Source organism: Nocardia aurea (assembly GCF_003123685.1).
Lineage (GTDB): Bacteria > Actinomycetota > Actinomycetes > Mycobacteriales > Mycobacteriaceae > Nocardia > Nocardia aurea.
Window position 1 is genome coordinate 55,992 of sequence record NZ_QCYJ01000154.1, and the last position, 56,294, is coordinate 112,285.

Consider the following 56,294-nt stretch of genomic DNA (forward strand, 5'->3'; position numbering starts at 1 on the left):
GGCGGAATTGTTGTGTGCGTCCCACTCAACGGATGTGCTGTGCCGCCAGGAACGACGCGAGCGGGGCCGAACGGACCGCCGGTCGCATCACCAGTCCCGGACCCCGCTCGGCCTCGCGATGCGTCGGTTCGTGCGGCGCCAGGGCCAGCAACAGCGGGACGAGGGTTTCGGCGATCCGGTCGCCGACCTCGCAGAACGCGGCTTCTGACAGGCCGACCGGATCGGCGATGTTCTCCCGTCCGACCAGCGACAGATTGTCACGCGACCGGTGCAGTTCGGCGATCGTGCGCGCACCGGTGACCTTGGCGATACGGTGCGCTTCGAGCAGGGTGAAGGTGCGCGGAGCGGCCCCGAAGGCCAGCGCCGCCGCCTGGTCGCGCAGCTGTTCGGTCATGGCCAGAACCAGATCAGCCCTGTCGATCATCTCCGGTTTCAGTTTCCGCGCCCGGAACCCCGCCGGATCGGCGCCGAGGCCGGTGATGGTCTGCGCGGCGAGCGGTTCCACGGGGAAGCCGACCAGCGCGCGGGTTCCCGCGCTCTCCGCGGTCAGCCCGGGTAGCCGGTGTTCGGCCGCGACGGCGCGGGCGACCCGCTCGGCGATCACCGAGCGACAGACATTGCCGTTGCAGACGAACAGGACGTGCATAGGTTCACCGTAATCTGCCCGTTATCGGTCCAACGGGCCGAAAAGGGTGAATCACAGGCGCGCGCCGATATATTCACCTGCGGGTCGGATGCCGTACACGGAACGCACCCGGATATTCGCACTGTCGCTCGCTATTCGTCACGATCCGCAGCCGCAGGGGCGTTACCCCCACTACTTACCCAACCGTTTCCCATCCCAATCCCGTGACGTCCGAAGCGGTCGGTAATGTGGTGTCGCTCACTCGGATTCGGTTCGGTAATAAGTCGATTCCGGAACCACCGGCGCGACGCCCGCGGGTTTGTCGTACACCCGCCCCCGGGTGGAGAACATCCGCCCGCGTGACGATACGACGGGCGCGAATCGCGCGAGCCCGGTTCCCGGATCCATATCGTCGTACATCGCGTCGATTCCGCCGCGCGCGAAATAGGCCTCGTGCCAGAATCCGGTGCCACCGGAATCGGCGAGGAATTTCTGCCACCAATCGCGGTGCGGCGCCGAACGCGTCCACCGTTCCAGGCTGTCCAGATCGCGCCAATACTGCCGCGCTCCCCAGTGCGGCGGAAAGAGCCCCCACACCACGTCCTCGTGCAGCAGCAGCCCGTCGGGCCGGTCCCGATGCGAGCGGTACAGTTTCGGCCCCAATCCCAGCAGGCGCGCGATCCCGCGCGGTTTACGCACCCGCATCCCCAGATAGATGACGACGAGATCCGGATATCCGGACAGATCGACCGTCGTCCTGTTCACACGCATCCGACCCCACCTCTCCGCCGCCCGAGGGCGACAGCTGTTACCGGACTCGGCCACCGGCCACCACACAGGGACTACGAACGAGACCTCGCCACGGTTCAACCGACCGGGAAGTCGACCGCGCGGTACGGATGAAAGTCACCTCGGCGCGCACAGGTGATTCCGAAGCCCTGACCGGGGGTATCGGTGCCGGGCGCGTAGCGGGCCGATTGCGGAATCGGAGCGGAGAACAGGAAGGGCGGTTGCTTTCGCAACCGCCCTTCACCCTGGTGCCGAGTGTGGGACTCGAACCCACACGTCCTTTCGGACAACGGTTTTTGAGACCGTCGCGTCTGCCAGTTCCGCCAACCCGGCGCACCGGAGGAGAACTATAGCGGGTCGGAGGCGCCTATCGCGAACGGGTTGCGACTTGCACCACGCCGTCCGCTCTTTGCGCAGGGTATCTACGTTCTCCGAGAAACTGAAAGGTACTCTCTACATCACTCGAATGCGTACCGGGTGGGGCGATGGCGAGGCCTGGTGTTCGACAGGATCCGGGTCTGCCGCTGTGGCTCCTTCCGGCGTGTCGGGACAGGCATCGGAACCAGAGGGGTCTACCTATGAGCACTGCAGCAGGGGGCGCCGGCACGAAGCGCGACGCCGGGGCGAAGCGGGTCGTCGTCGCCGAGGACGAGGCGCTCATCCGCATGGACCTGGTCGAGATGCTGACCGAGGAGGGTTATCAGGTCGTCGGTGAGGCGGGCGATGGCCAGCAGGCGGTCGATCTCGCGATCGAGCATCGACCGGATCTGGTCATCATGGATGTGAAGATGCCGCGGCGCGACGGAATCGACGCCGCGGCCGAGATCGCGTCCAAACGTGTTGCGCCGGTGGTGATTCTCACCGCGTTCAGTCAGCGCGACCTGGTCGAACGGGCGCGTGACGCCGGTGCGATGGCATATCTGGTGAAGCCGTTCACCAAATCGGATCTGGTGCCCGCCATCGAGTTGGCGGCCAGCCGCTTCCACGAGATCGCCGCGCTCGAGAGCGAGGTCGCCAACCTCACCGATCGTCTGGAGACCCGCAAGCTGGTCGAACGTGCCAAGGGTGTGCTGATGCAGACGCAGGGTCTGTCGGAGCCGCAGGCCTTCAAATGGATTCAGCGGACGGCCATGGACCGGCGCACCACCATGAAGGCGGTAGCCGAGGTGGTGCTGGAGAATCTGACTCCGAAGTGACCGGAAATTCGCCCCGCATCGGGGCGCGGCCGGAAAACTTTACTCATTCGAAACGTAAACGTAAAAAAGAATTCGACACGATGTCGCAGGCATGATGCGAATGTGATGCGGATCTAACGTACCAACGCTATGTTCTGTCCGGGCCGACGTGGTCGGCCTCCTCCGAGAGCCGGGGGGAACACAGGACGTAGAGGTGAGACGTGCTTAGTTCGACATGGCGCAGTCGTACGACGCGTGGCGTGGTGGTGATCGGCGCGGCCGCCGCGCTGGTGCTGTCGGGGTGCAGTGATAAGTCGACCGACAACGGCGGCGGCGGTGGCAGCGCCGACCTGTCCATCCAGCCGGTCGTGCAACTCGACACCGAAGGCAACGAAGTTCCCGCGAGCGACGGTGGCACCGCGGCGGATCCGGCCGGCGACGGCAAGGCCAAATGCGCTCCGCTGACGATCGGCATGGCGGGCCCGCTCACCGGCGGCAACGCGGCTCTCGGTATCAACGTCGTGATGGGCGTGAAACTCGCGCTCGACAAGCACAACAAGGCCAACCCGGACTGCCAGATCAAGGTCAAGGAATTCGACACCGAGGGTAAGGCGCAGATCGCCACCCAGGTCATTCCGACGATCGTCAGCGATCCCAATATCGTCGCGCTGATCGGCCCCACGTTCTCCGGTGAGACCAAGGCGACCGGCGGCATCCTCAGCGAGGCGGGTATGCCGACGCTGACGGCGTCCGCCACCAACCCGACGCTGACCCAGAACGGCTGGAAGACCTTCTTCCGTGGTCTGGGCAACGACAACTCGCAGGGCCCCGCGGTCGCGAAGTACCTGACCGGCAAACTCGGCTACAAGAAGATCTGCGTCGTCGTCGACAACACCGACTACGGCAAGGGCCTGGCCGACGCGTTCACCGCGTCGGCGGGTTCGGCGGTCGACCCGAGCTGCACCGTCGGTGTGAAGGAAGGCGACAAGGACTTCTCCGCCGCGGTGTCCCAGCTGGCCGCCGCCAAGCCGGACGCCATCTTCTACTCGGGCTACTACGCCGAGTCGGCGCCGTTCGTGCAGCAGCTGCGCACCGGTGGCGTGACGGCGACCTTCGCGTCCGCCGACGGCAGCAACGATCCCGAATTCGTCCGCCAGGCAGGCGGTTCGGCCAAGGACGCGTACCTGTCGTGCCCGTGCAGCCCGGCCCCGGAGAAGTTCACCGCGGAATACAAGGCGCTCAACGGTCAGGCGCCCGGCGTCTACTCGGTCGAGGGCTACGACCTCACCACCATCGTGCTGAAGGGTATCGCCGCGGGTAAGGTGACCCGCGCGGATCTCGTCGACTATGTGCGCAACTACGACGGCACCGGTGTGGCCCGTCAGTACAAGTGGAACGAGACCGGGGAACTGTCGAACATCCAGATCTGGATGTACCAGGTCAAGTAGTTCGACTACGAGTATGAGCGGCGTGTGCGGGTCCCGCGAGGACCCGCACACGCCGTTTCCCGACGCGAGAGATACGAATGCCTTCAACCGCTTCGGTCGGCGTGGCCCTGCTTGCCAACGGGTCGATCGACTTCAATGTCTCCGGGGTGGTGGACCAGTTCTGGCGCCTCACCGTGGACGGACTGACGTACGGGTCGATCTACGCCCTCGTCGCCGTGGGCTACACATTGGTCTACGGCGTGCTGCGGCTGATCAATTTCGCCCATTCGGAAATATTCATGTTGGGTATGTTCGGCTCCTACGTGGGGTTGGAATTACTCGGCTTCGCACCGAGTGGTGACGTGTATTCCCAAGGCGTGGTGATGACCATCGTCTTCCTCGGGCTCGCCATGCTGTTCGGAATGGCGGTCTCCGGCGCGGCCGCGGTGGGTTTGGAGCGTGTCGCCTACCGGCCCCTGCGTAAACGCGGCGCGAAACCCCTCGCCTTCCTGATCACCGCGATCGGTATGTCGTTCGTGATCCAGGAATTCGTGCACTACATCCTGCCCAAGATCAAACCGGGTCTCGGCGGCACCAACGCCCAGACCGGCATCCGGCTCGTCGATCCCAAGGTGCAGTTCAGCTTTCTCGGCGCCGACGTCACCAATGTCGCCATCGTGATCGTGGTCTCCGCGGTCTTCCTCGCGATCGTGACCGAAGTGCTGATCAACCAGACCAAATTCGGCCGCGGCATTCGCGCCGTCGCCCAGGATCCCGATACCGCGACGCTGATGGGTGTTTCGCGGGAACGGGTCATCATGCTGACCTTCCTCATCGGCGGTGTGCTCGCCGGCGCGGCCGCGCTGCTCTACACCCTGCGGGTGCCGACCGGCATCATCTACTCCGGCGGATTCATCCTCGGTATCAAGGCATTCAGCGCCGCGGTGCTCGGCGGCATCGGCAATCTGCGCGGTGCGCTGCTCGGCGGGCTGATCCTCGGTATCGCCGAGCAGTACGGTCAGATCCTGTTCGGCACCGAATGGCGCGACGTGGTCGCGTTCGTCCTGCTGGTGACCGTGCTGATGTTCCGGCCGACCGGCATTCTGGGTGAAAGCCTCGGAAGGGCACGCGCATGACCGACGTGATCAAAGAACCCACCGGAGACCCCTCCGCAGAACCCACCGCGCCGTCGAAAGCCGGTCTCGGCGATACGATTCGCGACTGGTGGGGCGGATTGTCCAGGCCCGCGCAATGGGCCGTCGGCATCCCCGCGATCATCGCGCTGGCGCTGCTCCCGCTGTTTCCGCCACCGCTGCTCGACACCCCGGCCGTGAGTTTCGGCGGTGTGATGGCGCAGTTCGCCATGTACGCGCTCATCGCCGTCGGACTGAATGTGGTTGTCGGCCAAGCCGGTCTGCTCGACCTCGGTTACGTCGGCTTCTACGCGGTCGGCGCCTATACCGTCGGCCTGCTCACCAGCCCGAACAGTCCGTGGAATCAGACCGACGGCGGCTGGCTGAATCCGAGCTGGGCGTGGCTGGCCTGCGTGCCGCTCGCGATCGCGGTGACCGCGCTGTCGGGCCTGGTGCTCGGCACCCCGACGCTGCGGCTGCGCGGCGACTACCTCGCCATCGTCACCCTCGGATTCGGTGAGATCGTCCGGTTGCTCGCCGACAATCTCGGCGAGGTCACCAACGGCAGTCTCGGACTCTCGCAGATCGCCTACCCGCAGCTCGGCGAATCCGAGACCCGGCCGGGCGGGGTCTTCTCGCCGGGCAATCTCGGTGATACCAGCAGCTGGAATCCGTTCGTGCGGGCCAACAACGGCACCTGGTGGTTCTGGCTCGGCCTGGTGCTGGTGATCATCGTCCTGTTGATCGTCGGCAATCTCGAGCGCAGCCGCGTCGGACGCGCATGGGTCGCCATCCGCGAGGACGAGGACGCCGCCGAGATCATGGGCGTGCCCACCTTCAAATTCAAGCTGTGGGCCTTCACCATCGGCGCGGCCGTCGGCGGTCTGTCCGGTGCGATGTACGCCGGGCAGGTGACCTACGTCAATCCGCGCCAATTCGACATCATCACCTCGATGCTGTTCCTGTGCGCGGTCGTACTCGGCGGCAAGGGCAACAAACTCGGCGTGATCGTCGGCGCGTTCCTGATCGCCTACCTGCCGCTGCGGTTGCAGTCGGTGCAGCTGGTCTCCGAGGAATCGACGGGGTACGTGCTCCTCGCCCTGGACGTGGCCGTGTTCGTCGGTCTGCTGGTCGCGTGGCGTTACCGGGTGCAGCACATGGGTCCGTGGATCCAGCGCGGCGTCATCACCGCGACGGTGTTCACCGGCGTGATGGGGCTGCTGCTGCTCGGTAGTGTGCTGTTGTTCCGCAAGGGCGGCGCGCAGTCGCTCGGCGACCTCAAATATCTGTATTTCGGAATAGCGCTGGTGGTGATGATGATTCTGCGTCCGCAGGGTCTGTTCCCGGCTCGGCAGAAACTGCTGGCCTACGGTCGGCAGGTGTATCGGGCGGTGCGCCGTCCGGCGCCGGAGCCGGTGACTGTCGGAGCGGGCCGATGACCGGGCCGGGCCCGGGCGGCGCGCTCTTCGACAACGAGGACATGGCGGCGGGATACGCCGAACAGGAACAGGTCGGCAGCGCGGGCATGGTCGACGTCACCGCGGTGATCCCGGCGCTAGGCGATGCCGAGACCGTCGCCGAGGTCGTCGCGACGAATCGGGCCATCGACACCGAGATCGGCGCGCCGCTGCTGCGGACCGACGAGTTGACGGTGCAGTTCGGCGGCCTGACGGCCTTGAACAAGGTCAGTTTCGAGATCCGCCGCGGCGAGATCCTCGGCCTGATCGGACCCAACGGCGCCGGAAAGACCACCTGTTTCAACGCGATCACCGGCGTCTACCAACCCTCGGCGGGCACGGTGTTCTTCGACGGCAAACCGCTGACGAAGACCTCGCGCAACGAGATCACCCGTCTCGGCATCGCGCGAACATTCCAGAACATCCGGCTCTTCGGTGAGATGACGGCGCTGGAGAACGTGGTCGTTGGCACCGACGCCAGGCACAAGACCTCGGTGCCGGGCGCGGTGTTCCGCACCCGGCGGCACCGCCGCGAGGAACACGACGCCATCGAGCGCGGTATGGCACTGCTCGAATTCGTCGGTATCGCACCGCATGCCGTGGAGAAGGCGCGCAACCTGTCCTACGGCGATCAGCGCAGACTCGAGATCGCCCGCGCGCTGGCCACCGAGCCGAAGTTGCTGTGCCTGGACGAACCCGCCGCGGGATTCAATCCCAGCGAGAAGGCGGCGCTGATGGATCTGATCCGCAAGATCCGCGACGACGGATTCACGGTGCTGCTCATCGAGCACGACATGCGTCTGGTCATGGGCGTGACCGACCGCATCGTCGTCCTGGAATTCGGCCGCAAGATCGCCGACGGACTGCCCGCCGATATCCGCGAGGATCCCTCGGTGATCGCGGCCTACCTCGGTGTGCCCGACGACGAGGTCGAGCAGGCGGCGGCCGACGCCGGGATCGAGATCACCACGCCGAGCGGCGAACCCGAGGACACCGCGCCCGAACCGCAGGCCGGAGGGTTCTTCACCGTCGATCAGCCGACGCAGAAACTGCCGATCGTGCAGCCGGGCCAGGGTCCGCCGCCGGTTTCGACGAGCGAGCGACCGGTCACCGCCGCCGGGCGTGACTTCAGCGCGGCGCCCCCGCTGCTCGAAGTCGAGGACATGGTCGTCAACTACGGCAGAATCCAGGCACTGCACGGGATTTCGCTGAAGGTGGCCGAGGGCGAACTGGTCACCCTGCTCGGTGCGAACGGCGCGGGCAAGACCACGACCATGCGCGCGCTGTCGGGTCTGCTGCCCTTGACCAAGGGCCGGATCCTGTTCGAGGGCCGCGACATCACCAAGCTGAAGGCCCACGAACGGGTGATCGGCGGATTGATCCAGGCGCCGGAAGGCCGGGGTGTGTTCCCCGGTATGACGGTGCAGGAGAACCTCGACATGGGCTGCTACGGCCGGGGATTCACAAAGAAAGCCGAGTACTCCAGCACCTTGGACTGGGTTTTCGAACTGTTCCCGCGGCTCTCGGAGCGGCGCAAACAGGTCGGCGGTACGCTGTCCGGCGGTGAGCAGCAGATGCTGGCCATCGGCCGCTCGCTGATGGCGCGTCCGCGCCTGCTGCTCCTCGACGAACCGTCGATGGGGTTGGCGCCCATGGTGATTCAGCAGATCTTCCGGATCATCAGCGAGATCAACCAGCAGGGCACCACGGTGCTGCTGGTCGAGCAGAACGCGCAGCAGGCGCTCGCCCGCAGCGATCGCGCCTACATCCTGGAGACCGGTGAGGTGACCAAAACCGGTACCGGCGGTGAACTTCTCACCGATTCGGCGGTGAAATCGGCCTATCTCGGCGTCGGCTGAGTGGCGGGTCCGGCACGGGAAACCGTGCCGGACCCCGCACGACATGATGGAACACGATGCGTCGACGAAGCTGGGTCAGGGAATAGTCATGAACACGCCGCTGACGACTCGATTGCTGCGGATGCGGCGTCGTCGACGATTCCCGATCCTGGTGGCATTCGGAGTGGTCGGAATTCTGGTCGCGGCGGCGCTGGTCGCCGCGGGAAGAACGCTCGATCCCAAGGATCCGCGTACTACGCACCATGCCGCCGCGGTCGAGGGGGTGCCCGGATTCCAGGGCACGGTGACCGAGGATCCGAATCCGGCGCGTGACGGCGCCCCGCCGATCGCGTCCGGTCCGCTGGCCGGTGTGTCGCGGGTGGGCGTCCCGCCGCTCGCGTCGAGCCGTCCCGTCTCGGCGCTGGTCGATCATCCGCTTTTCGCGCAGCACATCGGGCTGGAGCGCGTGGACTGCGCGCTGCCGCGCTGGCGTGACGACGCGCTGGCCGCACAGGATTTCTACAAGGCGGCGATCGGCTGCCTCGATGCCGCCTGGGAGCCGACGCTGCGCGGGGCGGGGCTGCCGTTCCGCACCCCGAGGCTGCTCGCGCCGCAACAGGCCGGATCGGTCAGCAGTCCGTGCGCACCGAATGCCTCCGAGACCCGCGAGGGCTCCTATTGCGCGGCCGACGAAACCATCCTGCTGCCGTTCGACACGGTGCGCCCGCTGGCCGTCGGCTCACGCCGTGGCGCGCAACTGGCGGTCGTCGCGCGCGAATACGGCCACCACATCCAGACCATCATCGGGCTCACCCACGCCTACACCGACAAACGTGCCGCGCTCGGCTGGAATTCGTCGGCGGGCCAGGAACAGGGCAGGCGCTGGGAGTTGCAGGCGGGATGTTTCTCCGGAATGTTCCTCGGCACCAGTGTCGATCGGGGCGATATCGACGAGCAGACCTGGGAGGAGGCCGCCCGCGTCAACCGCTCCGCCGGTGACCGGCCGGGCGAACCGCGTGGGTACGGCACCGACGCCAATGCCTGGGGGTGGTGGAAGTGGGGGTCGGACAAGGGTGACACCTGGGAGTGCAACACCTGGTACGCCGCCCAGGTCAACGTCGACTGAGCGGTGCGGGGCCCGCCCGGGTGTCGGCGTAGTGCCTTGTCGGTGCCGGTCCCTAGACTCGGGGGCGTGAGTTCACCCACGACTGCGCAGCGTCCAGCCACCGGCTCCGGTTCCAGCGACTCCGCCGGTGGGGACCGGCCGACTCTGCTCCTGCTGGACGGGCATTCGATCGCCTACCGTGCGTTCTTCGCGCTACCGGCGGAGAACTTCAAAACGGTGACCGGGCAGACCACCAACGCCGTCTACGGATTCACCGCGATGCTGATCAACCTGCTGCGCGACGAGAAACCGACGCACGTCGCCGCCGCGTTCGACGTCTCGCGCAAGACGTTCCGCACCGAGGCGTATCCGGAATACAAGGCCAATCGCAGCCAGACGCCCGACGAATTCCGCGGCCAGGTCGAACTCACCAAGGATGTCCTCGGCGCGATGGGGATTCCGGTGATGGCGATCGACGGCTACGAGGCCGACGACGTGATCGCCACACTCACCACCCAGGCGCTGTCGGAGGGTTTCCGCATCCTCATCGTAACCGGCGATCGCGACGCCATCCAGCTGGTCAACGACGATGTCACGGTGCTCTACCCGCGCAAGGGCGTCTCGGATCTGACCAGGTTCACCCCGGACGAGGTGATGACCAAATACGGTCTCACCCCGGCCCAGTACCCCGATTACGCGGCGCTGCGCGGCGACCCGAGCGACAACCTGCCCGGTATTCCCGGGGTGGGGGAGAAGACCGCGGCGAAGTGGGTGCGCGAATTCGGCGATCTGGCGACGCTGGTCGACAAGGTCGACGAGGTCAAGGGCAAGGTCGGCGACTCGTTGCGCGCCAATCTCAGCAGCGTGGTGCTGAATCGTCAGCTCACCGAGATGGTGAAGGATGTGCCGCTGCCCTACACCCCCGAGCAGCTGGCCCAGCAGCCGTGGGATCGCAACAAGATCCACCAACTGTTCGACGATCTGGAATTCCGGGTGCTGCGCGATCGTCTCTTCGAGACCCTGGCGCCACCGGAACCCGAGGCCGAGTCCGGATTCGACATCAGCGGTGGCGCACTCGAAGTGGGCGCCGTCGCGGACTGGTTGGCCGAGCACGCCGTCGCGGGGACCCGGCACGGCGTGTCGGTCGTCGGCACGGGCACGCCGGTCGACGGCGATGTGAAGGCGCTCGCGATCGCGGCGGGTGACGGCGAGAGCGGCTATATCGACGTCACGGTGCTGACGCCCGAGGACGAGGCCGCGCTCGGCGCGTGGCTGGCCGACGCCGCGGTGCCCAAGGCATTGCACGAGGCCAAATCCGCCGTGCACGCGCTGCGCGGTCGCGGCTGGTCGCTGCACGGCCTGACCAGTGACACCGCGCTGGCCGCCTACCTGGTGCGGCCGGGACAGCGCACCTTCAATCTCGACGATCTCTCGCTGCGCTACCTGCACCGGGAACTGCGCGCGGAAACCGACGAGACGCAGCAGTTGTCGCTGCTCGACGACGAGGACAGCGTCGACGCGCAACTCGCGCAGACCGAGATGTTGCGTGCCAGGGCCGTTCTCGATCTGGCCGAGGCGCTCGACACCGAACTCGGCACGATCGAATCCACCCCCCTGCTCGCGGAGATGGAACTGCCGCTGCTCGGCGTGCTCGCCGAACTGGAGAACGCGGGTATCGCGGTCGATGTCGCCCAGCTGGAATCCTTGCAGCGCCGGTTCGCCGACAAGGTGGCCGACGCCGCCAACGCCGCCTACGGGGTGATCGGCAAGCAGATCAATCTCGGCTCGCCGAAGCAGTTGCAGGTGGTGCTGTTCGACGAACTCGACATGCCCAAGACCAAGCGCACCAAGACCGGTTACACCACCGACGCCGACGCGCTGGAATCGCTGTTCGAGAAGACCGAGCACCCGTTCCTGGCGCACCTGCTCGAACACCGCGACGCCACCCGTCTCAAGGTCACCGTGGACGGGCTGCTGAAATCGGTCGCCGACGACGGTCGCGTCCACACCACGTTCAACCAGACCATCGCCGCCACCGGCAGGCTCTCCTCCACCGAGCCGAATCTGCAGAACATCCCCATCCGCACCGACACCGGGCGCGAGATCCGCGACACCTTCGTCGTCGGCCCCGGCTACTCGGAACTGATGACCGCCGACTACAGTCAGATCGAAATGCGGATCATGGCGCACCTTTCCGGCGACGAGGGTTTGATCGAAGCGTTCAATTCGGGGGAGGACCTGCACACGTTCGTCGCGTCCAAGGCCTTCGACATCCCGATCTCCGAGGTCACCCCCGAAGTGCGCCGCCGGATCAAGGCGATGTCCTACGGTCTGGCCTACGGCCTGAGTTCCTACGGTCTCGCGGCGCAGCTGAAGATCAGCACCGGTGAGGCGAAGGAGCAGATGGAGGTCTACTTCGATCGTTTCGGCCGGATCCGCGACTACCTCTACGAAGTCGTCGAACAGGCACGCAAGGTCGGCTACACCGAAACCCTCTTCGGTCGCCGCCGCTACCTGCCCGATCTGGACTCGAGTAACAGGCAGCGTCGCGAGGCGGCCGAGCGCATGGCGTTGAACGCGCCCATCCAGGGCACCGCCGCCGACATCATCAAGGTGGCGATGATCGAGGTGCACCGCGCCGTGCGCGAGGCCGGTCTGCGTTCGCGCATGCTGCTCCAGATCCACGACGAACTCGTCTTCGAGGTCGCCGACGGGGAACGGGAGGCGCTGGAATCCCTCGCCAGGGAACGCATGTCCTCGGCCATCGCCCTCTCGGTGCCGCTCGACGTCTCCGTCGGGACGGGCCGCAGCTGGGATTCCGCCGCCCACTGAGGGGGCGGCGCGTGAAAGTAGCTGTATGCGACGAATTCACCGCGGCGAGGGTCGCCGTCGGTGGATTCGGCCGGAATCTATTGGAGCGATGCTGGGGAAAATCGGTGGATCGGACTGTCCACCAAAGAAATTACCGTGAGTCGAATCCTATAGCTCGCGCATTGCTGCACTAGCGTTCGGATCACCGAATTCGCATGCACGCATACCGATCGCCGAGGGATGAAACGACATGACCGTCACCGATCAGTACCTGGAGAACAACGCGGAATACGCGAGCACCTTCGCCGGACCGCTGCCGTTGCCGCCGTCGAAGGGGGTAGCCGTCGTCGCCTGCATGGATGCCAGAATCAACGTCTACGGGGTGCTCGGACTCGCCGAGGGCGAGGCCCACGTGATCCGCAACGCAGGCGGAGTGATCACTGCCGACGAGATCCGCTCACTCGCCATCAGTCAGCGCCTGCTCGGCACCAGGGAGATCATCCTGATCCACCACACCGACTGCGGCATGCTCACCTTCACCGACGATGACTTCAAGGCCGCCATCCAGGCCGAGACCGGTATCAAACCCGAATGGGCCGCCGAGGCCTTCTCCGATCTGGAAACCGATGTGCGCCAGTCGATCGCACGGATCATCGACAGCGCGTTCATCCCGCACAAGGATTCCATCCGCGGGTTCGTCTTCGACGTCGCCACCGGCAAGCTGAACGAGGTGACCGTCTAGCGGTCGCTACGGCCGTGGGCGCAGGCCGAGCATGACATGGGTGACCGTGTCGTCGAGCCAGGCGTCCGCGGCGTCCGGGAACACCAGTCCGGAACCGAGGAAGGTGGCCAGACCCTGGAGGGCCGCGACGGCGGTGAGCGCGATGCGCCGGGGGTCGCCGGGGATGATCTCGCCGCGGGTCTGGGCGTTCGCGATCAGGGAGACCGGCCGCGCGAAGGCGTGGTCGACGGCCCGTGCCATCTCGTCACCGGCGACCGGGCTGTGCCTGCGGGCGAACATGAGCGCGAGCAGCGCGGAGTTCTCGGTGGCGAACCGGAGGTAGGTCAGCGCCATCGCGCGCATCGGCTCGGCGAACGATTCGGCGGGGGTGAGCGCGTCGAAGGACTCGCCGAGCCGCTCGAATCCGGCGACGGCGAGCGCGTCGAGCAATGCCTGCTTGTCCCGGAAGTGCCGGGTCGGGGCGGCGTGGCTGACGCCGACGTCGCGGGCGAGTTGTCGCAGCGACAGCCCGTCGACACCGGATTCGCGCAACGTCGTCTCCGCGCGTTGCAGCAACTCGGCGCGCAGGTCGCCGTGGTGGTAGGAGCGGGCGCGGGTCAGTGACATCGTGAGTGCAGGATAACAAGATGTAGGCGTTGACTACTTTGTAGGCACTGCCTACATTCAGGTCCATGACGGTCCGGATCTTCACCGCCCCGATCGCGCTGCTCGCGGTCTTCGCGGCGCTGCTCGCCACCATGTACCTCGGCTACGCCAGCAATACGGAGAAGAATCTGCACGACTTCCCGGTCGCGCTGGTGAATCAGGACGTCGGCGAGACCGTCGACGGCGCGCGCGAGAACTTCGGCGACCAGATCGCCGCGGCGCTCGTCGAACGCGTCCCCGCCGACAAGGTCGATCTGCGCGTCCTCGGAATCTCCGAAGCCCGAGCGCAATTGAAATCGGGCCGGGTGTACGGGGCCATCGTGATCCCGTCGGATTTCACCAAACGCCTGGTCATCCTCGGTGCGGGCGCGGTCGTACCGGGTGAGATCGAACGTCCGGTCATCACGGTGCACACCAATCCCCGCGTCGGTCCCTACACCACGGGGATCATGCAGCGCATCGCCGACACCGCCCTCGGTCAGGTCGACGACACCGTGGGCAGGAGTCTCACCGAGCGGGTCGAGGCCACGCTCGCGGCCGGTCCCGCCGCCCCCGCGGGCGACCCGATCAGCGGTGCGGCGCGGTTGATGATCGCCGATCCGATCGACGTGATCGAAGCGCCCTACCGTCCGCTCGACGACGGCGCGGGACAGGGACTGGTCGCGTTCTTCTACACGCTGATCCTGCTCCTGGCCGGATTCACCGGCGCGATGATCATCCACACCCTGGTCGATTCGCTCCTCGGATTCATCCCGACCGAATACGGTCCGTGGTTCGTGCACCAACCCGCCACCGGTATCAGCCGGTTCCGGACGCTGCTGCTCAAATGGGCCGTCGTCGGGCTCGCCGCCCCGCTGCTGTCGGGGATATTCCTCGGTGTCGCCCGACTGCTGGACGTGCCGGTGCCCGGCCCGCTGCTGCTGTGGATCTACGGCACGCTGGCCATCCTCGCGGTCGGGGTCACGGCGCTGGCGGTACTCGCCACCTTCGGCACCGCGGGACTGCTGGTCAACCTGGTGCTGTTCGTGGTGCTCGGGTTGCCGTCGTCGGCGGCGACCGTGCCGTTGGAGGCGGTACCCGGCTACATCGCCGCCCTCGCGCGCTTCGAACCTATGCATCAGATCTACCTGGCCGTGCGCGCCATCATGTTCTTCGACGGCGACGCCGAAGCCGGTCTGTCCCACGGGGTCTGGATGACCGCCGTCGGTCTCGCGGTCGGGCTGGTTCTCGGGGTGGCGGCGACGCTGACCTACGACCGTCGCGGCCTGCACCGCACCGCCGACGGCGAGGTGAAGCCACCGAAAGTGTTGGCGACGTCGGTCGCGGGCTGAGCCCCGTGTGAGGGCGGCCCCGGCGGTGGCCTGTCCGGTGCGACGATATCTCGGCTCGACCGCGGGAACTCGCTGACCGTCGTCGGTGGTGCGAGGCGCTCGAAGCGCGACTCGCCCGGCGCGGCAGCGCTATTCGGTGCGGCGCAGCAATCGCGCCGCTCCGACGCCCAGGTCGATCTCGTCACGCGGCGGCGCGCCGTCGGAGAGATCCTCCCGGTGCATCAACGCCGTCTGTCGCTGTTCGAACTCGTGGTGCTTGGACCCCTGGAACAGCGCGGTGACCTCCTCGAAGCCCGCCGCGGCCACCGGGCGGCCCGCACGCCGGGACCAGGGCAGTACGCGGCTGCCGGTGAGGCGATTCCAGAGCACCTCGGCGAACGCCAGCGCGATGAGCAGGCAGGCGAGGCCGGGAATGGTCATGGCCACGAGGAGACCCATGTGATCCACGGTACTCGAGTGGGCTGTAGCGGCGGCGATCGGACGGCGTACAGCGTGAGCTGCGGCGATGGTACGCGCGAGTAGCGGAAAACGGGTATCGAATAAGGTTGCCATCGCGCTGCGATATGCCTATTCTCGGACGCGTGCCGAATCCCGCCCAGAGCCGCAGCACCGCGCTGACTGTCGCAGACCGCGACCGCGTGGTGCCTTCGCTAACCGCGAAGGTGGCGCAGGCGCGACTTCTCGTAGTAGCCCGCCGCAGCGGGGTCTGATTCGGACCGGCCCCCTCGCTGCGGGCCGTTGATTGTTGATGCTGGTCCCCTTACACCGACATTCTTCGGGAAGACCTCTACTGCAATGACGATCCTGACTCTCGATACGACCACGTTCATCGCCGCCGCCCCCAAGGGCCTGCGCGCGGAAACCACAGAGCTGACCTCGGCGGAATTCTTCGACCGGTACTGCGTGCAGTCCGGGCCGGTCCGGCTCTCCGACTGGGCGGGCGCGGGCCACGGCTCGGAATGTACCGCGACCCTGGAATTCGACGATCACCTCCGATCGGTCGCGACGACGGGCAGCCCGGTCGCCGCACTGACCTCGGCGCTCTACGACGAGGGCTACCCGGTCGAGATCCTGCAATTCCATCAGCGCCGTACCGCCGACGGCACCGCGACGTTCGTGCGGTGCGAGTTCGACGGCAAGCGCGGCTGGGGCGCCGCCCTCGCCGACGACAGCGGGGAATCCACTGTGCGGGCGATGATTTCGAGTATCAACCGCCTCGACACCCGCTCCTGAGCACTGCCCGGCCGCCACTGTTCTCCTCGGCGGTCGGACTCGGAGCCGGCCACGTACGACGGGCCCGCGAAGCATCTGCTTCGCGGGCCCGTCGGGGTGTTCGGTCGGACGCCGACTACTCGGCGGTCGCCTGCTGCTCGGCGAGTTGCTTGCGCACCTCGTCCATATCGAGCGCCTTGACCTGGGTGACCAGATCTTCCAGCGCCGCCGGTGGAAGCGCGCCCGGCTGGGCGAAGACCAGCACGCCCTCGCGGAAGGCCATGATGGTCGGGATGGAGCGGATATTCGCGGCGGCGGCCAGACTCTGTTCCGCCTCGGTGTCCACCTTGCCGTGCACGACATCGGGGTGCTGGTCGGAGGAAGCCTCGAAGGTGGGTGCGAAGCTCTTACACGGACCGCACCACGATGCCCAGAAATCGACGAGTACCACGTCGTTTCCGGTGACTACCTCATCGAAGTTCTTTTGGGTCAGCGTCTGGGTGGCCATGACGTCCTCTCGTTTCGTGTGTCGCCAGATTCCAACGCCCGGCTCACTGTTTATCTTCCACGTCCTCGACCGTGCTCGGTCCGGTACGGCCCGTCGCGTCGGCGACGAGCCATGCCCGCCGTTGCTCACCGTCCCAACGCCGAATACCCACCACGGTCGCCGGGAAATCACGATCGTGGGCGACGGCGTCGATCGCTTCGCCCAGTCCCGTGATCGGAACCCGGCGCGCGAGGGTGACGTGCGGGGTCCATTCGTCGGGCCGCACGTTCGCGGGCACGCCCGGACACGGCGCGACCGTCCGGTGGATCAGGCGGTGCAGCGCGAGCAACGATTCGGTCGGCACGACGTGGCGCACCAGGATCGGGCGTCGCTTCCCGAAGATCAGCAATCCGCCGAGGCGCACCGGGATCGGCGCGAAGGCGCAGCGCTCGAGCGCGCGGTCGATACGCGGCCAGATCTCGTGCGCCACCGCCACGGTGATATGCGGTCGGTCGGTCGCGCGGCGATGCGCGGACGGTCCGGTGACGCTCGCCTGTGCCAGTGATTCCCACTGCCGCCGGATCTCGGCGTCGGCCGCGTCGTCCAGTAGCAGTTCGACCGATTGCACCATCGTCTTCCGAAACTAGCGCTCCCGGCGTGTCAGCGGGGCGGTTCGAATCGCATCGCCGCCCCGGCGGCAGGATGACCGGGTGAACCATGTGAGTGAACCGCTACGACTCGGCCTGATCGAAGGCGACGGTATCGGCCCGGAGGTGGTGCGCGCCGCCCGGTCGGCGGTGGACGAGGCGCTGGTCGCGGTCGGCGCGCCCGCGATCGAATGGGTGCCGCTGCTGGTCGGCCACGAGGCGATCGCCGAATACGGCGATCCGGTCCCCGAGCAGACGCTGCGGGCACTGGAGGATCTCGACGCCTGGATTCTCGGACCGCACGACAATGTCTCGTACCCGGACGAACACCGGCGCGGTGTCGCACCGGGCGGGGCCATTCGCAAACACTTCGGCCTCTACGCGAATATCCGCCCGGCCAGGGCGTTCACCGGCGTGCGAGCGTTCGCGCCCGATATCGATCTGGTCATCGTGCGGGAGAACAGCGAAGGTTTCTACGCCGATCGCAATATGTACGCCGGATCGGGGGAGTTCCGGCCGACCCCGGATGTCGCGATGGCCGTCGGCGTGGTGACCCGCCGTGCCTGCGAGTTGATCGCGCACGAGGCGTACCGGCTCGCGGCCACCCGGCGCAAACGGGTCACCATCGTGCACAAGGCCAATGTGCTGCCGATGACCATGGGACTGTTCCGCGACGTGTGTTTCGACGTCGGGCACGCCTACCCGGGTGTGGAGGTGCTCGAGGAACATGTCGACGCCACCGCCGCGCATCTGGTGCGCGCACCCGGCGATTTCGACGTGCTCGTCACCGAGAATCTCTTCGGCGACATCCTGTCCGATCTGGCGGGAGAACTGAGCGGATCGCTCGGCATGGCGGCCTCGCTCAACTGCTCGGCGACCAGGGCGATGGCGCAGGCCGTGCACGGGGCCGCCCCCGGGCTCGCCGGGCACAATCGCGCGAACCCGGTCGCGCTGCAATTGTCCGCGGCGATGCTGCTGCATTGGCTCGGCGCCCGTGACGGCAACGCGCTCTACGGCTACGCGGGTGACCGCATCCGACATGCCGTCGCTTCGGCGTTCGAGGCGGGGATCGCCACCGCCGACCTCGGCGGGTCGGCGTCGACGAGCGAATTCACCGAACAGGTCTGCGCCAGGGTGCACCGCCGTTAGCCGTGGTCACCCGATGGCTGTGTTCCCTGCCGCACCGTGGTCCGAAGGTGGCCGCCCTCACTGTGGGCTCGGTGTCGGTGCAGGTAGGGGCCGCTTTCAGCGATGCGGTACCGCGACGGCCCATGTTTGAACCCCGCCCACCGGGTATGCGACCGGAGTAAGCATTCCGAGACCCGGAGGTAGATGTGTCCGAACATGCGAGTGGGCCCCGAGAGGCCGTTGAAGGCGTCATCGAGGACATCAAGGGTCGGGCCAAGGAGGCGGCGGGCGCCGTCACCGGCGACCGCGATCTGAAGGACGAGGGTGCGGCCCAGCAGGACAAGGCTGCGTCGCAGCGCGAGGCGGCCCGCAAGGAAGCCGAAGCGGAGTCCGCGCGTGCCGCCGCCGACCTGAACGAGGCGCGGCAGGCCGCCAAGCAGAAGGACCGCTGACCGCGATACTCGCGAAAAGGGGTGCGAACCGATCCGGTTCGCACCCCTTTCGTCCGTGCCGCCGACCGCTACCCCTTCTTGCGCGCCAGCGCCGCCGCCAGCTGCGCTTTGTTCATCGTCGAGCGGCCCTCGATCCCGCGCTGCCTGGCCTCGTTGTACAGCTGATCCCTGGTCGGCCCCTTCGGACCCTTGCGGCCGGAACGCTGCCCGCCGCGTTCCTGCGGTGACTTGTCCCGCAGGGATGTCCGGCTCGCCGTTCTGGTCTGGCCGGCGCGAGCGCGATTCTTGTTCACCGTCCGCGCGGCGATCTCCTTCGCGCGGCGGGGGTCCGCGCCCTGTTCCTTCTCGGCATCCCTGATGTGCTCGTATTGCCGTTCGTTCTTGTCGGTCCATTCCTTCGGCATCCCGCACCTCCTCTATCGGCGGGTACCCGGCACGGTGGCCCGAAACCAGCGCGTGCACGACCGTGTACGCATGTCCGGGTTGTACCCCGAGCGAAACGAAAGACGCGCGGGTACAGGTCGGATGACCTGTACCCGCGCGCCCGAGATGTCTTCGGTGGATCAGTGGCGGAACGCGTCCTTGACCTTCTCGCCCGCGTCCTTCAGATTCGACTTGGCCTGGTCGGCCTTGCCTTCGTTGCGCTTCTCGTCGTCGCCGGTGACCTGGCCGAACTTCTCCTTGGCCTGACCGGCGATGTCTTCGGCTTTGTTCTTCGCCTTGTCGGTGGTGCTCACGAAGATCCCCTTTCCTGAGGCGAACCGGTCTCGGTATCGACCGGTCTCCTACCGCATAGCCCGGTTCGGGGCGGGCAAACATCCGAGTATCCGACCATCGCTTGCCCGCGACCCGGATCAGGCTTCGTGACCGGGCTCAAGCGCGGCCACCCGGTCGTAACGCAGTGCGGTGATATCCGGTGCCGGAGCGGAACCGGCTTCCGGCGCCAGGACGAAGCCGACGTGGTCGCCGAGATCGTGTGTGTCGAGGATCCGCCCGCAGAACCAGCCCGCAGCGGCGTCGAGTATCGGCAGGGTGGCGGGGCCGGGGTGCCAGTCGCAGTGCGCGAATTTGTCGATGTCGTCACCCGTTTCCGCGCCGAACAGGGTCGCCAGCGAGGTCTGTCCGCTGTCGAGCAGGTGAACCGCGAGGTGATGGGCCTCGCGGGCGAGGGCGTAGGTGTGATTCTTCTTGGAAAGGGCGACGAGGAAACGGGGCGGGTCGATGCTGACCTGGGTGGCGAACCCCACCAGGCAACCCGCCCGCAGTGGCCCCTTGCGGGTCGTCACCACGAGGACCGGGTAGTCGGCACCCGCGACGAAAGCGCCGAGAACCGACCCGGCATGTGCGCTGCCCTCGGGCATGTCTACTCCTTCGCGTTCGAACAACCGATGTGGGGCGGATACCCGGTACAGGGCCGACGCACCACGAGGATGGCCGGGCACCACACGGTGACGACACCGGCGGGGGTGCTTGCGCGGGCGATCCGCAGCGGCGACCATGTGGCAACCTGCTCGCGGATCTGTGGCGAACATCCCGCTGACGTGCCGGTCGCACGGGAGACCGGTCGAATCGCAAAGGAATGCGGATGGATTCAGGACCGAGCGTGCGGAATGCGCCGACCGAACCGGAGTCCGAGGTCGCCCGGCCACCACGCGATCCGCACGGCCTGTCGTTCACCGGAATGGTGCTGGCCCTGCTGGTGGCGTGGATTTCGCTGACCCCGTCACTGCTGCCACGCGGACCGCTGTTCCAGGGCATCGTGTCGGGTGCGGCGGCATTCGTCGGCTACGGCCTCGGGACACTGCTCGCGGCCGTGGCGTTCTGGATGGTGCGACGCCGACCCCCGCGCCCGGGCGGGGCGGTGTGGATGGGGCTGGCCGTGCTCGCGGTGGCGGGTTCGGTGGGGGTTTTCCTCTGGTTCGCCCACTGGCAGCGGGATCTGCGCACCCTCATGGAGGTCGACGGCCTGTCCTGGCGTGCCTATCCGACCATCGTGATCGTCGCGGTGATCATCTTCGCGGCGTTGCTGCTGACCGCGAGGGCGGTGGTGTGGGTGGCGCGCGCGATCGCGGGTGTGCTCGGCCGGGTGCTGCCGGATCGGGTCGCGGTGGTGGCCGCCTGTCTGGTCGTGGTCGTCGGGGCGGTCGGCATTCTGAACGGTGTCGTCGCCGATGCGGGGATGACGCTGCTCAACGACGTGTTCAAGAATGTGAACAACGAGATCGGCGCCGAGATCGACGCACCGCAGGGGCCGGAGCGTTCCGGTGGACCCGGGTCGCTGGTGAGCTGGGAATCGCTCGGTCGCCAGGGCCGCATCTTCGTCGCGGGCGGGCCGACCGCGGCGCAATTGGCCACCTTCAGCGGCCGACCCGCGAGCACGCCGGTGCGCGTCTACACCGGGTTGGCATCGGCGCCGACACCGGAGGAGGAGGCGGCTCTCGCGGTCGCCGAGTTGGAGCGCGCGGGCGGATTCCAGCGGGCTGTGCTCGGCGTCGCGACGACGACGGGCACCGGCTGGATCAACGAAAGAACCGCCGCCGCAGTGGAATACCTCTACAACGGCGATACCGCGCTGGTGAGTATGCAGTACTCGTATCTACCGAGCTGGATCTCCTTCGTCGTGGACAAGGAACGCGCGCGCCGCGCCGGTCGCGCGTTGTTCGACGCGGTCTACGCGCGATGGTCGACGCTCGCGATGGACGCCAGGCCGAAACTGGTCGTCTTCGGTGAGAGTCTCGGCTCGTTCGGCGGCGAGGCTGCCTTCTCCGGCGTGCAGGACATGGCCGCGCGCACCGACGGCGTGTTGTTCGTCGGTCCCACCGCGAGCAACGAGGTGTGGCGGGACGTCACCGCCCGCCGGGACTCGGGTTCACCCGAATGGCTCCCGATCTATCGGGACGGGCGCATCGTGCGCTTCGTCGCTCGCGCACCCGATCTGGGGCGGCCGGCGTCGGAGTGGCCGTCACCGCGCGTGGTCTATCTCCAGCACGCCTCCGATCCGATCACCTGGTGGACACCGGAATTGCTGTTCCGCGAACCGGATTGGCTGCGCGAACCACGCGGCGACGACGTCCTGCCCGCGACGCGCTGGTACCCCGTGGTGACCTTTCTCCAGGTATCGGCCGATATGGCGGTATCGGTCGACGTCCCCGACGGCCACGGCCACACCTTCCACGCGGCCATCGCCGATTCCTGGGCCGCCATCCTCGCGCCTGCGGGCTGGAGCGAAGCCGACACGACGCGGCTACGAGCGGTTCTGACCGGATCGGCGTGATGTGGGCGCGGGGTGTGAATTCGGCCGACCGAATTCGCCGAGAGTAATGCAGTTACTGTGACCTGCCGTTTAGGGTGAATGCGTGAGTCGGCAACGAGACGAGGCGACATGCGAGCAGATCATCACCGTGGTGATCGAACTGCTCGAGTCGGACGGTTACGACGCCGTCCAGCTGAGAGAGGTGGCCAAGCGGGCCCACATGTCGTTGGCGACGGTCTACAAGCATTTCGCCACCAGGGACGCGTTGCTCGTGGCCGCCGTCGGGCGCTGGATGGCCGTCAACGCGTATTCGGCGGTGAAGCCGCCCGGTGAGAACGAGTCGCTCTACGACGGCATGATGCGCCTGCTGACCTACATCTTCTCCCCGTGGGAGGACAATCCCAAGATGCTGGAGGCGTACTACCGGGCGCGTCACGGTGCGGGTGGAGACGGCCTGGACAACCAGGGGGTGAGCGCGGTCATGCCTATCGCGATCCCGCTATTCGAGGCCGCCGATCCGCGCTACGCGGAGGATGTCGGTCTCGTGCTGGCAAATATGTCGTTCGCGCTGATCGGCCGATTCGTGGACAAGCAGATCGAGATCACCGAGATCCTGCCGACGCTGGAACGGGCGGTGTTTCGCCTGACCAACGACAATACCGTCGACGCGAACGCGGCGCGTTCGGGAAGTCGAGTCAACGAGATCGACCCCAACTACTCGTCGCCGTACAATCACTGACTCGTTCCTGCTACCTTTCTGCTATGTGTGACATGTATCACACATGTGATGTGCGCAACGACTGGATTGCAAGAGATAACCCGGTTACTGTTGGCTTCGACAGGCGTCCGAGGAAGCCGATGCACCCCCAGTCCTCAGCATCGCGCGTATGTCCCTCGGCCTGACATCCGAAACCTCGCCGCGACCGCGGCACGACTTCGTGCTGCCTCGATGCCGTACGACGGTCGCCGCGCGTGGAGCGCTTCGGTGGCAGGTCTGTCGTGATCGCACGAGAACGGAATGAGAATTATGGCTCGACACATCGCAGAATCCGTCGATCGCCGCATCGGCTTCCGATCCGTTGCCGACTGGCGGGCCGACATCGACCGCCGTCCGCTGCGCCGCAGACTCGTCGTCATCGCCCCCGCGGCGGCCGACGCCGTGCGCGATCTGGGCGGGTGGATGTTCGATATGACCACCGCGGGATGGGAAGTGACCGTCGCCGTCGCCGACCACCGCGATCTCCGCTCGCTGGAGATCCTCGGCCTGCTCGTGGTCGATCTCGACCAGGTGCTCGACGCCCCGCTGCACGAACTGCACGCGGACACCATCGCCGTCGCGACCAGCAGTTACAGCTTCGACGACCGGGTGCGTGACGGCGTGCTCGACTGTATGCAACGCGGTGCGACCAGGACCATGTTCTGGGGTGACGAACTGCCGGTGGAATTCGACAACGCCACCGAGACCACGCGGCATCGGGTGAGCGTGGCGGCCCGCGCGTTCACCTCGTGCGCCATGCGGGCGGCAGGCCTGGCCGTCGAGGCCACCGCCCACACCGCGATCATCTGGACCGCGCGCGCCACCGCGCGCGATATCCGCAGGCTCGCGGCGCTCCTGCCCGCGAGCTAGATCCGACCCGGATCCCGACCGGCCGGGCTCAACCCTCCAGAAGGTGGGGAAGCCCGGCCCGGAACCGATCGGCGTCGATCCGTTTGGCCGGTTCGAATATCGGCAACGCCACGAGCGGGAAGATGGCCGCGCGCTCGGCCGGATCGTCGGCGGCGTCGAGTATCGCGTTGGCCGCCGCCCGTCCCGATTCGTTGGCGCTCTCCATCGTCGCCAGGTCGATATGACTGCGGACGTGGTCGCCGCCGAAGAACAGATTCGGGATCGCGCAGTGGGCGTCGGGTCGGTGATCGTAGGACCCGACCGTATTCACCAGCAGCGGCGTCGCATTGCGCGTCGTCCCGCCGGACCAGGTGATACCGGGATCGATATGCCAGGAATGAATGTCCTCGCGCCGCAGCCAATCGGTTCCGGTGTTGAGCCATTCGCACAGCTGCGCCCAGACCTCGGCGGCGACCTCGGTCGCGGTGCACTGTTTCGCGGGCCGGTTGTACAGGATGCCCGGTGAATCCCAGTCGGAGATGTCGACGGACAGGCATTCGCGAACCGAGCCGTCGCCGTAGCGCGCCGCGAAATCGCCGACCCACATGGGAGCCTGCCGCAACGCGGTGAGAGCCCACGGTGTGCCGAGCGCGGCGATGTGACCTTCGGGGATCTCGGTCGGCGAGGTCAGGTAGTACTGGATCCCGACCATCCAATCGGTCTGGAGTTCGCGCATACCCGCCAGTCGCGGGTCGGCGTCGATGATCTCGTCGCCGAGCAGGTCAACGGCCCGCTCCACCGGAATCGCGCAGACGAACCAGTCCGCGGTGACCGTGGAGGCGACACCGCGCGAATCCACGACCGTGGCCGAACCGATCACGCCGTCGCGCAACCGCAACGCCGTCGCCCGCTGTCCGAGGACGAAACGGACCCCGCGCCCGCCCAGGTAATTCACCCACGGATCGATCCAGGCCTCGTTGGTGGGGCGATTGAGGATGCGGTCGACGCCGCCGGAGAACTGGGGGATGAGTCCGGTCGCCGCGAGCACGAGCGCCTCGCCGATCGTGCCGATGGTGCGTGCGGAGCTGAGATGCGGTTTCGCGGCGACGGTGATGCGGGTCAGCGCGTTGACGAGGTAGTCCTGATAGGCGCGCGACTTGCCGTTCGCGTGCATGATCTGCTCCCAGGTCACGTACTCCCACTGTCCGAAACGGCGTTCGGGACTCGAGGTGAACCACACCATCATCTGCTTGGCGAAGAACGCGAGTTCGGCGGGCGGTAACTCCGGGATGAAGCTGAACGCGCCGATAATGCTGTTCTGCAACAGTTCCAGCGTCAGCTGGTCCAGTGATCCCGCCTCCACCGGCGCGAAGATCGGCGGCCTGCCACGGAATCCGGCGACCGCCCCCTCGACGCGTACGAGATTGTCGGCGACGCCGTTGGGATTGCCGGGGAACGGGATTCGCGCCATCGTGTCCGGAACATGTTGGTAGCAACCGGGAAAGAACCGGAAGCCGTGTTCGCCCGGCAGGTCGAGCCTGCCGCCCGCCGCCGTGTTCGGAACGCCCATGCTGCGCGCTTTGCCGCCGAGGTAGTCCGGTTCGTAGACGGTCACCTCGTATCCGCGTTCGACGAGTTCGTGCGCGGCGCTGAGCCCGGCCATGCCGCCGCCCAGAATCGCGACGGTCCGCCCGCCGGTATGCAGTGCCGGGGCACGTCGTGGTTCACCCGCGCTCGCGGGTGCGCCGAACAGCGGTGTCGCGGTCAGCGCCGCGCCGGTCAGCGCCGCACCCGCCAACGCGCCGCGCAGCAGATCTCGTCGTCCGAACGCTGTCGGATTCGGTTGGGGTTCAAACATGGTGATCTCCTGGGCAACTGGTGACCGGTCGGGCGCTGGAGGTAGGGGACGTCCGCGTGTCGGGCCGCGGCCGTGGTGGGTGCTCGGCGCGCAGAGTGCGCCACGACTCCAGCCGGTCGGCGGCGATATCGCGGACCTCGCGCGCGGCGTCGCGAACCACCGCGACCGGATGTGCCCGCGAGTGCCACAGGGCGCGTGTCGAGAGCGACAGGGCCTGGTAGGGCGTGAACAGGTCGGCGGGTTCGGCGATGCGGGAGAACAGGTCGGTCACCGCCGAGGCGAACCTCGGATCCCCGGCGGCCGTGCGGTACAGCTCGATCTCCCATGGCCGCATGGCTTCTCCGCGTGCCAGTCGATTCGTCCACTGGTAGAGGCCCTCGCATTCGCGCACGCGCAGTCGCTCCCAGTCGCGCAGCGCGCGGTCGAGTGCGACGGGATCTCCGAGCACCGGCGCGGTCCGTTCGCCCAGAATCCGCCCGTAGCGCAGCGCGTCGCGGATGCCCTGCGCGGTGATCGGATCCTTGAAATGTCCGGCGTCGCCCGCCAGCGCCCATCCGGGACCGGCGGAACGACGGAAGTACGAGGACAGATTCGTCGCTGACCGCACACGGCCGACGCGGGTCGCGCCGCGCAGACGTTCGGCCAGGCCGGGGAGTCGTCCGATGGCCTGTTCGTAGCGCCGCTCGGCGTCGCCCGGACGTAGCGGACCCGGCTCGGCGGGCGGCTGGACCAGGCTCAGGACCAGGCCGTCGTCGCAGGGGAACGCGGTGCCGAGATCGGTGCCCGCGCGCCACTGCGCCGCGATGTGGCGTTGCGCGTCCTCGCTGTCGCGCCAGTAGGCGAAATAGCAGTCGCGCCCACTGGGCCTGTCCGCGAAAGGTTCTCGCGTGCCGACCAGTTGCGCCACGGTGCTGCGCCGTCCGTCGGCGCCGACGACGAGAACGGCGCGCACGTCGCGGATCTCGCCTTCGGGGTCGCGGTAGCGGACACCGCGGCAGCGTCCGCGCTCCCAGATGAGTTCCAGGACACGGCATTTCTCGCGGATGTCGACACCCGCCGCGCGGGCCGTCGCGACCAGGGCGGCATCGAGGCGAACGCGACGGACGCACATCGCGTAGCCGATTCCGTCTACGGGGGTGAACGGTGTCGACACCACGTGTCCCGCTCCGTCCGCGTGTGCCCGTGTGAGATGCGGCGCGCCCGTGTCCTCGACTCGCCCGAGCGCGCCGAGTCGCTGGAGTTCGGCGACCCCGGCGGGCCACAGCAGATGCGTCGACAGCGTGTCGGACGGGAAAACGGCGCTGTCCAGGGCGATGACGCGACGGCCGGCACGGGCGAGCGCGATCGCGGTGGCCGATCCCGCGCAGCGCGCGCCGACCACGACGACATCGGTGTCCTCTGCGCGGATAACGGGGGAGTCGTTCATCGTCATCGCCTCGTAAAACTTGTATCGGACACTATGTCCGATACATGGTGTTTCGAAGGCTGTCGAATGTCAACGACGAAACGGTCACGGCAGAATGGGCCGCATGGACCCTTCGATCGGACGATCGCCGCGCGCAGCGGCCGGGCGGTGGCCAGTGGACTGCGAATGTCGTCGCTGACCCGGGTGCCACGGGCGTCGCGCAAGCAGTCCGACGATCGCCGAGCCGATTTCGAACAGCGCGTGCTGCGCGCCGTCGAGGAATTGCTCGCGGACGGCACGCCCTACACCGAGATCGCGGTGCAGAAGATCGCGGTCGCGTCGCAGGCCGCCAGATCGACCTTCTACCGGTACTTTCCCGACAAGAGTCAACTGTTGATCCGCATGGCGGACCTTGCCACCGCGGATCTGTTCGCCGCCGCGGAGCAGTGGTGGGAGACCGAACACGCCGACCACGAATCCGGTGTCGTCGCGGCGATCGGCGCGATGATCGCGGGCTTTCGGCAGCATCGGTATCTGCTGCTCGCGCTGAGCGAGGTGGCCGCCTACGACCGTGATGTCGGCGCGTACTGGCGCGAGCGGGTCGCCACCTTCGTCGACATGGTTCGCGCGCGCCTGGAATCGGATCGCGAACGCGGCCTGATCCATGCCTCGGTCGATCCGGCGGCGACGGCGATCGTGCTGACGTCGATGGTGGAGCGGTCGATCACCGTCGCGTTCGCGCCGTCCTCGGGTATCGCCGACGACGCGCTGGCCGCCGCGTTGGGCCGGGCGATCTGGTTGGTGGTCTACGGCGACGCGCCCCGGAAGTGACCGTCACGCGGGGTAGTAGACAATTTTCCGAATCTGTATACGGATTCCTGGAACCCGTTCTAGATTGTGCCCATGGCTGCAACGGTCACCGAACTTCTGCTCGCGCGAGCCGACGACGATTGCCTCGCGATCACCTATTCCGGACGGACCTGGACCTGGCGTGAGCACATCGCCGAGGCGCGCGGGCGGGCCGCGGCGATCCTGTCGGTCGCCGATCCCGCGCGCCCGATGCATGTGGGCGCGCTGCTCGGCAATACCCCGGACATGCTGACCAGCCTCGCGGCCGGGGCACTCGGTGGGTATGTCACGGTCGGGGTCAACAACACCCGCCGCGGTGCGGCCCTCGCCGACGACATCCGGCGTGCCGATGTGCAGATCCTGTTGACCGACGCCGAGCATCGTGGACTGCTCGAGGGGCTCGACCTCGAGGGTGTCACCGTGTTCGACCTGTCCGCGCCGGACTGGTCCGAATTGCTGGCCGGTGCGGGGGAATTGACCCCGCACAGTGTGCCGGGCGCGATGGACCCGTTCATGCTGATCTTCACCTCCGGCACCAGCGGGAACCCGAAACCGGTGCGGTTGGCGCACATGATGGTGCCCTTCGCGGGCCCGCCGCTGGTCGAGCGATTCGGTATCGGCGCCGACGACATCTGTTACCTGTCGATGCCGCTGTTCCATTCCGCGGCGATCCTCGGCGGCTACTGCGTCGCGCTGGTCAGCGGAGCGGCGATGGCGCCGGCCAAATTCTCGGCCTCGACCTTCCTCGACGATATCCGCCGCTACGGCGCGACCTACATGAACTACGTCGGCAAACCCTTGGCCTACATCCTCGCCACCGCACAGCGACCCGACGACGCCGACAACCCGCTGCGGGTGGCCTTCGGCAACGAGGCCACCGACCGCGACATCGACGAATTCGCCCGCCGCTTCGGGTGCACGGTATGGGACGGATTCGGCTCGACCGAACTGGCGATCATCATCACCAGGGAGCCCGGCACCCCGCCCGGGTCGATCGGGAAGGGCTATCCCGGTGTGGCCGTGTACAACTCGGAGACCGTCACCGAATGCCCACCCGCGGTCTTCGACACGCACGGCGCCCTGGTCAATCCCGACGAGGCCATCGGCGAACTCGTCAACGCCGACGGCACCGGCCTGTTCATGGGCTACTACGGTGACGAGGCCGCCACCGCCGAACGCACCCGCGGCGGCCTGTACTGGTCCGGTGATCTGGCCTACAAGGACACCGAGGGATACATCTACCTCGCCGGACGCACCGCGGACTGGATGCGCGTGGACGGTGAGAACCTCGCCGCGGGACCGATCGAACGGATCCTGCAACGCCTCGACGCCGTCAGCCGAGTCGCGGTCTACGCCGTCCCGGACGAACACGTCGGCGACGCGGTCATGGCCGCGATCGTCCTGCGCGACAACACTTCCCTGACCCCTGGCGAGTTGACCGCCTTCCTCGGCGAACAAGCGGACCTCTCGCCCAAAGCCTGGCCGCGATTCGTCCGCCTGGCCGCCGACCTGCCGACGACGGCCACCAACAAGATCCTCAAACGCGCACTCGTCCGCCAAGGGGCGACCGCGGGCGAGGGAGGAACCCTGTGGCGACGCGAATCCCGGTCGACCACCTACGAGATCGGCGAACCCGTACCGCGCTGACCCGCCGCTTCAGGAGGGACTGAGCAGCCAGTTCAGTTCCGTGCGCAACAGCGAAGGATCCATATCGGGCGCGGGCCGCGTGTGGTAGACCTCCCACCGCGCAGGCCCGGCGTTGGCGCCCTGCTCCTCGATCCACGATCCCAGCCGATCCCACGCGTCGCCGAGCCCGTCGAAGCCGCCGACGTGCACCACCCGCGCGACCCGCCCCGCGGGCAGTCGATCCGCGACGACCTCGCCCTGCGGCCGCAACTCCCGATCCACCGCGAAGCCCACGTCGAGATCCCACGATTCCTCGGAGATGGACCGGAACAGCGCGTACGCGGGTCCGACGATCGTCGCCCCCTGTTCACCGATGACCTGCGGCAGCACCTGGAACGACGAGTCGAAGAAGTCACGCAGCCCGCTCACCGCCACTTCACCGCGAACGATCGCCGTCACCACCTCGGCCACCTCGACCACCACCGGACCGGCCGTCGGATCGACACTGCCGTCGTCGGACATGACTCTCCTCGATGTCGTGGGATATTCCACGAACACAGTAGTCACCGCCCCCGGAACCGCGGGTCAGCCCGCCGGGTAGAAGAGGAACAGGGTGCAACCGGTGGCGCTGGCCGGAATATGCCACGTGCCCGCCGGAGCGTGGAGAAATGTGCCCGCCGGATAGTCGCGCGCACCGTCGGCGAAGGTGCCCGCGAGGACGTAGACTTCTTCGGGTCCCGGGCCGTGCACATCGCGGTGTGGCCACGAGGTTCCCGGGTCCATCTCGAGTACGGCGGCGTGTGCGCCGGATGAGCCTTTCCACAGCGGACGGAGTCGGATCCCGGGGAAGAGTTCGCGGACAGGCGCTTCGGCGACCGAGACGGAGGTGTAGCCCTCCTGGGCCAGGATTTCGGAGTGCATGAATTCCACCCTTGCGCGCGTTCACGGCACGCGACAGTGTCGAGGCGGACGCCAGTGGGTATCTTTCTGCCGTGCATCGCGTGGTGGCCCTGGTCCGTCCGGTGCAGTCGACGTTCGAACTCGGCTGTGCCGTCGAAGTGTTCGGCACGAGGCGGGCCGGGGTGCCGCAGCACTACGAGTTCGAGGTGTGCACGCAGATCCCGGGCCCCGTGCCGACGACCGCGGGGTATGCGATCTCGGTCGCCAACGACCTGTCGGCGCTCGCCGCCGCGGACACCGTGCTCATACCGGGCTGGGCGCCGCTGGAGGCGCCGCTGTCGCCCGGCGTACGTCGCGCGTTGTTGCAGGCCCATGCCCGTGGAGCGCGGTTGGTCACGATCTGTTCGGGAGTATTCGCACTCGCACGAACCGGCCTGCTCGACGGCCGCACAGCCACCACGCATTGGGCGCGCGCGGCACAGCTCGCGCGGGAGTTCCCGATGGTGCGGGTGGAGCCGAACCGGCTGTACGTGGATCACGGCGACGTGGCCACCAGTGCCGGCGCGGGCGCCGGGATGGACCTGTGCCTGCACCTGGTTCGCCGGGACCACGGTGCCGCGCACGCGGAGTTACTGGCGCGACACATGGTGATGCCACCGCACCGGGACGGGGATCAGCCGCCGCGTCCGCGGCCCGCCGATCCCCTGGACGGTCTCCTCGAATGGGCGGGAACCCGCCTGGGAACCACGCTTTCGGTGAACGACATGGCCGACCACCTCGGTGTCTCCACCCGTACGCTGGCCCGGCGCTTCGCCGACCGACTGGACACGAGTCCGGGCCTCTGGTTGACGTCGCGGCGAGTGGCCGAGGCCCGCACGCTGCTGGAACGCACGGACCTCCCGGTCGAAGCGATCGCCGCCCGGGTCGGCTTCACCTCGGTCGTCAACTTGCGTCGCCGCTTCCGCGCTCGGGTCGGGACGACGCCGGGCGCCTACCGGCGGGCCTTGACGGATAGTGACGTCGACGGGTGAGCGACTGCGCCGCAACGGTTATGGCGCGGCCTGGTCCATCATCGCCTTCACCCGGCCGACGACGTCGGGGTATCTGCGCAGGTGCGCGCCGCCGTTGAGATCGATGGTCGACCCGGTCATCCATCCCGCCCGGCTCGACGCGAGGAAGGCCACGGCGTCGGCGATTTCCTCGGGTTGTCCGCTGCGGCCGAGGGGGGTGTTCTCCAGGTATTCCTCGATCAGACCGGGCACCAACGCGGCCCCCGCGACCAGTGGGGTGTCGACCAGGCCGGGGGAGATCGCGTTGACCCGGATGCCGCGTTCGGCGAGTTCGAGCGCGGCGACCTGCACCAGCATCAGCACGCCCGCCTTGGCGGCGCAGTAGGCGGCCAGGCCGGTGCCGGCCTGGCGTGCGTTGAGCGAGGCGATGCAGATGATGCTGCCGCCGTCGGCCATCTGCCTGCCCGCGTGTTTGAGGACGAGGAAGGTGCCGGTCAGGCAGACGTCTATGGTGGTGCGCCAGTGCGCGAGCTCGAGTTCGGTCAGCGCGCCGGGCATCGAGAGTCCGGCGCAGTCGACCACGGCGTGCACGCCCCGTTCGGCCTCGAATCCTCGCTGCACCGACGCCTCGTCGGTGACGTCCATGGCGATCGCGGTCACCTCGCCGCCGAGTCGGGCGGCCGCCTCCCGAGCGCCCTCCTCGTTCACATCGGCGATCACCACGCGGTAGCCCTCCGCCGCCAGGGTGCGCGCGGTAGCGAAACCGATGCCCGACGCGCCGCCGATCACCAGCGCCGAGCGCTTGTCCGGCGTTCCGACAATGGCGTTCATACCGACTCCTCGATCGCGGGAACGGCTGTGTCCAGCCGCAGATGACGGCGCAGGAAGCGCACCTGATGGTCGACCGCGGCGTCGAAATACGGATTGCCGGAGAAGAGGTCGAAATGGTCGCACGGGTAGTGCCTGACTTCGGCCCGCGCCTTGAAGGCCGCCTTCGCCGCGGAATGCGGCGGTGCGGCGCGGTCGAAATCGGCGATCTGCACGAGAACCGGGGCGGTGATGCGATCGGCCTTTCGGTCGGCCCGGTATCCGCCCAGTTCGAGTCCGACGGCGGCGTCGACCTCGTTGCGCCAGGTCGGACCCGCCAGCGCCAGGTAGCTCTCGTAGTATCCGTCGGCGGTCAGCGCGGCGTGTTCGCCCGGCCTGCCGACCAGCGGCATCATGGTCGCGGTGCGGCCGAGCCGTCCCGCCAGCGCGCTGCGCACCCCGGTCACCGCGGATCGGGCCATCGCGGTGGCGCCGATCCGGGTCAGCGCGGTGCGGCCCGCGGCCAGTCCGTCGACCAGCGGCACCACCGCGATGACGCCCTGGATATCGGAACGGTCGGCCGCCACCGTCAGCGCGTGGCCGCCGGACTGCGAGATGCCCCACAGCACAACGCGCTTCGGGTCGACGCCCGGTTGCCGCGCGGCCGCGACGATCGCGGCGTGGTAGTCCTGCACCTGTGCCGTCATCGAGACCCGTTGTCGCGGTTCGCCGTCCGATGCGCCGAAGCCACGGTAGTCGAAGGCGAATACCGCGACACCCGCCGCCGCGAGCCGTCGGGCGAACGGCGCGAGACCGGAATCCTTGGTGCCGCCGAAACCGTGCGCCATGACGACCACGGGGCGGCGGTCGGCACCGTCCGCACCGAAAAGCCACGCATCGCATCTGGTTCCGTGTGAGTCGAACGAGATTTCCCGATAGTCCGTCGTCACTGTCGCACTCCCGCGTTCGGCACCGTGTCACTGACGGCGGCCCACTTCGGTGGCCCGAGGGCGCGGGATCTCCGCGCGCCCTCGGGCAGTTCGCGTGTCCGCATATCGTGTTCGTAGAGGAAATAGTCGACCTGCTGGGTGTGGCGGGGGCGGTCGAGCATATGCCCGGTGTAGTGCTGCTGATCGGAGACGATCACCTCGCGCATCCGCTCCGGTTCGGGCAGCCGGTACCGGCCGACCGCGTAGGCGCCGATCAGTCGCGCCTGGCATTCCACGAACGGGAACAGCGTGGGCGTCGACTGGGCGAACCCGGCGAAGACCAGGTCCTCGATACCCGGCACGAACATCCGCTTGTACAGGTCGATCCGATTGTCGGGCGCGCTGAGGAATTCGGGGTCGAAGAACGGGAAGGTGATGTTGTAGCCGGTGGCGTAGATGATGACGTCGAAATCGTCGGCGGTGCCGTCGGTGAAATGCACGGTCTGCCCGTCGAAACGCGCGATATCGGGTTTCGGGAGCACGTCACCAGACCCGAGGCGCAGCGGCAGTTCCACCGACTGGGTCGGATGTGCTTCGAAGAGTTTGTGATTGGGGGTCGGCAGCCCGTAGTTCTCCGGCTTGCCCGAGGTCAGCGGACTGGCCAGCTGGATGAACTTGCGCTGCCACGAATACGGGATGTACGGGCTGGTACGGAAGTACTTGTCCGCAGGCTTGCCCGCGATATATTTGGGCACGATCCACGCGCCGGAGCGGGTGGACAGGCTCAGGGTGTTCTGTAGCGCCTTCGAGGACAGTTCGACGGCGATATCGGCCGCGCTGTTGCCGAGGCCGACCACCAGGATCCGCGCTCCGGTGAAGTCCATCGGCGTGCGGGGATCGATGTAGTGGTGCGCGTGCATGGTGGTCCCGGTGAATTCGCCGGGGAAGCTGGGGTAGCGCGGATCCCAGTGGTGGCCGTTCGCGACGACGAGCAGATCGAAGTACTGGGTTCCGGTGCGCTGGGTGCGCAGTTCCCAGCCGCCGTCGGGCAGGCGGCGCGCGTGTTCGACACCGTTCTCGAACTGGATGTGCTCGCCGAGGCCGAACGCGGTGGCGTAGTCATCGAGGTACTGCTTGATCTGGCTGTGGTGCGGGAAGTCGGGGAAGTCCTCGGGCATGGGGAAATCCCGGAACGACAATTGATGTTTGGACGTGTCGATATGCAGCGATCGATAGGCGCTGCTGTGCCCGTTCGGATTGCCGAAGGCCCAGTTGCCGCCCACCCGGTCCGACGACTCGAAACACACGTACGGCACGCCGTAGTCGTTGAGCATCTTTCCCGCGGTGAGTCCGCTGATACCGGCGCCGATGACCGCGGTCCGCGGTTGATACATATCCCGATCCTTCCGAGCCGAGTAGTAGACAGAATTTTCAGAGTGTCTACTAGTAGTCACATTCTCAGATCTGTCCACACCTTGCTAGGGTTTTCGGGAAACTCGATGTCGTTCCTTCGGGGACGCCGAACCGGAGAGCGAGGCGCGTGACCGAAGCACCGACGGCGACGGTGGTGGATCGGCTGCTCGACGCCGCGCAGAAGTTGTTGGCGACCAAGGGGATCCGAGCGACGACGGTCAGCGAGGTCGCCGAGGCCGCCGGGGTCTCGCGCGCCTGGCTCTACCGGCATTTTCCCGACAAGACGGCCCTGATCGGCGCGGCGATCGTCCGGCTGACCGATGCCTTCTGGACCGACGCCCGCGCCGAACTGGATACGTTCGACACCTTCGGTGAGCAGGTCACCGCCGGTGTGCGCATCGGCCGCGGCGCCTACGACGACCCCGGCGCCCTGCTCATGCGATTGCGCCTGGACGAGCCGGGGGAATTCGCGGTCTGCGCCGGTGCGGGTGTCTCCGGGTTCGTCCCCGATCTGGCCTCGTTCTGGCGTCCCTACGTCGAGGCCGCGGCGGCGCGCGGCGAGATCCATGCCGGACACGACCTCGCGGAGGTGTCGGAATGGGTCGCGCGGCTGCTGATCAGTCTCGGCACGACCCCGAGCACCGCCATCGATCCCGACGACGCCGGGTCGGTGCGGCGGCATGTGCGACGCTACATACTTCCGGCGCTGGCCGCCGACCCCGCCGCGACCTGAAAGGGTTCGATCGCGTCGGAGGAATGTCGCGAGGAATCCGCGGGATTCATTTCAGCAGGAGCAACGCGGACCGCTCCAGGCGGTCCGCGATATCCGAATACGATTCGTAACCCATGCCTGCCCTGACCAGCGCGCCCGCATACAGTAATTCCAGCGATTCGACGACTTCCGGATCAGGATCCTCGCCGAGTGCGCGGGAAATGCGCTTGCGAATTTCCGCCCCTATGCGCACGCGCAGATGTTCGACATCGGGATCGCGACCGAGCAGCGCGCTGTTCACCGCGCCGGACAATTCCTGTTCGTCGGCGACGAGCAGGGCGATGCTGCGCAGTTCCGCCACCACCCGCACCGTCGGGTCGGCATCGTCGGAAGCGGGCGAATCCGTGGTGCGCAGACGGCGCCAGAATATCTCCGCGACGAGATGTTCCTTCGACGAGAAGTAGGTGTACGCGGTGGCCGTGCCCACCCCGGCGGCGGTGGCGACCATGCGAATGGTCATACCGGCGAAACCCTCGCGTGACAGGACCTCCACCGCGGCTCTTGTGAGTTTTTCGACGGTGTCGGCCTGCTTTCCCGTCAAGCGCCTACGGGTGGCTTCGACAGTCTTGGAATCGCCTCTGGACATGTGTCTGGATGATACTGTTATGCCTGGTCGGGAGCAATACGCTCCGCTCGTATTTTCCCTGATGACGCGGTTCGACATTTCGCGAATGCCGTGCTCAGGGACCTAGGGATAGGTCGATGACATGGTGTCGAGTTCTGTTCGATCGTCGGATATTTCACAGTGGGCCGATCTGGCGGCGGATGTTCCCGGTTTCATGCCTTTCGAGGAGGGCAAAGCGCTCTACGAGGCGGCGCTGCGATATTCGGCCGACGGGACGATCGTGGAAATCGGCACATATTGCGGTAAATCCGCCATATGGCTCGGCGCCGCCGCGCGCGCACGAAATGCGCAGGTGTTCACGATCGACCACCATCGCGGTTCCGAGGAACACCAGCCGGGCTGGGAATACCACGACACTTCGCTGGTCGACGAGGTGACCGGACGCTTCGACACCGTCACCGAATTCCGCAGGACCATGGTCCGCGCCGGACTCGACGACACCGTGATCGCGATCGTCGGCGAATCCGTGCGCGTCGCCCCGATCTGGCGGGCGCCGATCTCGCTGCTGTTCATCGACGGCGGACACACCGAGATCGCCGCGCAACGCGACTACGAGGGCTGGGCGAAATGGGTCGCCCTCGGCAGCGCCCTGGCCATCCACGATGTCTTTCCCGACCCGAACGACGGTGGCCAGGCCCCGTACGGCATCTACCGGCGCGCGCTGGACGGCGGCGAATTCCGCGAAACGTCCTGCACGGGTTCGCTGCGCGTCCTCGAACGGATCGCGGCGCCCGCGCCGGCCTGAAGCAGCGGGGCGCCGGATTCAGGCGATGACGTATCCGGCGCCCGTCGACGCGACCCCGGCGACCGCGTCCCGGAAGACGGCGTCGCGGAATATCCCGCTCCCCGGCGTAGCGCGCGACAGCGCGTCGGCGGCGAGTACGACCGCGGCGCCGGTCCAGGTCGTGCGCTCCTCGGGCCAGCGTTTACCATCGGCGAAGACGAGGCCGGTCCAGTAGGAACCGTCGGCCTCGCGCAGATGCTGCATGGCGGCGAACAGATCCAGCGCGCGTGCGCGCTCGTCGAGACAGTCCAGCGCCATGACCAGTTCGCAGGTTTCCGCCCCGGTCACCCACGGCCGATCCGAGACGCAACGGATGCCGATATTGCCGACAACGAAATCCCGCCACCGCGCCGCGATCCTGGCCCGACCGGCGTCACCGGTGATCGCGCCGCCGAGGATCGGGTAGTACCAGTCCATCGAGTAGCGATCCTTGACCGCGAAGACCTCCGGGCGCTGCCGGATCGCCGAACCCAGTCGCGCGCGGGCCGATTCCCAGTCGGGGCGTTCGATCCCGAGCGCCCCGGCCAGCGCCGACGCGCAGCCGATGCTGTGGTGCATGCTCGAACATCCGGTCAGCAGCGCCTCGTCGAAGATCCCGTTGTCGTCACGCGCCCAATAGATCTGGCCGTGTTCACCCTGGAGTTCCAGGACGAAATCGATGGCGGCGCGCACCGTCGGCCACATCTCGCGCGCGAAGTCGGTATCGCCCGTGCACAGCAGGTGATGCCAGACACCGGTCGCGATATAGGCGCAGAAATTGCTTTCGGTACCGGCGTCCTCGACGACGCCGAGCCGGAACTGCCTCGGCCAGGAACCATCGGGCCGTTGGGTCGCGGCCGACCACCGGTAGGCGGCTTTCGCCTCGTCGAGCAGTCCGGTCGCGGTGAGCGCCATCGCCGATTCGATGTGATCCCACGGATCGGTATGCCCGCCGCCGAACCACGGGATGGCGCCGGAGGGTTCCTGTTCGGCGGCGATGGATTCACCGGTCCGCAGACTCTGCCGCCTGCTCAGTACCCCGGGGACGAACGGCGGTTCACGCCGCGACACGGTCGACCACCGGTTTGCTGAAATACAGCGCGACACTCTTGCCGACCAGCGGGTCGAGCAATTTCTCCGCCAGCCGCGTGGTGCGCGGCCCGCTCATCATGTCCCAGACCAGCAGCCGGTGATAGGCGCGGACCAGGACGTGGTCGTCCTTGCGAACTCCCACAGCGCATTTGAGCCACCAGTACGGCGCGTGCAGCGCGTGCGCGTGATGGCGATGGGCGAAACGCACACCGCGCCCGCCGATCTTGGCGCGCAGCTCGTCGGCGCGGTAGATGCGGACGTGGCCGCCCTCGTTGCTGTGGTATTCGGTCGACAGCGCCCAGCACACCCGTTCGGGCAGCCAGCGCGGCACCGTCACCACCAGCGTGCCGCCGGGGCGAAGCACGCGGATGAGTTCGGCGATGGCCGTGTCGTCCTCGGGAATGTGTTCGAGGATCTCCGAGGCGATGACGCAGTCGAATTCCCCGTCGGCGAACGGCAGGGCCAGCGCGTCGCCGCACACCGTCCGCGCCGCAGCTCCCGCCGGGACCTGCTCGGCCTCCGCCATGGCCCGCAGCATCAGATCCACCCCGGACAGTTCCTCGGCGTCCTGGTCGAAGGCGACGATATCCGCTCCGCGGCGGTAGGCTTCGAAGGAGTGACGGCCCGCGCCGCAGCCGACGTCGATGACACGGGTTCCGGGGCCGATGCCCAGACGATCGAAATCGACGGTCAGCACGACTGTCCTCCTGCGGTGTCGTCGTCGGAGCGGGCCGAACGACGGTCGACGGCTCGCTGGTACACCTGCGCGGTCTGGGCGGCCACCGATTCCCAGCTGAAGACCGACACCGCGCGCTCGCGGCAGGCGATCCCCATGCGGGCCCGCTGCTGCGGGGTGTCCAGCAGCGTGCCGAGCGCGCGGGCCAGTTCGAGATGGTCGCCCGGCTCGATGAGTTCGGCGCACACCCCCGGTTCGCCGACGACCTCGGGCAGCGCGCCGGTCCGGCTGACGACCAGCGGTGTCCCGCTTGCCATCGCCTCGACCGCGGGCAGTGAGAACCCCTCGTACAGCGAAGGGATACAGGCGATTTCGGCGGACCGGAGCAGTTCGGCCAGTTCGAGATCGGTAAGCCCGCTGCGGACGGTGACGATATCGGACAGACCGAGTTCGGCGATCGCCTTCTCGGTGGCCCCGTTCGGTTCCAGTTTGGCGACCAGTTGCAGTTCCACCGTGTGGGTCACCCGCAGCCGTACCAGCGCCTGGAGGAGATGGTTGATCCCCTTGAGCGGTTTGTCGGCGCTGGCCACCGCGACGATCCGGCCGGGATGGCGCGGCCCGGCGCCCGGGGTGAACAGTTCGGTGTCGACACCGAGCGGCACCACCTGCAACTGCTCGGGCGCGATATCGAAATCGGCGACGATATCGGCCGCCGACGACGACGAGACGGTCAGCAGATCCGGAATCCGGGCCGCCACCCGCCGCTGCATCCCCAGGAAGCCGTACCAGCGGCGCACGAGTGGTTTCTTGCGCCAGATCGCGGCGGCCAGATCGACCTCGCGATCCTTGGTGATCGGGTGATGGATCGTCGCGACCAGGGGCAGCAACTGTTGGATGTCGAGCAGTCCCGAGCCGAGGCACTGGTTGTCGTGGACGACGTCGAACTCCCCGGCGCGGGCGCGCAGCAGTCTGGCGGCCCGCAGGCTGAACGTGCGCGGTTCGGGGAAGCCCGCCGTCCACATGGTCGCCAGTTCCAGCAGATCGATCCGATCGTGGATCTCGCTCGGGCGCGGTGTGCGGAACGGGTCGGGATCGCGATACAGATCCAGGCTCGGTACCCGGGTCAGCCGCACCCGGTCGTCGAGATCCTCGGGATAGGGCGGACCCGAGAAGACCTCGACCTCGTGACCGAGTTCGACCAGCCCGGTGCTCAGCCTGCGGATGTAGACACCCTGGCCGCCGCAGTGGGCTTTGCTGCGGTAGGACAACAAAGCAATGCGCACTAGGGGGTTCCTCCGTCGGCGGGCAACTCGATATCGGGCAGTTTGCCCGACAGCCGATCCAGATACGCGCGCACGTCGGAATCGGATTTGTCCGGCAAGCCATACAGTACGTCGGTGACCCCGGCCTCCGCCCACTCCGACAGGCGCGCTTTATCCGGTTTGAGGTCCAGCGCGACCACGCGCGGACGCCCCGTCCGACCGGCCTCATGCCAGATACGCTGCAACGATTCGAGTCGACCGGTGACATCGGTTTCGCCCGGCGTGGTGATCCAGCCGTCCGCCGATTCGGCGATCCACCGGAAGGTGCGCTCGGTTCCGGCCGCGCCGATGAGGACCGGCACCGACCGTTTCGGTGGCTTCGGCCACGCCCAGCTGGGGCCGAACCGGACGTACTCCCCGGAATAGCCGGCCTCGTCCTCGCTCCACAGCGCGCGCATGGCCTCGAGGTATTCGCGCAGCACCGTGCGACGCTTACCCGGCGGAACACCGTGGTCGGTGAGTTCGTCGGTATTCCACCCGAATCCCGCGCCGAGGACGACGCGACCACCGGACAGGTGATCGAGCGAGGCGATGGTCTTGGCCAGGGTGATCGGATCGTGTTCGACCGGCAGCGCCACCGCCGTCGCGAGTTCGATGCGATCGGTCACCGCCGCCGCCGTCGACAGCGCGACCCACGGGTCGAGGGTGCGCATGTACCTGTCGTCGGGCAGGCTCGCGTCGCCGGTCTGCGGGTGAGCGGCGTCGCGGCGCACCGGGATATGGGTGTGCTCGGGGACGTAGAAGGAATGGAAACCGGTCTGCTCGGCCGCACGGGCGGCCGCGGCCGGGGTGATGCCGCGGTCGCTGGTGAACAGCACGATGCCGTAGCGCAGCCGATCGCCGGTGCGCACCTTCTTCTTCTCCTTGCCGACGACCGAGCCGACGACACCGTCGAGCGCGGTGCCCTGCGGCCAGCCGACGTAGTGGCACAGGAACAGGGCGGCCTCGCGCAATTGCGTCTCGTCGAGTTCGCCGTTGCGGTAGGCCGCGCCCACCTGGATATCGGCGACATCGAACAGTCCCTGCGCGGCGAGCGCGCCGAGCAGCAGCAGGCGACGGTCACGCACCGACAGCGCGGGACGCGACCAGATGTCGGCGAAGAGATGATCGGCGGTGACCGCGAAATGCTCGCCGGGCCCGTCCCGGAATTCCCAGCCGTAGACCTGGGACATCTTGGCGAGTCCGCGCTTGCGGACCTCGGAGATCTCTGGGGGCGTGTTATCGGTCATGAGCGGAAGATCTGTCCGCCGTCGATATTGAAGATCTGGCCGGTGACCCAGCCCGCGTCGTCGGACAGCAGGAACAGGCAGGCGCCGATCAGGTCGTCCGGTGTGCCCATGCGTTTGAGCGGCAGGCGTTTGACCATGTCCTCGACGATGGATCCCGGGGTGACGTTCTTGGTGGCGTCGGTGTCGATGGGGCCCGGCGCGATGGCGTTGACCCGGATGTTGTTGCCGCCGAGTTCGGTGGCCAGCTGCTGGGTGAGCCCGTTGACGCCCACCTTGGCCAGTCCGTAGAAGCCCGAGTACAGCCAGGCGGCGGTGGAGGACTGGTTCACGATCGACCCGCCCTTCTTGCGCATATGCGGCCAGACCGCGCGGGTCACGTTCAGCGCGCCGTCCATGTTCACGCTCATGAACTTCTTGTAGTAGTCCCACGGCACGGTGAGCAGGAGATCGAGTTTCATCTCCCCGTAGATGGCCGCGTTGTTGACCAGAAGGTCGATGCCGCCGAATTCGGCGACGGTGAATTCGGCGAGCGCGACCGCGGATTCGGGATCGGAGACATCGACCCGGGCGAAGACCGCGGTGCCGCCCGAGGCGACGATCTTCTCCGCGGTGGCCGTGCCGACTTCGGCGTTGAGATCCGCGACGACGACCTTGGCGCCCTCGGCGGCCAGCGCAGCGGCGTAGGCGGCCCCGATGCCCTGGGCCGCGCCGGTGACTATGACGGATTTTCCGGTGAAACGAGACATGTACCAGCTCCTGCTGATCGGTGATGCGAACGAATGGGTCGTACCGGGACGAACCCCGGCGATGCGCCGACTACCCGGCTGTGGCGATGGCCGGGGATCATCCGGCGGTAGCGATCGGCCCGATCATCCGGCGGTGGCGATGAGTTTGGTTTCGAGGTACTCCTCGAAACCGGCGACGCCCATCTCACGCCCGTTGCCGGACTGTTTGTAGCCGCCGAACGGCGCGTCGGCCGAATACCAGATGCCGCCGTTGACGCCGAGGGTTCCGGTGCGGATGCGGCTGGTCACGTGGTCGATCCGCGCGGGATCGGTACCCCACACCGAACCGGACAGCCCGTAGGGGGAGTCGTTGGCGATGCGGATGGCGTCGTCGTCGCCATCGTGCGGGATGACGACCAGCACGGGCCCGAAGATCTCCTCGCGCGCGGCGGTGGCGCCGTTGTCGAGATCGGCGATGAGGGTGGGCTCGATGAAGAAGCCGCGGTCGAGTCCGGCGGGGCGCCCGCCGCCGACCACGATGCGTCCGCCTTCGGCGCGGGCCAGCGACAGGTAGTGCTCCACGCGGGCGCGCTGGGCCGAGGAGATGAGGGGTCCGCAGATGGTGCCCGGTTTGGTGGGGTCGCCCGGCCGGATGCCGCCCATGGTCGCGGCCGCGGCCTCGATGGCCTGTTCGTAGGCGGCCCTGGGGACCAGTAGGCGGGTGGTGAGCGCGCATCCCTGTCCGGCGTGCACGCAGACCGAGAAGGCGGCGAATCCCGCGGCGGCCGCGATATCGGCGTCGTCGAGAATGACGAACGCGGATTTGCCGCCCAGTTCGAGGAAGGTCTTCTTGAGCGTGGCGGCGGCGTTGGTCATGACCGCGCGGCCGGTGGCGGTCGAGCCGGTGAAGCTGATCATGTCGACCCGGGGGTCGCTGGTCAGCGCGCTGCCGATCTCGTGGGCCGAGGAGGTGATGATGTTGACCACGCCGGGCGGGATATCGGTGTGCTCGGCGATGATCGCGCCGACCGAGGTCGCGCACCACGGGGTGTCGGGTGCGGGTTTCAGGACGACGGTATTGCCCGCGGCCAGGGCGGGGCCGAGTTTGGCGAAGTTGATCTGGTGCGGGAAATTCCACGGCGTGATCGCGCCGACGACGCCGATGGCCTCGCGTCGCAGCACCCGCGAACTCTTGATGCCCATCGGCGACGCGGTGCCGAGATCGGTTTCCCACGCGTAGCTCTCGGCGAGTCCGGCGGCGTATTCCAGATCGTCGACCGGACCTTCGAGCTGGGGGCCGCGCGTCAGCATGAGCGGCGCGCCGACCTCGGCGATGGTGATCTCGCGCAAGGCCTCGGCATCGGCCTGCAACGCGGTCCGCAGTTGGCGCAGGCAGTGGGCGCGGAAGGCGTGGTCACGCGACCAGTCGGTGTCGTCGAACGCGGTGCGGGCGGCGCCGATGGCCGCGTCGAGGTCGGCGCTGTCGGCGTCGGGGGCCTGGCCGAGGACTTCCTCGGTGGCCGGATTCACTGTCTCGAAGGTGCCGCCGCCCCCTGGCCGCAGCTCACCTCCGATGAGGAGCTGTGAACTATCGGCGGTCAGAAGGCTCATGAACTACTCCCACAGTGTCTGGACAGGTGTACGGAATATAGTCCGGACGCTTAGAGGTATGCAAGAACATGTTCTTGTTACGCAGCGTATCGGCATGGGCGGCGCGGTGAATTCCCGTCCGGGAGGACCGTGCCTGTTCCATGATGGTTTCGGACGGGTTGTGGAAATTCGCCACTGATCCCCGTTGTCCTGGATCATGGTCGGTGGTACCGTCCAGACACATGTCCAGCTACGTGTCTCTAGGGCGTTTCTCCGCGACGTCCACGGTAGGGAACGTGTTATCCGAATCGGGGTGCGCGCGATGACAGCCGACTCCTCGGAGCCGTCGAGTTTCGACCCGCACGACCACCTCTGTCACGAGGATCGCTACACCATGGAGGCCGGGTAATGCCACGTTTCGAACCCCATCCCACGCGCAGACCGGTCCTCGTCGCGGGAGCGTCCTCCGGCATCGGCGCCGCGACCGCCGTCGCGCTGGCCGCGCTCGGCCATCCCGTCGCACTCGGCGCGCGCCGAGTGGAAGTCTGCGAACAGATCGCCGAGGGGATCAGGGCCGACGGCGGCCAGGCGTTCGCGCACCGGCTCGACGTCACCAGCGGCGAATCCGTCGACGCGTTCGTCACCGCCGCCGAAGCGGCGAACGGACCCACCGAGATCTTGGTCTCCGGCGCGGGCGATATCGAATTCTCGTTGATCGAGGCGATGGATCCCGACCGATTCCTGGACCAGGTGCAGGTGCACCTGGTCGGCGCGCACCGGATGACGCACCGCGTGCTGCCGGGCATGCTCGAGCGCAGGCGCGGTGACGTCGTGCTGATCAGTTCGGACTGTGCCCCGACACCGCGTCCGCGCACCGGCGCCTACAGTGCGTCCAAGGCGGCCGTCGAGTCCATGGGCCTGCAATTGCGGATGGAGTTGGAGGGCACCGGAATACGCGCCTCACTGGTGCGTCCGGGCCCCACCCAGACCGGCATGGGCATGCAGGCCGACGCCGGAGTCGTCGGCCCCCTGCTCGAGGACTGGGTGCACTGGGGTTTCGCGCGCCATCCCTATCTGCTGCGGGCCGCGGATATGGCGGCCGCTGTCGTCGCCGTGGTCGGCGCACCGCGCGGCGTGCACATGGCCCTGGTCGAGGTCCAGCCGGAAGCTCCGCTGCGCGAACGTGTCACACCGACCGCGCCCGCCGAAGCGGTGGGGACGCCGTCGTGAAGATCTCCGTGGACATCGATCTGTGCCAGGGGCACGCGGTCTGCCAAGCCGAAGCCCCGACCGTCTTCGCCGTACCCAAGCGCGGCCACGTCGAAATCCTCGACGCCACACCGGGTTCCGAGCTGAGCGTCGATGTCGGGAACGCCGTCCGCTACTGCCCCACCCAAGCTCTCGCACTCGCCGACGACGGCGACGTCTCCACCCCGAAAGGTACCGACTGATGCCCGATTTCGACCGCGCGGAACTCGACGAGATGATCCAGCGCTGGATCACCGAGAATCAGCGCTGCGAGGAGAAAGGTGACTGGAAGCCGCTGGCGCAGATGTACACCGTCGACGCCACCTACGGCTGGAACTACGGTCCCACCCAGGAATTCATGGCCGTCGGCCGCGACGAGATCCGCGATATCGCCCTCGGTCAGGAAATGGACGGACTGGAGGGCTGGACCTACCCGTACCAGGATTTCGTCGTCGACGAGCGCAGCGGCAACGTGATCGGCCTGTGGAAGCAGGTCGCCGACGCGAAGCGGCCCGACGGGCGCAATTACACCGTCGACGGGATCGGCGGCAGCTGGTTCCGCTACGGCGGCGATTTCCAGTGGTCGTGGCAGCGCGACTTCTTCGACTTCGGCAACGTCTCCGCCCTGTTCATGGAGATGATCACGGCGAACGCGCTGTCACCGGGGATGCACAAGCGCATCGAGCGCTCGGTGTCGACCAAGCGGCTGCCGGGCTGGTACCGCATCGGTGAAGCGCCGGTCGCGCTGTGGTGAACAACGTACCGACCAGCAGATACCAGGGCCTGTCCCGGGCCGACCTGGCGATTCTCGTGCCCGAACTGCTGCTGTGCGGACATCTCATCGACCGCTCCGGCATGGCGCATTCGATCGGCGCGTTCGGTCGCGAGGGGATGGCCCGGATCGCGATCGAGGAATGGCAGACGGCCAGCCCCGTCTACACCCGCCGCATGCAGCGGGCGCTGAAATTCACCGGCGACAGTGTGGAAACCATCTTCAAGGGGCTCCAGCTCGATATCGGCGCCCCGCCGCAGTTCATGGATTTCCGCTACCGCGTCGACGACCACGATCACGGCGAATTCTGGCTCGATCACTGCGGCGCGCTCGCCGATGTGGAACCGATGGGCGAGGAGTTCGTCGTCTCGATGTGTCACGACATCGAGGACCCGACCTTCGACGCCACCGCGCTCGCCACCAACCCGCACGCGCAGGTCCGCCCGATCCACCGGCCGCCGCGTCGGCCCGCCGATCGGCGTCCGGTCTGCGCGTGGACCGTCATCATCTCCGATTCGCATGTGCCGCCGCCGATTCCGCCCAACTCGGAACTGGTCGCCGGGTCGGTCGCGGCCGGGGTGGAGTTGCCTGCCATCGACCCCGCGTCGGAGGGCATGTCCGATTACTCGGGCCCGCTGCTGAGCGATCTGCGTTTCCCGGATTTCTCGCAGTCCGCCCTGGTGCGCATGGCCGAAGAGGTCTGCTTGCAGCAGCACCTGCTCACGCTCGGGTTCATGATCGCCGTCCGCTCGCGTGCCGACGCGGATGCCGCCGCCGAGATCGGCCGCAAGCAGTTCACCGGCATCGCGGGACTGGCCTCCGAACGCATCCGCAACAGCCTGCGTCTCGGTGACGACATCGCGGCGCTGGTCCAGGTGCTGCGCCTGCATCCGGCGTTGAATCCGCTGTCCTACACGGGAATCGAGATCACCGATACGCCGGGTGCGGTGCAACTGCATGTGCCGAACGACACCGGCGCCCAGCGTGACGGCACCTGGCCCGCCATGCTCACCCCGGACCACCCCGGGCCGCTGGAGGCGATGGTGCGCGGCGTGAACCCGCGATTCACGCCGCGGGTCCTCTCGGCGTCACCGGACGGTTTCACCGTCGAGATCACCCTCGGCGACGAAACCTTCCGCGAGGCGTCGGAGGTGGCGATCACCCGGTTCAGCACCGGGGCCGATTTCGCCTTCACCGATCGTGGTATCCCGCTGCCCCTGACGGTCGTGTGACCGGAGATGAAGTGATATGGCCGAGAATTTCGCCGATCTGTTCGAACACGCCGTCGACGCGATGCCCGAGCGGATCGCGCTGATCCACGAGGATCAGCGGATCACCTTCGCGGATCTGGACGCCAGGGCCAACCGGCTGGCACACCACCTGGCGAGCACGGGAGTCGGCAACGGCACCCACGTCGGATTCCAGATGCACAACAGCGTCGAGACCATCGAAACCCTGATCGCCTGCTTCAAACTCGCGGCGGTCCCGATCAACGTCAACTACCGCTACGGCGCGGCGGAATTGTCGTACCTGTACGAGAACTCCGATATCGCGGTGCTCGTCCATCACGCCCGCTACCGCGAGGCGGTCGGGCAGGCGCGGTCGGCGGCGCCACTGCTGCGCTACGTGATCCAGGTCGACGACGATTCCGGCGCGGACGTCCCCGGCGCGGAATCCGGTGTCGCGCATTACGAGACCGTCATCGCGACGGGGTCGCCCGCACGTCCGGTGATCGACCGCAGCGGCGACGACCTCTTCATGATGTACACCGGCGGCACCACCGGAATGCCCAAGGGCGTGATGTGGCGTCAGGAGGACATGTGGCGGGTCCTCGGCGGCGGTATCGATTTCTACTCCGGTGAACCCGTCGCCGACGAATACCAGCAGTCGCGCACCGGTGCGCAGGGTGACCCGAGTACCTGGTTCGTCCTGCCGCCGCTGATCCACGCCGCGGCCATGATGCCGACCTTCGCGGCGTTGTGGTCGGGCAACGCGGTGATCCTGTCGCCGCGGTTCGAGCCGGGAGCGGTCTGGAAGGCGGTGGCGACCCATCGGGCGCACGTTCTGGTGATCACCGGCGACGCGATGGCCCGTCCGTTGCTCGACAGCTACGCGGCGGAGCCGGTCGACGCCTCCTCGGTGCTCGCGATCGCCTCCGGCGCGGCGCTGCTGTCGCAGCCGGTGAAGAACGCGCTGCTCGAACAGTTCCCCTCCTCGGTGATCTCCGATTCCATCGGTTCGTCCGAAACCGGTTTCGGCGGAATCGGATTCGCCCAGAAGGACGACGATCCCGCGCGCGGGCCGCGCGTGCAGACCGGTCGCGGCGCCGTAGTGGTCGACGCCGACGGCGTACCCGTCGCGCCGGGTGCCGAGGGCTGGCTGGCCAAGAAGGGCGCGGTACCCATCGGCTACTACAAGGACCCGGTCAAGACCGACCGCCTGTTCAAGACCGTCGACGGCGCGCGCGTCGTGGTGACCGACGATCGGGCCCGCTCCGAACTCGACGGCTCGATCACCCTGCTCGGTCGCGGCAATATGGTGATCAACACCGGCGGCGAGAAGGTGTTCGTCGAAGAGGTGGAGGGCGTCGTGAAATCACACGACGCGATCTACGACGCGGTGGTCGTCGGCGTCGCGCACGACCGGTGGGGACAGCAGGTCGCCGCGGTGGTCTCGACGGTCGGGACCGAACCCGTCGAATTCGCGGCCGTGCTCGCGCACGTGCGACGCTATCTGGCCGGATACAAAGTGCCGAAACAGATCTGGGTCACCGAAACCATCGTGCGCTCACCGAGCGGCAAACCCGACTACGGATGGGCCAGGAACCACGTGGCCGCCCGCCCGCCCGATCACCGGGAGGACTGATGGCACGGGTGATCCAATGGGCGACCGGCGGCCTCGGGCAGGCCGCGATCGGCGCCGTCCTCGACCACCCCGACCTCGAACTGGTCGGTGCGTGGGTGCACAGCGCGCACAAGGACGGCCGCGATCTGGGTGAACTGATCGGCCGGTCACCGATCGGGGTCCGGGCCGGTACCGATATCGACGCGGTGCTCGCCCTCGACGCCGACTGCGTGCTGTACAGCCCGTTCATGGCCGATCCGGCGGTATTGCGCGCCATCCTGTCCTCCGGCAAGAACGTGGTCACCCCGCTCGGCTGGTTCTATCCGCGCCGCGGCGAACGCGAACGCTACGACGCGCTCTGTCGTGAAGCCGGAGTCACGCTGCACGGCACCGGAATTCATCCGGGCGGCATCACCGAGCGGCTGCCGTTGGTGATCTCGGCGCTGTCCGGCTCGGTGACGGCGGTGCGCGCCGAGGAGTTCTCCGATATCCGCACCTACGCCGCGCCCGAGGTGGTGCGGGACTGGATGCTGTTCGGCGCCACGCCCGACAAGGCCGCGGCGAGTCCGATGGTCCAGATGCTCGCGGGCGGCTACAGCCAATCGGTCTGGATGATCGCCGACGAACTCGGGTTCGATCTCGATCCGGATCTGACCGTCACGCACGACATCGCCGTCGCCACCGCACCGATCGACTCGCCGATCGGGGAGATAGCGCCCGGTCACGTCGCGGCCCAGCGCTATCGCTGGCAGGGCACCGTCGACGGAACTCCGGTGATCACCGCCGCGGTGAACTGGTTCATGGGGGAGGAACATCTCGATCCGCCCTGGCGTTTCGGCCCGGCGGGTCAGCGCTACGAGATCGAGATCGTCGGCGATCCCGGATCGACGACGACCTTCACCGGAATGCACGGGCACGTGTCCGATTCGACCGCGATCAACCCCGGCATCGTCGCCACCGCGATGCATTGCGTCAACGCGATTCCCTACGTCGTCGCGGCCGAACCCGGCTTGCGTACCTATCTCGATCTGCCGCCGGTGGCCGGGCGTGCCGCTGCCGGGTTGCACCGCTCCCGGCGCGACCCCGCCCGATCCGCCGTCGAGACGAAAGGCTCTACATGACCTACGAAGTGCGCGCAGTGGTAGCCCGAGGAAAGGGCGAACCCGTCTCCGTCGAAACGATTCTGGTACCGGATCCTGGGCCGGGTGAGGCTGTCGTCGACGTCGAGGCGTGCGGGGTCTGCCACACCGACCTGCACTACCGCGAGGGCGGGATAGGCACGGACTACCCGTATCTGCTCGGTCACGAGGCGGCCGGAATCGTGTCCGCGGTCGGTCCCGGCGTCACCGAGGTGGCCCCGGGCGATTACGTGATCCTCAACTGGCGCGCGGTCTGCGGGCAATGCCGGGCCTGCAAACGCGGTCGCCCGTGGTACTGCTTCGATACGGCCAACGCCACCGGCGTGATGACACTCGCCGACGGCACGCCGTTGAGTCCCGCGCTGGGCATCGGAGCGTTCGCCGAGAAGACACTGGTGGCCGCCGGGCAGTGCACCAAGGTCGACCCGGCGGCTCCGCCGCAGGTCGCGGGTCTGCTCGGCTGCGGTGTGATGGCCGGGCTGGGCGCGGCGCTCAATACCGGCAATGTCTCGCGTGGCGATTCGGTGGCCGTCATCGGCTGCGGCGGTGTCGGCGCGGCCGCGGTTCTCGGCGCGTCGCTCGCGGGTGCGGCGAAGATCATCGCCGTCGACCTCGACGAGCGAAAACTGGTGACCGCCAAGGGACTCGGCGCGACCGATACCGTGCACGCGGGCTCGGGTGACGTGGTGGCCGCCATCCAGGAACTGACCGACGGTTTCGGCGCCGATGTCGTGATCGACGCGGTGGGCAGGCCAGAAACCTACACCCAGTCCTTCTACGCGCGCGATCTCGCGGGCACGGTGGTTCTGGTCGGGGTGCCGACGCCGGAGATGTCGCTGGAACTGCCGCTGTTGCACCTGTTCGAGCGCGGCGGCGCGTTGAAATCGTCGTGGTACGGCGACTGCCTGCCGTCGCGGGATTTTCCGATGCTCATCGACCTGTACCTCCAGGGCCGACTGCCGCTGGACGCTTTCGTCACCGAGACCATCGGCCTCGCCGAGGTCGAGAACGCCTTCACCCGGATGCACCACGGTGACGTGCTGCGTTCGGTGGTGCTGTTCTGAGTCGTCGCCCGAGCGGGTCGCCCTCCGAGAACTCTCGGGGGCGACCCGCTGTCGGCGCTGACCGCGATGCGCGGTCGCCCACCGGTCAGTCTTCCTCGGCGCGCCGTCGGCGGCGGTAACGGACCGTGCACGGCTTCTGCAACTGCACCACCATCTTGCTGTGATCGTTGCGGTAGCTCTCCGAGGGCTGGGTCATCTCGAACTCCCAGTCCCGCAACAGAATCGAGAAGATCGCCTTGAGCTGCATGAGTGCGAAGGCCGCGCCGACGCACCGATGGCGGCCCGCGCCGAACGGAATCCAGGTCCACCGGTTGATCAGATCGGCCTGGTTCGGGTCGATGTAGCGCCCCGGATCGAAGCGGTCGGGGTCGGGGAAGTCCTCGGGCAGCCGGTTGGAGATCGCGGGGGTGGCCGCCACCATGTCACCGGGTGCGATCCGATGCCCGCAGACGTCGAATTCGCCTTGGGCGATGCGCATCAGGATGATCAGCGGCGGATGCAGGCGCAATGTCTCCTTCAGCACCGCCTCCAGCTGCGGGATCTGGCGCAGCGCGTTGAAGCTCACCTCGGAGCCGTCGGCGTAGAGCTCGTCGAGTTCGGTGACCACCGACGCCAGCACCTCGGGATGGCGCAGCAGTTCGATGATCGACCACGCCGCGGTGCCGGAGGTGGTGTGATGCCCGGCGAACATCATGGAGATGAAGATGCCGGTGATCTCACTGGCGCTGAAACGCGGATTGCCGTCCTCGTCGGGCACCGACACCAGCACGTCGAGCATGTCGCGGTCGGCCTTGGTCGCGGGCGGCGCGGCCTTGCGGGCGTCCATGATGCCCTGGACCAGCGCGACCAGTTCCACGCGCGCCTGGTCGCGACGGCGGAAACTCTCGATCGGCGCGTACGCGTCGACGTAGGCGAGTGCGTCGGTGCCGCGCTCCAGATCGTGGTAGAGGTGCGCGAACCGGTCGTCGAGTTCGTTGCGGAACTTGGTGCCGATCAGGCACGCCGAGGAGGTGTAGATGGTGAGTTCGGCGAAGAAGTCGAGCAGATCGATCTCGCCCTCGTCGTCCCAGCCCGCCAGCATCTGGTCGACCTCGCGGGCGATGGTCGCGGCGTGCCCGCGCATGTGTTCGGCGCGTAGTGCCTGGTTGTGCAGCATTTCCTTGCGACGCTCCGGTGGTGCGTCGAAGATGACGCCCTCACCGAAGATGGGTTTCATGAAGGGGTAGGCCGCGCCCTGGTCCATATCCTCGTCGCCGGCCCGGAAGAAGAATTCGTTGGCTTCCGCGCCGGACAGCATGATCACGTGGCGACCGGCGAGTTCGAAGGATCCGACGTCGCCGCATTCCTCGCGGACGCGACGCATCAGGGCGATGGGGTCGACCCGAAATTCCTCGAGGTGGCCGTGTTCGTGCTCGCCTCCGGACACCCGCTTAGGTTTCAGCAGAGTCATTGGATTCCTTCCCCAAGATTACTGTCCATACATATGATGGACACGTGTCTGGACAGTACTATGGCTGGCTGGGCGCGGGCAAGGGACCCGGTGGGAGATCCCGCTACGGATCGATGGTCCCCCAACGAACCGAAGGCGTGCGCGAAACAGTCCGTCGCGCGTCGTTCTCCAAGAGGTGAGTAGTGAATTCACGCCAGCACATCGCGTCCGACGCGCAGGTCGAGCGTCCGCGTCCGTCGACACCACCTCGGCAGGGGTGGGCGGGATGGCTGTGGTCGGCGCTACGGCTCAAACTCGCCGGAGCGGCGATGATCCTCACCATCGTCACCGTGGCGGTACTGGCGATGGTCTCCTTCGCGGGCGGTTTCACCTCGACGGTCGCGGTGACGGTCGAGGCGCCGCGCAGCGGCCTCGTACTCGACCCGGACGCGAAGGTGCGGATGCGCGGTGTCGAGATCGGCCGGGTCGCCTCGATCGACTATCGGGCCGATCGGGTCGCGCTGCGACTGGCGATCGATCCCGACGCGTTGCGCAGGGTCCCGGCCAACGCGCTGGTCGAGATTCGTTCCACCACCGTGTTCGGCGCGAAGTATGTCAATTTCGTCGCGCCGCCCGCGCCGTCGACGGCGTCGCTGCGACCGGGTGCGCTCGTGCGGGCCGAATCCGTGACGGTGGAGTGGAACACCCTGTTCGAGCGATTGTCGGCGGTCCTCGCCCAGGTGGAACCCGGTCGGCTCAACGCCACGCTCGCCGCACTCGGCACCGCGCTCGAAGGGCGGGGCGACACCCTCGGCGAACTGCTGACCAGAGCGGATTCGGTCCTGCGCGAGATCAACCCGAGCCTGCCCGCGTTGCGACGGGATCTGGCCGCGACCGCGCAGGTCGGCGATCTCTACGCCGACGCCGCGACCGATCTGCTGCGCACGGTCGACAACGCGACATATAGCAGCGCCACCGTGGCCGAGAATCAGCAGCGACTGGACGCGCTGTTGCTCGATCTGATCGGATTGGCCGACACCGGCGGGAGCGTCCTCGCGCAGAACGAGCGGGCCCTCGGCACGGCGCTGGATCTGCTGCGCCCGACCGCCGCCCTGCTGAACGCCTACTCGCCGGTGCTCACCTGTGTCATCGTCGGCATCGCGCAGGTCATGCCGGAAGCCGAGGGTTTCGTCGGCGGCCTGCAACCGGGTGCCGCGTTCAACACCAATTTCATGTTCCCCGCGCCGCCGTACAAGTACCCGAACGACCTGCCCAAGGTGAACGCGACCGGTGGTCCGCACTGCGACGGTGTCGTGGATCCGGTGCGCGGAAGTCATTCCGACTACCTGGTCACCGATACGAATCAGGGCGCCCCGTACGTGCCGCCGACGGTGAACAGTCCGAAGACCCCGCTGGTCTTCGAGATTCTCTTCGCCGGTGTCGATTCGGGTTTCTGACTCGGTGATCGGGCCGGGAGATCCTGTCCGATCGACAGTCGAGCGGGATCCGACAAATTGTTTTCGGGCCAGGGATACGGCTGACACGAACTCGTCGGAGCGATAGTGTCTGGACAACTGTCTGGAACAGTGTTCATATCGGGATCGTCGGTGAACGCCGTGTGCACTCCCTGTCCGAACGCTGCCGTGCGAATCGAGTGGAACGATCGAATGACTGGTCAAGGTGTGCTGTGGGGGCGCGGGGCAGTGGTGGTCGGCGGCAGTAGCGGCATCGGGTTCGCCGTCGCCGCCGCACTGGCCAAACAGGGCGCGGGGGTGGTCGTCAACGGACGTAACGAGGCCGCAGTCGAACGCGCGGCCAACGCGATCCGCATGTCGGGCAACCGCGTCGTCGGTGTCGCGGGCTCGGCGGCCGACGAGATCGTCGCGGACAAACTGGTGAGCACCTGCGCCGCCACCTTCGGCGCCGTCGACATCCTGGTCAATTGCGCGGGAGCGGCCGAACCGCCCGCCTCCTCGATACTCACCGTCAAACCCTGGGAATGGCGCGCGCTGCTCGATTCGCATCTGACGACGGTGTTCAACACCTGCCGCGCCGTCGCGCCGCGCATGGTCGAGCAGGGCCGAGGATCGATCATCAACACGAGTTCCTTCGCCTATCTCGGCGACTACGGCGGCACCGGGTACGCGGCGGGCAAGGGCGCGGTGACCAGCCTGACGCTGGCGATGGCCGCCGAACTACGCGAGTACGGCATCCGGGCCAATATCGTGTGTCCCGGCGCGAAGACCCGTCTGTCGTCCGGACTCGCCTACGAGGCGCGAATCCTGGACCTGTATCGCCGGGGCATTCTCGACGAGGTCGCGATGGGCGGCGCGCTCGATGCTCCGCCCGCCGAACACGTCGCGCAGCTCTACCTCTATCTGGCCTCGCAGAAGGCGGCCGATGTCACCGGCAGGATCTTCATCGGGGCGGGCGGTTTCATCGGGCGATTCAAGCGCCCCGAGACCGCCGTGCTCGGCTACCGCGACCACGCGGAATCCCCGCCGTGGAGTCTCGCGGAGCTGCACGACCTGATCGACGAGAACGCGGCGAACAAGGCCGGTTGACCCCGGTCAGCGGCGTCGGAACGCCCGCAGTCGACAGGGAATGCCGACATAGGTCGGATGGTGGGGAGCGACGCTGATCTCGGTCCATTCCCGCGTGAGGGTGGCATGGAAGCCTCGGGAGGCGGCGGTGGTCTCGTCCCCGGCGTAGATCAGCAGATCGCCGTCGTAGAAGTCCAGCGCGGTCTGGGCCATGGCCGATTCGCGCGGCGGGTGGACGAGCAGCAGTGCGCGCTCGGCGTGCAGGCAGGCGTCGGCGGTATTGCCGAACGCGACGTCGGTCCACATGTGGTCCCACGTCGCGGATTTGTTGTCCACCGCGATCACATCGGCCCCGGCCTGACGCAGTTGCCACGCCCAGTAGCCGCTGCCCGCGCCGATCTCGAGCAGATCGCGTCCCTCCGATACTTCGCGGATCCAGGAGATGTCGGCGGGGGAGGGTATCGACGACGCGTAGGTGCGTACCAGCAGATCGCGCACGGAATCGCTGAACGCGACGGCCCAGCGATCGCCCGGTTCGACACCCGCGCGCGGCATCACGCGCAGGAACCGCCAGTACGGGTCGTCCGCGGTGTGGTCGCCGACACCCTTGTCGGCGGGGGTTTCCGCGAGCCGGGGAAACGGCGCCGCTTCCCACTGCTCGATCAACTTCTGCTCGATGAGCGCCAGTCGTCGATCGACGGGTTCGGAATCCGGTGCGGGGCCGGTCGCCACATCGAGACCAGCCGTTCCCGGGAGTGTCACCGGATCCGGCACACCGGTGCGCACGGGCGCACGCTCACGCGCACCGCGCCTGCGCTGCCGCGGCTTCGTCGGTATCGGTGACCAGCGGTGCGGGTGTCGACTGGAATCGCACGCCGCTCGGCTGGACCTGTTGCGCCTGCGGGCCCTTCATGCCGACGACGACCCGGAAATCGACGGGGCAACCCTCCTCGATCAGATGACGGAACTCGTCGGGGATGTCCTTGCTCTCGACGAGCAGATCGGCGCTGCCGTCCGCGGCGGCGATGAAGCCGAAATGCTTGGTCTCGTCGAACCATTTCACCGTGCCCTGCATGAATACTCCTGACGTGTACAGAGACATGACTTCGGAAATCGGAGCGGTCTATCTGTGTTCGGGGGTAGTTCGCGTGGCTCACGGTCACGGATTGCTCAGGTGACCCGCACTCGGCCGATACGCCTACCGGCCTGTCGGTGACATCTCCTCGGACAACAGTTCCGAGTGTCGATCGAATCCCGTGGTGCAGCGTTGAAGGTACGCCATGTGCGAGCGGTGCCGCTGATCCCGGCACCGGAACGCGGCTGTGCTCGGATTCCGTCGGTATCGCATTCGGTGTGCCGGTCCTCTCGAATGTCGGCGGTGATCGTGGAACGAGTGCTCGTCAAGACGTCGATCGAGGTGGGGCGCGGTGTTACGCCCGGGGAGCGAATGGGGGAGCGCAGCGAGCAATCGCCTTGTGCGAGTCGCGATTTTCGGGATTCGAGTCTGTTCGGTCCGGTCGGCGTGGACCCGAGGGCTGATTCGAGCGCGCCCTCGCAAATCCGCGGAAACGGTTGCTGATAACCGACCGGTTGGCATGACGCAAAGCCTCGGCTACCGGAAGCAGTGTGCCGAAAAATTTGATTGATATCAATCCGGTAAATCCGTGATCTGCACGGATCTGCTCGCTAGAGTCCACGGCTATGACCGACGGATACGGCGATGCGTGCGATCACACCTTCGTGTGCGATCCATCGGCAACCGCGAGCCGTGGTCGTGGTGGCCGCTGTGTAACGGTGCGGC

56 protein-coding genes, 1 tRNA gene and 2 pseudogenes are annotated in these 56,294 nt (G+C 67.3%); 30 read left to right on the forward strand and 29 right to left on the reverse strand.

The annotated features are described in order from the left end of the window. Window positions 1-25: 25 nt before the first annotated feature. The 4 genes from DAT37_RS38105 to DAT37_RS38115 form a co-directional block, all read right to left on the reverse strand. Complete coding sequence (locus tag DAT37_RS38105) at window positions 26-646, reverse strand: arsenate reductase/protein-tyrosine-phosphatase family protein (protein ID WP_109529807.1); 621 nt, start codon at window positions 644-646, stop codon at window positions 26-28. A gap of 237 nt (window positions 647-883) precedes the next feature. Continuing rightward, window positions 884-1,396, reverse strand: a complete 513-nt coding sequence (locus tag DAT37_RS38110) for a monooxygenase family protein (protein ID WP_109529808.1) — start codon at window positions 1,394-1,396, stop codon at window positions 884-886. A gap of 95 nt (window positions 1,397-1,491) precedes the next feature. Continuing rightward, a complete protein-coding gene (locus DAT37_RS44515) occupies window positions 1,492-1,647 on the reverse strand; it encodes a hypothetical protein (RefSeq protein ID WP_157978890.1) in 156 nt (51 codons plus the stop codon). A 13-nt stretch (window positions 1,648-1,660) separates the two neighbouring features. Continuing rightward, a tRNA-Leu gene (locus DAT37_RS38115) sits at window positions 1,661-1,747 on the reverse strand. A gap of 245 nt (window positions 1,748-1,992) precedes the next feature. Here DAT37_RS38115 and DAT37_RS38120 point away from each other — a divergent pair. From DAT37_RS38120 to DAT37_RS38155, 9 genes and pseudogenes are all read left to right on the forward strand, one after another. Beyond that, the gene (locus DAT37_RS38120) at window positions 1,993-2,610 is read left to right on the forward strand and encodes an ANTAR domain-containing response regulator (RefSeq protein WP_109529809.1); all 618 of its coding nucleotides are present in this window, start codon (window positions 1,993-1,995) and stop codon (window positions 2,608-2,610) included. Window positions 2,611-2,810: 200 nt separating this feature from the next. Continuing rightward, window positions 2,811-4,037 (forward strand): branched-chain amino acid ABC transporter substrate-binding protein, encoded by a 1,227-nt coding sequence (locus DAT37_RS38125; protein ID WP_408637488.1) that lies wholly within the window; start codon window positions 2,811-2,813, stop codon window positions 4,035-4,037. Between the two features lie 77 nt (window positions 4,038-4,114). Then, a complete protein-coding gene (locus DAT37_RS38130; protein ID WP_109529810.1) occupies window positions 4,115-5,152 on the forward strand; it encodes a branched-chain amino acid ABC transporter permease in 1,038 nt (345 codons plus the stop codon). Beyond that, window positions 5,149-6,588 carry a branched-chain amino acid ABC transporter permease gene (locus DAT37_RS38135; protein ID WP_109529811.1) on the forward strand — a complete coding sequence of 480 codons (1,440 nt, stop codon included), beginning with the start codon at window positions 5,149-5,151 and terminating at the stop codon, window positions 6,586-6,588. The genes DAT37_RS38130 and DAT37_RS38135 overlap by 4 nt, the downstream gene beginning before the upstream one ends. Next, a pseudogene (locus DAT37_RS45870) lies at window positions 6,585-7,538 on the forward strand (ABC transporter ATP-binding protein); the annotation flags it as partial. The gene DAT37_RS38135 and the pseudogene DAT37_RS45870, both read left to right, overlap by 4 nt. Window positions 7,539-7,769: 231 nt before the next feature. Then, window positions 7,770-8,465, forward strand: coding sequence for an ABC transporter ATP-binding protein (locus DAT37_RS45875; protein WP_232840264.1), 696 nt, complete (start codon window positions 7,770-7,772; stop codon window positions 8,463-8,465). 88 nt (window positions 8,466-8,553) lie between these two features. Continuing rightward, on the forward strand, window positions 8,554-9,570 hold the full coding sequence (locus DAT37_RS38145) for a neutral zinc metallopeptidase (protein WP_157978891.1): 1,017 nt from the start codon (window positions 8,554-8,556) through the stop codon (window positions 9,568-9,570). 66 nt (window positions 9,571-9,636) lie between these two features. Beyond that, complete coding sequence (gene polA / locus DAT37_RS38150; RefSeq protein WP_109529814.1) at window positions 9,637-12,381, forward strand: DNA polymerase I; 2,745 nt, start codon at window positions 9,637-9,639, stop codon at window positions 12,379-12,381. A gap of 229 nt (window positions 12,382-12,610) precedes the next feature. Next, a complete protein-coding gene (locus DAT37_RS38155) occupies window positions 12,611-13,102 on the forward strand; it encodes a beta-class carbonic anhydrase (protein WP_109529815.1) in 492 nt (163 codons plus the stop codon). Between the two features lie 6 nt (window positions 13,103-13,108). On the opposite strand, the gene DAT37_RS38160 is transcribed toward DAT37_RS38155, so the two are convergent. Beyond that, complete coding sequence (locus DAT37_RS38160) at window positions 13,109-13,708, reverse strand: TetR/AcrR family transcriptional regulator (protein ID WP_109529816.1); 600 nt, start codon at window positions 13,706-13,708, stop codon at window positions 13,109-13,111. 65 nt (window positions 13,709-13,773) lie between these two features. Between DAT37_RS38160 and DAT37_RS38165 the strand changes: the two genes are divergently transcribed. After that, on the forward strand, window positions 13,774-15,078 hold the full coding sequence (locus tag DAT37_RS38165) for a YhgE/Pip domain-containing protein (protein ID WP_109529817.1): 1,305 nt from the start codon (window positions 13,774-13,776) through the stop codon (window positions 15,076-15,078). A gap of 129 nt (window positions 15,079-15,207) precedes the next feature. Here the strand turns inward: DAT37_RS38165 and DAT37_RS38170 are convergent, their stop codons facing one another. Continuing rightward, window positions 15,208-15,516, reverse strand: a complete 309-nt coding sequence (locus DAT37_RS38170) for a DUF6191 domain-containing protein (RefSeq protein ID WP_109529939.1) — start codon at window positions 15,514-15,516, stop codon at window positions 15,208-15,210. A 357-nt stretch (window positions 15,517-15,873) separates the two neighbouring features. Here DAT37_RS38170 and DAT37_RS38175 point away from each other — a divergent pair, with 357 nt between their 5' ends. Beyond that, window positions 15,874-16,311, forward strand: a complete 438-nt coding sequence (locus tag DAT37_RS38175; protein ID WP_109529818.1) for a 2-isopropylmalate synthase — start codon at window positions 15,874-15,876, stop codon at window positions 16,309-16,311. Window positions 16,312-16,426: 115 nt separating this feature from the next. Here DAT37_RS38175 and trxA read toward each other — a convergent pair whose 3' ends face one another. Both trxA and DAT37_RS38185 read right to left on the reverse strand, forming a co-directional pair. After that, the gene (trxA, locus tag DAT37_RS38180; RefSeq protein WP_109529819.1) at window positions 16,427-16,798 is read right to left on the reverse strand and encodes a thioredoxin; all 372 of its coding nucleotides are present in this window, start codon (window positions 16,796-16,798) and stop codon (window positions 16,427-16,429) included. Window positions 16,799-16,841: 43 nt separating this feature from the next. After that, entirely contained in the window at window positions 16,842-17,408 is a 567-nt protein-coding gene (locus DAT37_RS38185; RefSeq protein ID WP_109529820.1) for a 2'-5' RNA ligase family protein, read from the reverse strand. Between the two features lie 79 nt (window positions 17,409-17,487). Here DAT37_RS38185 and DAT37_RS38190 point away from each other — a divergent pair, with 79 nt between their 5' ends. Together DAT37_RS38190 and mbp1 are read left to right on the forward strand one after the other, a co-directional pair. Then, window positions 17,488-18,573 (forward strand): isocitrate/isopropylmalate dehydrogenase family protein, encoded by a 1,086-nt coding sequence (locus DAT37_RS38190; RefSeq protein ID WP_198654646.1) that lies wholly within the window; start codon window positions 17,488-17,490, stop codon window positions 18,571-18,573. A gap of 185 nt (window positions 18,574-18,758) precedes the next feature. Further along, window positions 18,759-19,004 (forward strand): microaggregate-binding protein 1, encoded by a 246-nt coding sequence (gene mbp1 / locus DAT37_RS38195; protein ID WP_109529821.1) that lies wholly within the window; start codon window positions 18,759-18,761, stop codon window positions 19,002-19,004. A gap of 68 nt (window positions 19,005-19,072) precedes the next feature. On the opposite strand, the gene DAT37_RS38200 is transcribed toward mbp1, so the two are convergent. The 3 genes from DAT37_RS38200 to DAT37_RS38210 all read right to left on the reverse strand — a co-directional run bounded on the left by DAT37_RS38200 (window position 19,073) and on the right by DAT37_RS38210 (window position 20,365). Then, window positions 19,073-19,408 carry a plasmid stabilization protein gene (locus tag DAT37_RS38200; RefSeq protein ID WP_109529822.1) on the reverse strand — a complete coding sequence of 112 codons (336 nt, stop codon included), beginning with the start codon at window positions 19,406-19,408 and terminating at the stop codon, window positions 19,073-19,075. A 159-nt stretch (window positions 19,409-19,567) separates the two neighbouring features. Further along, a complete protein-coding gene (locus tag DAT37_RS38205) occupies window positions 19,568-19,741 on the reverse strand; it encodes a CsbD family protein (RefSeq protein ID WP_109529823.1) in 174 nt (57 codons plus the stop codon). 117 nt (window positions 19,742-19,858) lie between these two features. Next, complete coding sequence (locus DAT37_RS38210) at window positions 19,859-20,365, reverse strand: flavin reductase family protein (protein ID WP_109529824.1); 507 nt, start codon at window positions 20,363-20,365, stop codon at window positions 19,859-19,861. 224 nt (window positions 20,366-20,589) lie between these two features. Here DAT37_RS38210 and DAT37_RS38215 point away from each other — a divergent pair, with 224 nt between their 5' ends. The 3 genes from DAT37_RS38215 to DAT37_RS38225 all read left to right on the forward strand — a co-directional run bounded on the left by DAT37_RS38215 (window position 20,590) and on the right by DAT37_RS38225 (window position 23,884). Continuing rightward, window positions 20,590-22,278: an alpha/beta hydrolase gene (locus tag DAT37_RS38215; RefSeq protein WP_232840254.1), complete on the forward strand. Its 1,689-nt coding sequence runs from the start codon at window positions 20,590-20,592 to the stop codon at window positions 22,276-22,278. An 82-nt stretch (window positions 22,279-22,360) separates the two neighbouring features. Next, complete coding sequence (locus DAT37_RS38220) at window positions 22,361-22,996, forward strand: TetR family transcriptional regulator (protein ID WP_232840255.1); 636 nt, start codon at window positions 22,361-22,363, stop codon at window positions 22,994-22,996. 288 nt (window positions 22,997-23,284) lie between these two features. Beyond that, entirely contained in the window at window positions 23,285-23,884 is a 600-nt protein-coding gene (locus DAT37_RS38225) for a hypothetical protein (RefSeq protein WP_109529826.1), read from the forward strand. Window positions 23,885-23,912: 28 nt separating this feature from the next. On the opposite strand, the gene DAT37_RS38230 is transcribed toward DAT37_RS38225, so the two are convergent. After that, the gene (locus tag DAT37_RS38230) at window positions 23,913-25,721 is read right to left on the reverse strand and encodes a hydroxysqualene dehydroxylase (RefSeq protein ID WP_109529827.1); all 1,809 of its coding nucleotides are present in this window, start codon (window positions 25,719-25,721) and stop codon (window positions 23,913-23,915) included. Beyond that, a complete protein-coding gene (locus tag DAT37_RS38235; protein WP_109529942.1) occupies window positions 25,714-27,147 on the reverse strand; it encodes an NAD(P)/FAD-dependent oxidoreductase in 1,434 nt (477 codons plus the stop codon). The genes DAT37_RS38230 and DAT37_RS38235 overlap by 8 nt, the downstream gene beginning before the upstream one ends. A gap of 165 nt (window positions 27,148-27,312) precedes the next feature. Between DAT37_RS38235 and DAT37_RS38240 the strand changes: the two genes are divergently transcribed. Both DAT37_RS38240 and fadD1 read left to right on the forward strand, forming a co-directional pair. Further along, the gene (locus tag DAT37_RS38240) at window positions 27,313-27,957 is read left to right on the forward strand and encodes a TetR/AcrR family transcriptional regulator (RefSeq protein WP_109529943.1); all 645 of its coding nucleotides are present in this window, start codon (window positions 27,313-27,315) and stop codon (window positions 27,955-27,957) included. Window positions 27,958-28,029: 72 nt separating this feature from the next. Then, a complete protein-coding gene (fadD1, locus tag DAT37_RS38245; RefSeq protein WP_109529828.1) occupies window positions 28,030-29,622 on the forward strand; it encodes a fatty-acid--CoA ligase FadD1 in 1,593 nt (530 codons plus the stop codon). A 9-nt stretch (window positions 29,623-29,631) separates the two neighbouring features. Here fadD1 and DAT37_RS38250 read toward each other — a convergent pair whose 3' ends face one another. Both DAT37_RS38250 and DAT37_RS38255 read right to left on the reverse strand, forming a co-directional pair. Next, the gene (locus tag DAT37_RS38250; protein WP_109529829.1) at window positions 29,632-30,123 is read right to left on the reverse strand and encodes a GyrI-like domain-containing protein; all 492 of its coding nucleotides are present in this window, start codon (window positions 30,121-30,123) and stop codon (window positions 29,632-29,634) included. 63 nt (window positions 30,124-30,186) lie between these two features. Next, window positions 30,187-30,522, reverse strand: a complete 336-nt coding sequence (locus DAT37_RS38255) for a cupin domain-containing protein (protein ID WP_109529944.1) — start codon at window positions 30,520-30,522, stop codon at window positions 30,187-30,189. Window positions 30,523-30,593: 71 nt separating this feature from the next. Here DAT37_RS38255 and DAT37_RS38260 point away from each other — a divergent pair, with 71 nt between their 5' ends. Beyond that, on the forward strand, window positions 30,594-31,532 hold the full coding sequence (locus DAT37_RS38260; RefSeq protein WP_109529945.1) for a GlxA family transcriptional regulator: 939 nt from the start codon (window positions 30,594-30,596) through the stop codon (window positions 31,530-31,532). An 18-nt stretch (window positions 31,533-31,550) separates the two neighbouring features. Here the strand turns inward: DAT37_RS38260 and DAT37_RS38265 are convergent, their stop codons facing one another. The 3 genes from DAT37_RS38265 to DAT37_RS38275 are packed head-to-tail and all read right to left on the reverse strand — an operon-like array spanning window position 31,551 to window position 34,641. Continuing rightward, a complete protein-coding gene (locus DAT37_RS38265; RefSeq protein ID WP_198654647.1) occupies window positions 31,551-32,342 on the reverse strand; it encodes an SDR family NAD(P)-dependent oxidoreductase in 792 nt (263 codons plus the stop codon). Next, entirely contained in the window at window positions 32,339-33,268 is a 930-nt protein-coding gene (locus tag DAT37_RS38270; RefSeq protein WP_109529830.1) for an alpha/beta hydrolase, read from the reverse strand. The genes DAT37_RS38265 and DAT37_RS38270 overlap by 4 nt, the downstream gene beginning before the upstream one ends. Then, complete coding sequence (locus DAT37_RS38275) at window positions 33,265-34,641, reverse strand: flavin-containing monooxygenase (protein ID WP_109529831.1); 1,377 nt, start codon at window positions 34,639-34,641, stop codon at window positions 33,265-33,267. Before DAT37_RS38275 ends, DAT37_RS38270 begins: the two co-directional genes overlap by 4 nt. 146 nt (window positions 34,642-34,787) lie before the next feature. Here DAT37_RS38275 and DAT37_RS38280 point away from each other — a divergent pair, with 146 nt between their 5' ends. Further along, window positions 34,788-35,393 carry a TetR/AcrR family transcriptional regulator gene (locus DAT37_RS38280; RefSeq protein WP_109529832.1) on the forward strand — a complete coding sequence of 202 codons (606 nt, stop codon included), beginning with the start codon at window positions 34,788-34,790 and terminating at the stop codon, window positions 35,391-35,393. Window positions 35,394-35,439: 46 nt separating this feature from the next. On the opposite strand, the gene DAT37_RS38285 is transcribed toward DAT37_RS38280, so the two are convergent. After that, window positions 35,440-36,018: a TetR/AcrR family transcriptional regulator gene (locus DAT37_RS38285; protein ID WP_109529833.1), complete on the reverse strand. Its 579-nt coding sequence runs from the start codon at window positions 36,016-36,018 to the stop codon at window positions 35,440-35,442. Window positions 36,019-36,139: 121 nt separating this feature from the next. Here DAT37_RS38285 and DAT37_RS38290 point away from each other — a divergent pair, with 121 nt between their 5' ends. Beyond that, entirely contained in the window at window positions 36,140-36,802 is a 663-nt protein-coding gene (locus DAT37_RS38290) for a class I SAM-dependent methyltransferase (protein WP_109529834.1), read from the forward strand. Window positions 36,803-36,820: 18 nt separating this feature from the next. Here DAT37_RS38290 and DAT37_RS38295 read toward each other — a convergent pair whose 3' ends face one another. From DAT37_RS38295 to DAT37_RS38320, 7 genes and pseudogenes are all read right to left on the reverse strand, one after another. Beyond that, complete coding sequence (locus DAT37_RS38295) at window positions 36,821-37,891, reverse strand: glucosidase family protein (RefSeq protein ID WP_109529835.1); 1,071 nt, start codon at window positions 37,889-37,891, stop codon at window positions 36,821-36,823. Then, window positions 37,878-38,609 (reverse strand): class I SAM-dependent methyltransferase, encoded by a 732-nt coding sequence (locus DAT37_RS38300; protein ID WP_109529836.1) that lies wholly within the window; start codon window positions 38,607-38,609, stop codon window positions 37,878-37,880. Before DAT37_RS38300 ends, DAT37_RS38295 begins: the two co-directional genes overlap by 14 nt. Next, a complete protein-coding gene (locus DAT37_RS38305) occupies window positions 38,603-39,871 on the reverse strand; it encodes a glycosyltransferase family 4 protein (protein WP_109529837.1) in 1,269 nt (422 codons plus the stop codon). The genes DAT37_RS38300 and DAT37_RS38305 overlap by 7 nt, the downstream gene beginning before the upstream one ends. Continuing rightward, a complete protein-coding gene (locus tag DAT37_RS38310) occupies window positions 39,871-40,743 on the reverse strand; it encodes an LLM class F420-dependent oxidoreductase (RefSeq protein ID WP_232840265.1) in 873 nt (290 codons plus the stop codon). Before DAT37_RS38310 ends, DAT37_RS38305 begins: the two co-directional genes overlap by 1 nt. Window positions 40,744-40,824: 81 nt before the next feature. Then, window positions 40,825-41,139 (reverse strand): annotated as a pseudogene (locus DAT37_RS45880) (carboxymuconolactone decarboxylase family protein); the annotation flags it as partial. After that, window positions 41,136-41,885, reverse strand: a complete 750-nt coding sequence (locus tag DAT37_RS38315; RefSeq protein ID WP_109529839.1) for an SDR family oxidoreductase — start codon at window positions 41,883-41,885, stop codon at window positions 41,136-41,138. The pseudogene DAT37_RS45880 and the gene DAT37_RS38315, both read right to left, overlap by 4 nt. A 123-nt stretch (window positions 41,886-42,008) precedes the next feature. Then, window positions 42,009-43,475, reverse strand: a complete 1,467-nt coding sequence (locus DAT37_RS38320; protein WP_109529840.1) for an aldehyde dehydrogenase — start codon at window positions 43,473-43,475, stop codon at window positions 42,009-42,011. Window positions 43,476-43,862: 387 nt separating this feature from the next. Between DAT37_RS38320 and DAT37_RS38330 the strand changes: the two genes are divergently transcribed. Genes DAT37_RS38330 through DAT37_RS38360 form a run of 7 tightly spaced genes read left to right on the forward strand, consistent with a single transcriptional unit; the run spans window position 43,863 to window position 50,521 of the window. Then, window positions 43,863-44,684: an SDR family oxidoreductase gene (locus tag DAT37_RS38330; protein ID WP_109529842.1), complete on the forward strand. Its 822-nt coding sequence runs from the start codon at window positions 43,863-43,865 to the stop codon at window positions 44,682-44,684. After that, window positions 44,681-44,905 (forward strand): ferredoxin, encoded by a 225-nt coding sequence (locus DAT37_RS38335; protein WP_109529843.1) that lies wholly within the window; start codon window positions 44,681-44,683, stop codon window positions 44,903-44,905. Before DAT37_RS38330 ends, DAT37_RS38335 begins: the two co-directional genes overlap by 4 nt. Beyond that, window positions 44,905-45,456: a Cif family virulence factor gene (locus DAT37_RS38340; protein ID WP_109529844.1), complete on the forward strand. Its 552-nt coding sequence runs from the start codon at window positions 44,905-44,907 to the stop codon at window positions 45,454-45,456. Before DAT37_RS38335 ends, DAT37_RS38340 begins: the two co-directional genes overlap by 1 nt. Further along, window positions 45,450-46,706: a hypothetical protein gene (locus DAT37_RS38345; protein ID WP_109529845.1), complete on the forward strand. Its 1,257-nt coding sequence runs from the start codon at window positions 45,450-45,452 to the stop codon at window positions 46,704-46,706. The genes DAT37_RS38340 and DAT37_RS38345 overlap by 7 nt, the downstream gene beginning before the upstream one ends. Before the next feature lie 16 nt (window positions 46,707-46,722). Next, a complete protein-coding gene (locus DAT37_RS38350; protein ID WP_109529846.1) occupies window positions 46,723-48,339 on the forward strand; it encodes an acyl-CoA synthetase in 1,617 nt (538 codons plus the stop codon). After that, entirely contained in the window at window positions 48,339-49,439 is a 1,101-nt protein-coding gene (locus tag DAT37_RS38355; protein WP_109529847.1) for an NAD(P)H-dependent amine dehydrogenase family protein, read from the forward strand. Before DAT37_RS38350 ends, DAT37_RS38355 begins: the two co-directional genes overlap by 1 nt. Next, window positions 49,436-50,521, forward strand: a complete 1,086-nt coding sequence (locus DAT37_RS38360; protein WP_109529848.1) for an S-(hydroxymethyl)mycothiol dehydrogenase — start codon at window positions 49,436-49,438, stop codon at window positions 50,519-50,521. Before DAT37_RS38355 ends, DAT37_RS38360 begins: the two co-directional genes overlap by 4 nt. Before the next feature lie 85 nt (window positions 50,522-50,606). On the opposite strand, the gene DAT37_RS38365 is transcribed toward DAT37_RS38360, so the two are convergent. Beyond that, the gene (locus DAT37_RS38365; protein WP_109529849.1) at window positions 50,607-51,971 is read right to left on the reverse strand and encodes a cytochrome P450; all 1,365 of its coding nucleotides are present in this window, start codon (window positions 51,969-51,971) and stop codon (window positions 50,607-50,609) included. A 308-nt stretch (window positions 51,972-52,279) separates the two neighbouring features. Here DAT37_RS38365 and DAT37_RS38370 point away from each other — a divergent pair, with 308 nt between their 5' ends. After that, on the forward strand, window positions 52,280-53,407 hold the full coding sequence (locus DAT37_RS38370) for an MCE family protein (protein ID WP_109529947.1): 1,128 nt from the start codon (window positions 52,280-52,282) through the stop codon (window positions 53,405-53,407). Window positions 53,408-53,617: 210 nt separating this feature from the next. Then, window positions 53,618-54,514, forward strand: coding sequence for an SDR family NAD(P)-dependent oxidoreductase (locus DAT37_RS38375; RefSeq protein WP_109529948.1), 897 nt, complete (start codon window positions 53,618-53,620; stop codon window positions 54,512-54,514). A 6-nt stretch (window positions 54,515-54,520) separates the two neighbouring features. On the opposite strand, the gene DAT37_RS38380 is transcribed toward DAT37_RS38375, so the two are convergent. After that, entirely contained in the window at window positions 54,521-55,279 is a 759-nt protein-coding gene (locus DAT37_RS38380; protein WP_157978892.1) for a methyltransferase domain-containing protein, read from the reverse strand. Window positions 55,280-55,289: 10 nt separating this feature from the next. Continuing rightward, window positions 55,290-55,568: a cold-shock protein gene (locus DAT37_RS38385; RefSeq protein WP_198654648.1), complete on the reverse strand. Its 279-nt coding sequence runs from the start codon at window positions 55,566-55,568 to the stop codon at window positions 55,290-55,292. Between the last annotated feature and the right edge of the window lie 726 nt (window positions 55,569-56,294).

Coding starts and splice junctions, on each gene's coding strand:
- DAT37_RS38105 (WP_109529807.1), bottom strand. CDS start 646: ATGCACGTCCTGTTCGTCTGCAACGGCAATGTCTGTCGCTCGGTGATC.
- DAT37_RS38110 (WP_109529808.1), bottom strand. CDS start 1,396: ATGCGTGTGAACAGGACGACGGTCGATCTGTCCGGATATCCGGATCTC.
- DAT37_RS38120 (WP_109529809.1), top strand. CDS start 1,993: ATGAGCACTGCAGCAGGGGGCGCCGGCACGAAGCGCGACGCCGGGGCG.
- DAT37_RS38130 (WP_109529810.1), top strand. CDS start 4,115: ATGCCTTCAACCGCTTCGGTCGGCGTGGCCCTGCTTGCCAACGGGTCG.
- DAT37_RS38135 (WP_109529811.1), top strand. CDS start 5,149: ATGACCGACGTGATCAAAGAACCCACCGGAGACCCCTCCGCAGAACCC.
- DAT37_RS45875 (WP_232840264.1), top strand. CDS start 7,770: ATGGTCGTCAACTACGGCAGAATCCAGGCACTGCACGGGATTTCGCTG.
- DAT37_RS38145 (WP_157978891.1), top strand. CDS start 8,554: ATGAACACGCCGCTGACGACTCGATTGCTGCGGATGCGGCGTCGTCGA.
- DAT37_RS38155 (WP_109529815.1), top strand. CDS start 12,611: ATGACCGTCACCGATCAGTACCTGGAGAACAACGCGGAATACGCGAGC.
- DAT37_RS38160 (WP_109529816.1), bottom strand. CDS start 13,708: ATGTCACTGACCCGCGCCCGCTCCTACCACCACGGCGACCTGCGCGCC.
- DAT37_RS38165 (WP_109529817.1), top strand. CDS start 13,774: ATGACGGTCCGGATCTTCACCGCCCCGATCGCGCTGCTCGCGGTCTTC.
- DAT37_RS38170 (WP_109529939.1), bottom strand. CDS start 15,516: ATGGGTCTCCTCGTGGCCATGACCATTCCCGGCCTCGCCTGCCTGCTC.
- DAT37_RS38175 (WP_109529818.1), top strand. CDS start 15,874: ATGACGATCCTGACTCTCGATACGACCACGTTCATCGCCGCCGCCCCC.
- trxA (WP_109529819.1), bottom strand. CDS start 16,798: ATGGCCACCCAGACGCTGACCCAAAAGAACTTCGATGAGGTAGTCACC.
- DAT37_RS38185 (WP_109529820.1), bottom strand. CDS start 17,408: ATGGTGCAATCGGTCGAACTGCTACTGGACGACGCGGCCGACGCCGAG.
- DAT37_RS38200 (WP_109529822.1), bottom strand. CDS start 19,408: ATGCCGAAGGAATGGACCGACAAGAACGAACGGCAATACGAGCACATC.
- DAT37_RS38210 (WP_109529824.1), bottom strand. CDS start 20,365: ATGCCCGAGGGCAGCGCACATGCCGGGTCGGTTCTCGGCGCTTTCGTC.
- DAT37_RS38215 (WP_232840254.1), top strand. CDS start 20,590: ATGGATTCAGGACCGAGCGTGCGGAATGCGCCGACCGAACCGGAGTCC.
- DAT37_RS38225 (WP_109529826.1), top strand. CDS start 23,285: ATGGCTCGACACATCGCAGAATCCGTCGATCGCCGCATCGGCTTCCGA.
- DAT37_RS38230 (WP_109529827.1), bottom strand. CDS start 25,721: ATGTTTGAACCCCAACCGAATCCGACAGCGTTCGGACGACGAGATCTG.
- DAT37_RS38235 (WP_109529942.1), bottom strand. CDS start 27,147: ATGAACGACTCCCCCGTTATCCGCGCAGAGGACACCGATGTCGTCGTG.
- DAT37_RS38240 (WP_109529943.1), top strand. CDS start 27,313: ATGTCGTCGCTGACCCGGGTGCCACGGGCGTCGCGCAAGCAGTCCGAC.
- fadD1 (WP_109529828.1), top strand. CDS start 28,030: ATGGCTGCAACGGTCACCGAACTTCTGCTCGCGCGAGCCGACGACGAT.
- DAT37_RS38250 (WP_109529829.1), bottom strand. CDS start 30,123: ATGTCCGACGACGGCAGTGTCGATCCGACGGCCGGTCCGGTGGTGGTC.
- DAT37_RS38255 (WP_109529944.1), bottom strand. CDS start 30,522: ATGCACTCCGAAATCCTGGCCCAGGAGGGCTACACCTCCGTCTCGGTC.
- DAT37_RS38265 (WP_198654647.1), bottom strand. CDS start 32,342: ATGAACGCCATTGTCGGAACGCCGGACAAGCGCTCGGCGCTGGTGATC.
- DAT37_RS38275 (WP_109529831.1), bottom strand. CDS start 34,641: ATGTATCAACCGCGGACCGCGGTCATCGGCGCCGGTATCAGCGGACTC.
- DAT37_RS38285 (WP_109529833.1), bottom strand. CDS start 36,018: ATGTCCAGAGGCGATTCCAAGACTGTCGAAGCCACCCGTAGGCGCTTG.
- DAT37_RS38290 (WP_109529834.1), top strand. CDS start 36,140: ATGGTGTCGAGTTCTGTTCGATCGTCGGATATTTCACAGTGGGCCGAT.
- DAT37_RS38315 (WP_109529839.1), bottom strand. CDS start 41,885: ATGTCTCGTTTCACCGGAAAATCCGTCATAGTCACCGGCGCGGCCCAG.
- DAT37_RS38320 (WP_109529840.1), bottom strand. CDS start 43,475: ATGAGCCTTCTGACCGCCGATAGTTCACAGCTCCTCATCGGAGGTGAG.
- DAT37_RS38330 (WP_109529842.1), top strand. CDS start 43,863: ATGCCACGTTTCGAACCCCATCCCACGCGCAGACCGGTCCTCGTCGCG.
- DAT37_RS38340 (WP_109529844.1), top strand. CDS start 44,905: ATGCCCGATTTCGACCGCGCGGAACTCGACGAGATGATCCAGCGCTGG.
- DAT37_RS38350 (WP_109529846.1), top strand. CDS start 46,723: ATGGCCGAGAATTTCGCCGATCTGTTCGAACACGCCGTCGACGCGATG.
- DAT37_RS38355 (WP_109529847.1), top strand. CDS start 48,339: ATGGCACGGGTGATCCAATGGGCGACCGGCGGCCTCGGGCAGGCCGCG.
- DAT37_RS38360 (WP_109529848.1), top strand. CDS start 49,436: ATGACCTACGAAGTGCGCGCAGTGGTAGCCCGAGGAAAGGGCGAACCC.
- DAT37_RS38365 (WP_109529849.1), bottom strand. CDS start 51,971: ATGACTCTGCTGAAACCTAAGCGGGTGTCCGGAGGCGAGCACGAACAC.
- DAT37_RS38370 (WP_109529947.1), top strand. CDS start 52,280: ATGATCCTCACCATCGTCACCGTGGCGGTACTGGCGATGGTCTCCTTC.
- DAT37_RS38375 (WP_109529948.1), top strand. CDS start 53,618: ATGACTGGTCAAGGTGTGCTGTGGGGGCGCGGGGCAGTGGTGGTCGGC.
- DAT37_RS38385 (WP_198654648.1), bottom strand. CDS start 55,568: ATGCAGGGCACGGTGAAATGGTTCGACGAGACCAAGCATTTCGGCTTC.